Origin of the sequence: Pseudomonas graminis (genome assembly GCF_001705435.1) — a bacterium.
Lineage (GTDB): Bacteria > Pseudomonadota > Gammaproteobacteria > Pseudomonadales > Pseudomonadaceae > Aquipseudomonas > Aquipseudomonas graminis_B.
The window spans coordinates 1-57,671 of record NZ_MDEN01000054.1 but is presented as its reverse complement, the minus strand read 5'-3'; the positions used below and the strand labels follow the sequence as shown (position 1 = coordinate 57,671).

Below are 57,671 nucleotides of genomic sequence, written 5' to 3'. Positions count from 1 at the left end.
GCGCTTTGTCGGCGAGCAACTGGCGATGTACCGCAAATGGCTGCCAACCCTGGCGAACGACCCCGCCTTCAACACCAATCTGTCGTTCGACCTGCAATCGGTCGAGCTCGAACTCAACATGCCGCTGGTCTGGCGGCCGATGGCCTGGCGCCGCGACCCGGTGGTGCTGGCCTACCCTGAAGGCCTTTGGGCCTCGCCCCACGAACGGGTGATCGCGCCGTTCGAGACGCTGCACGCCACCGGATGGGTGGACGGCATGCTCAGCAGCCAGCCGCTGTCGATTCCTCAGGAAGGACGGCTCAAGCCGAATGTCGTGGTGTTTCAGGCCCGGCTTGACGCCGACCACCTGCAAACCATCGCCCGCGCCCAGCTGCTGCCGGATGCTTTCGTAGTGCTGGACATCAATGACCTGCAACTGGGCTCCCGGACGCCGGGCGAAGACCCGTTCGCCTTCGATGCCGAGTGCGTTGACCTGCTGCAGAAGAGCCTCCATCAGGCCCATCGCGTCATCGCTTCGACCCAAGTGCTCGCTGATATCGCCGGGGAGTTTCACGCGGACGTTCGATTGCTGCCTTCGCGCCTGTCGCCGCAGATCTGGGGCAACCTCGTCTCGAGCCGTGGAGTGGGTGGCAAGCCGAGGGTCGGTCTGGTCAGTGATCGCTGGCAGCCACAGGATCTGCATATGATCCTTGCCGTGGTCGAGGCGCTGGCAGAAGAGGTGGAGTGGATCGTGCTGGGCGATGACCAGGGCGTGCTGCGCGGCCATGCCCATGAATCCCATGACCGGCCGCCCGCCGAGCATTACGCCACAGCCGTCGCCGGACTGAACCTCGACCTGGCCCTGCTTCCCGCCGTGGATAACCTGTTTGGCGCCTGCAAGAACAACATCACCCTGCTGCAACTCGGCGCCTGCGGTGTGCCGGTGATCTGCAGCGACGTTCGCGCCTACGCGGGGGATTTGCCGGTGACGCGGGTGCCCAACACGCTGGAGGCCTGGGTGAACCTGCTTCGCGCCCACACGATGGATCTGGCCAGCGCGGCGCTGCTGGGCGACGATTTACGCAAACAAGTGCTTCGCGACTGGATGTTCGACGAAGAGGCTGTTCAGGCCTGGCGCGAGGCGTGGTTGCCCTGAGACCAAAGGCGCCTCATCAGTCCTCAGTCATGGGTGATTGGCGGTGTGCTTTTTGCGGTAGCCGCCCGGACTTTCCCCCGTCCATTTCTTGAACGCCCGGTGAAACGCGCTGGGCTCCTGAAAACCCACCAAGGATGCGATCTCCACGACGCTCAGTTCGGTGTCGCGCAGCTTCTGCTGGGCGATGCCGCGGCGGACGTCGTCCTTGATCCCTTGAAACGCACAGCCCTCACGCTCCAGTCGACGGCGGAAGGTGGTGGCGCTGAGTTTCAGCTCATCGGCCATTTCCAGCAGCGTCGGCCAGTGCCCGTAATGGCTGTTGCGCAGGCGCTGATAGACCTGCGCCGCGAGCCCGCGCTGGTTGCGATAGCGAATGACCAGCCACTGCGGCGCGGTGCGCAAAAATGATTTGAGCGACGGCAACGACTGCACCACCGGCAGACGCAGATAGTGGCTGGAAAATTCGATCTCGGTGCGCGGCTCGCCAAAGCTCAGGTTGAACCCCCACAGCAGTGAGTCGTCGCTGAGGCGCTCACGGCGCTGGCGAAACTGCGCGCGGTCGATGCTGATGCGGCGCCCGCCGAGCCAGCACAACAGGCTGATCATCAGCAGCAGAAATGTCTCTTCACCGAAGCGCTGGCGGACCGGGTCGTCTGCCGTGGTGTCCACCGCGAGCACGGCGCGCGCGCCGCGAACGATGAGGCTGCCGCGAAAGTCGCGCAGGAAAAGACCGAAATTGCTTAGGCACTGGCGCAGGGCCTTCTCCAGAGTGGGTTCCTGAATCAGCCCCCGGCAAATCAGGGCGAAGCTGCCCAAGGGCATGCCGTGGGAATCGAGGCCGAAAAACTCGTCGCCCAGTTCCTTGATCTGAATCAGCCACAACGCCGCGAACGCACTGGCCGACACCCGCGCCGTGGGGTCGTCGAGCAGTGCCATGTCGATGTCTGCTGCTTGCAACACGGACTGCAAGCGCAGCGGCTGGTCGCGTAGCCCGTGGACGATCAACTGGACGAAGTAGATCGACACTGAATCCTTTTCCCGCATGACCGCCTTTCCCTTTTTGAATGGTGCACCACGGATCAGGCGCTGATGGTAAAGAACGCCAGCCCATCTGGACAGTTTCGGCATAGGCCCGTCCCGAACGCCGATCTAGACTTGCCCGCAGTCAGCACCGGCCGAAACGCCGTTTTTGCGGTGCTGCCCCCACAATTCCAATACCTGTCAGGAGTCCCCATGAGCACACCCGAAGTTTTCGTCGTCAGCGCACTGCGTACCGCCATCGGTGGATTCGGCGGTTCCCTCAAGGAGGTCTCACCCATCGAACTGGGCACCCAGGTCAGCCGCGCTGCGCTGGCCACGTCCGGGATCGCACCGGAACACATCGGCCATGTGGTCATGGGCCACGTGATCCCGACTGAAGTCCGCGACGCCTATCTTTCCCGCGTCATCGCCCTGGAAGCGGGCCTGACCAAAGAAACCCCTGCCATGAACGTCAACCGCCTGTGCGGTTCGGGCCTGCAGGCCATCGTGTCGGCGGCGCAATCGCTGATGCTCGGCGACGCCCAGGCCGTGCTGGCCGGTGGCGCCGAATCCATGAGCCGGGGTGCCTACATCATGCCCCAGGCCCGTTGGGGTGCGCGCATGGGTAACGTGCAGGCGTACGACTACATGCTCGGTGCGTTGCACGATCCGTTCGCCAATATCCACATGGGCATCACCGCCGAGAACATCGCCGAGCATTACGGCATCACCCGCGCCGACCAGGACGCTCTGGCGCTGACCAGCCAGCAGCGCGCCGCCCACGCCATCGCCGAGGGCCGTTTCGAAAGCCAGATCGTCCCGATCGAGATCGCCACGCGCAAAGGCACCGTGACCTTCGCCCAGGACGAGCACGTGCGCGGCGACGTGACGGCCGAGCAGCTGGAGAAGATGAAAACTGCATTCAAGAAGGACGGCACCGTCACGGCCGGCAACGCCTCCGGCCTGAACGATGGCGCAGCGGCGCTGGTCATGGCCAGTGGCGACATGGTCCGCGAGCACGGTCTCAAGCCGATGGCGCGTCTGGTGGCCTATGCCCATGCCGGGGTTGATCCGTCGATGATGGGCCTGGGGCCAATTCCCGCCAGCCGCAAAGTGCTGGAACGTGCCGGCCTGACGGTGGCGGATATGGACGTGATCGAATCCAACGAAGCCTTCGCCGCCCAGGCCTGCGCCGTTGCCCGTGAGCTAGGCTTTGATCCGGCCAAGGTCAACCCGAACGGCTCGGGCATTTCCCTCGGCCATCCGGTGGGCGCCACGGGCGCCATCATCGCCACCAAGGCGATCCACGAGCTGCACCGGATTCAGGGTCGCTACGCCTTGGTGACCATGTGCATCGGCGGCGGTCAGGGCATCGCCGTCATCTTCGAACGTGTGTAAGGAGGCTTGTCGATGAGCATGCAACACATCGCCGTGATCGGCGCCGGCACCATGGGCAACGGCATCGCGCAGGTGTGCGCGGTGGCGGGTTTCGACGTGACCCTGCTGGACATTTCCGACACCGCACTGGAGCGCGGCATGGCGACCGTGCGCAAGAATCTTGAACGGCAGGTGACCAAACAGACGGTGGCGGCCGATGTCGCCGAAGCGGCCCTGCGACGCATCAGCGTCACCACGGACTACGGCCAGTTGAATGGCGCGCAGCTGGTGATCGAAGCGGCCACCGAGAATCTGGAGCTGAAGCTGCGCCTGCTCAAGCAGATCGCCAGCCATGTCGACCGCGAGTGCGTGATTGCGTCGAATACGTCGTCGCTGTCGATCACGCAACTGGCGGCCAGCGTCGAGCACCCGGAGCGGTTCATCGGCCTGCACTTCTTCAACCCGGTGCCGATGATGAACCTGATCGAGGTCATTCGCGGTTTGCAGACGGCGGACACCACCCACATCGCGGCGATCAAGCTGGCCGAGCGGTTGAACAAGACCGCCATCACTGCCGGCAACCGGCCTGGGTTTGTGGTGAACCGGATTCTGGTGCCGATGATCAACGAGGCGATTCTGGTGCTGCAGGAAGGTCTGGCCACCGCCCAGGACATCGACGACGGCATGCGCCTGGGTTGCAACCAGCCCATCGGCCCGCTGGCGCTGGCTGACCTGATCGGGCTGGATACCTTGCTGGCGATTATTGAGGCGTTCCTCGAAGGCTTCAACGACAGCAAATACCGCCCTGCGCCGCTGCTCAAGGAAATGGTCGCGGCGGGGTATCTGGGGCGCAAGACCGGGCGTGGTTTTTTTACCTATAACTGAGGCCGATAATCACCAACAATGGGATGGCATTCCGTGCAGCACTGAGATTGGATGCGAACTCAAATGTGGGACCGGCTTTAGCCGGGAAAGCGTCGGTCGCCACACCGTAAATTTTGCGGTGACAACACCGGCCTCTTCCCGGCTGAAGCCGGTCCTACTGGGGACCGCACACTGAAAGGGCACACTGAAAGGGGACTGATTTATTTACAACGCTTCACCGTAAATTAATCTGTCCCCGATCCACAAGTTTTGCGTGTGCAATACCGGCCTCTTCCCGGCAGAAGCCGTTCCTACCAGGGCACCGGGTGTGGTCAATGGGAAAACAACGAGTTCCCGACCTTGCCCGCCATCTTCTCCGGTTTGATCAGGAACCGCGCCAGCGCTGGCAACAGCCACAGGGCGCCGAACATGTTCCACAGCAGCATGAAGGTCAGCATCAGGCCCATGTCGGCCTGGAACTTGATGGCCGAGAAGATCCAGGTGCACACCCCGATCGCCAGACACAGGCCGGTGAACAACACCGCTTTGCCCGTGGATTTAAGGGTCTGGTAATACGCTTCCTGCAACGGCAGCCCCGCCCGCAGGAAACTCTCCAGTCGGCTGTAGATGTAAATCCCGTAATCGACCCCGATCCCCACCCCGAGCGCCACCACCGGCAGGGTCGCGACTTTCACGCCAATCCCCATGAACGCCATCAGCGCGTTACCCAGCACCGACGTCAGCACCAGCGGCAGGACGATGCACAGCGTCGCCGCCCATGAACGGAAGGTGATCATGCACATCACCGCCACGCACACGTACACCAGAATCAGAATGGTCAGCTCGGCCTGCTTGATGACCTCGTTGGTGGCCGCCTCGATCCCGGCGTTACCCGCCGCGAGCAGAAACTCCAGGCCATCCTTGTTGTTCTGCTGAGCAAACTCCTGCACCGCATGCACGGCCCGGTCCAGAGTTTCGGCCTTGTGGTCATTGAGGAAAATCAGCAACGGCGCCAGGGAACAGGTGTTGTTGTACAAACCGTCAGCGCGGGAAATTGAGCTGTTGAGCACGTCCTTGTTGCGCGACAACGACTCCCATTTCAAATTGCCCTCGTTCATCCCCTTGATAACCTGTTTGGACACGGTCACCAGCGAAATCGCCGATTGCACCCCCGGCGTGTTTTCCATCTTCCACGACAGCTCGTTCATGGCCGACAGCGTCTGATACGCCGAACACCCCTCGGGCGGCGTCTTGACCATCACCACCAGCACGTCGGAGCTGGTCGAGTAATTGTTGATGATGAAGCTGTTGTCCTGGTTGTAGCGCGAGTCTGGCCGCAGTTCCGGCGCGCCCTGATCGAGGTCGCCGATCTTCAGGTTATGGCCGTACCAGAGACCGCCGACCAGCGCGACAAGGGCCAATGTCACAGACACGCGGGCGACTTTCGGCGCGGCGAAGTTCGACAGCAGACGCCAGAACGGGTGCTCACGCACGGCATCCTCTTTACTTCGCACCACCGCTTTTTTGCTGATGCCAACGTAGGAAATCGCCACCGGGAGAAGGATCAGGTTGGTGAACACGATCACCGCCACGCCAATGGACGCGCCAATGGCCAGCTCGCGGATCACGCCGATGTCGATGATCAGCAACGTGATGAAGCCGACAGCGTCGGCAAGAATGGCGATCATCCCCGGCAGGAACAATTGGCGAAAGGTGCGGCGTGCTGCGGTAAGCGCACTGTCGGCATCGCTGGATTGCAGGGCGATGCCGTTGATCTTCTGCACGCCGTGGGAAATACCGATGGCGAAGATCAGAAAGGGCACCAGCATCGAGTAGGGATCAAGCCCGAAACCCACTACATGCATCAGGCCCAGCTGCCAGATCACCGCGATCAACGTGGTGCTCAACACCGCGATGGTGCTGCGGGCGCAGCGGGTGAACCACATCAGCAGGACCAGGGTGATCAGGAAGGCGATGCCGAAGAACATCACCACCATGATCAGCCCGTCGATCAGGTCGCCGACCTTCTTGGCGAAACCGACGATGTGAATCTCGACGTTGGGGTTCTGTGCTTCGTACTTGTCGCGAATCTTCTCTTCGAGCTGGTGGGAGAACTGACGGTAATCCAGCGGCAGCAGTTTGCTCTGGTCGTTGGGGTCCGGGTAGAACTCCTGCAGCGGCACATCGACGATGCTCGACTTGAAGTTGTTGGAGACCAGACGCCCGACCTGCCCGGACTTGAGGACGTTATTGCGCAGCTTGTCGAGGCTCTGTTGCGAACCGTCGTAGCTCTGCGGAATGACCTCGCCGCCGGCAAAGCCCTCCTCCGTCACCTCGGTCCAGCGGACGCTGGGGCTCCACAACGACTTGAGCCCGGAGCGGTCGACGCCGGAAATGTAGAAGACCTCGTCGTTGATCTGCCGCAGAGTCTCCATGTAGTCCCTGGAGAAGATGTCGCCCTGCTTGGCCTCCACCGAGATACGCACGGTGTTGCCCAGGTTCGCGAGGTCGTTGCGGTGTTCCATCATGTTCTGAACGAACGGATGCCCCAGCGGGATCATTTTTTCGAAGCTGGTGGACGGGCGCACCAGCGTCGCTTGCCAGAACAGGAAGACGCTGACCAGCAGGCAGATGCCGATCACCGTCTTGCGGTTGTTGAAAATCAGCTGTTCCAGGCGCGTCGGCTTGTCGTGGGGGTGTTGAAGGTTGCTCATGGAGACGTGTCCTCGCCTGCTTGTTCTTATTGTTGAGCGCTGTCAGCGCCCGTCGGCGAGGTGACGCGAACGCCGCCCTGTCCCACCAGAACCAGATTGCCTTTGTCGTCCTCTGCTACGCCCGACAAGGAAAGCCGGTCCGGGCGATTGGCAACCGTGAAGCTTTGGCCATCGTCCGTACTGCGCATGACGCTGCCGCCGTTGCCCACCAACACGATGGAGTGGTCGGGCATCAGCGAGGCATTGGCGATGCTGAATTCCAGCGGCCCGCGCTCACCCTGCAGCGGGACGGGCTCCCACGTGGTACCAAAATCGGTCGAACGAAACAGATTGCCGCGCAGGCCGTAAACCAGGAGCGTGTTGGATTCAGCAGTACCTACCGCGCCGAACAACGAGCCCTGGTAAGGGCCTTCAAGTTTCTCCCAGGTCTGGCCATCGTCCGGGGACCGAAACATGCTGCCCTGTTCACCGACCACGAACAGGCCCGCGTCCTTCACGTACGCAATGCCGTTGAGGTGGAACTGGTCTTCGTTGTCCAACCGGTCGCCGATGTCTTTCCAATGCTGGCCGCCGTCGGTGGTTTCCAGCACCGCGCCATAGGCACCCACGGCGATCCCGGTGGTCAGGCCCTTGAACCAGACATCCAGCAGCGGTGCTTCGCGTTTGAGGTCTTCGAACTGTTTGGTCCAGGTGGCGCCGGCATCGCTGCTGGCAAGGATCTGCGCATCGTGGCCCACCGCCCACCCGTGTTGCTCATCGACGAAATACACCGCCGTGAGCATCTGGCGCGTCGGCACTTTGGCCTGGGTCCAGGTTTTGCCCTGGTCGTCGGAATAGAGAATGTGGCCGCGATCCCCCACCGCCACCATGCGCTTGCCGGCATGGGTCACGTCCAGCAGCAGACTGCGGGAGGCTTTTGCGGATTCGAGGGCGTAAACGGCGGAATCGCCAGTGCTAGCAGGGGCATCAATGGGCGTGCCATTAGCGGGCGTGCCATCAGCGGCCAGGGCTGCGCCGCAGAAGATCGGAGAGATAAGGAGCGACAGAGCCGCATGGAGAGGCAGGTTCTTGAAAAGCGTCCGGGCGCTGAAATGGCCCCGGATGACCGCAAACCGAGTGCGCCGAATGACGGGCTCACGCATGGAACTACCCTTCCTTTATTTTTATTAGGTTCTTCTGGAGGCCGTTTGAACCGCGCGGGCGCTCTAGCCTGCACGCGACACTGGCTTACCGAAGCGAGCCCATCCTAGTCAGCTTTGGAAACGTATGACAATCGACATGACGTTATCTTTTGTTAAGCCACGGAGCCCTGATTGGCGCGTTATCACTGGGACTGATTGAGCTCACCTACTGCGCGTGGCGTAGCTGAGCCGTGGCCCTTCAATTCAGGCGTAAACCGTGCCGGGGATCTCGGCGCCAGCACGGTGTGGGGCATGGCTCAGAAGGCGTAGGTGAGCGCCAGGGTGGACATCGTCGTCCTGGCGGACTGACTCCCCGCGTCACCCGCGATACGGAAGCGATCGCCGCTGTGAGTGTCCTTGATCAGCGTGCTGCCTTTCGCCTCGGCGTATACCTGATGATCCACACCCGCCCGTAACGAAAGCTGCGGACTCACGCGGTAACTGAGCGCAACCGCGAGGCTTTGCATACGGCCGTTGTTGCCATAATCACCGTCATAGGTGACGCCGCGGACATGATGGCGGTCGTGATCTCGCGCCCGGACCCACTGGCTGTATTTGAACTTGCCTTCCAGCGTCCAGTTGCGGAACTGGTAGAGACCGACCAGCCCCAGGTAAGGCGTGTCGTAGGTCTGCTGATAGGAAATGCCTTTCTGCCCCGCCGGGAATTCACCCGACTCATCCCGAAACCCATCCTCTGAAGAGTAGGTATACCGCCCGCCTCTCGCCTGCCAGCCGAACTGGCTGCGCTGATAACCGAGCATCACGCCGAGGGCGAGAGCATCACGCTTGAGCGCCCAGGCGGTGGCGGCGAAATCGGCCTGCCAGGCTTTGCTGACCTGAGTGTCCGGGTGATCGGAGTAGTCACTCCAGCCGGCGTTCTCGTCATCCCAATCGTAATCCTTCAGATGCCCGTCACCCTTCGCCACCCGCGTCCAGCCGTTCAGGTCAAGGGACAGCCAATCTATGGGCTGATACTTCAGGCCCAGATGCAGCGTCGGTACCTGCTTCATGCTCCAGTTCAACTGGCTGAGCTTGCGACCGTTGTCAGCGTCGTACACCTTTTCCCGCGCCTGACCATTCAGCAGACCGACACCCAGGCTCACCCCAACCGCCCCCAACTGGAACTGCTCCTCGCGGGTTGTCTGCGACTCGGCCAACGCCTCGGTTGCCAACGCAGCCAGCCCTAGCCACAACAGCGTCTTCCTACCCTTCATTACCCACTCCGCATTTTTCTTATTGGGAATTTTGTCCAGCGCCGCACGCCGCTGGACAAGGAGCGAAAGGATGAAGCGCCGCGAAGGAAATCTCTGCCGGGCGGTTCTGAAGGATTTGCGTGAAAGCTAAACGTTGGCGTTGGGAAATTGCCTACAAGCGAGCTGGGGTGGCAGCGGTCCATAGTTGTCTGGAGCGCCGCTATTCAGACCTGTCACTCCTCCAGGCTGTTAAAGGTTCAGGTCTTTCACGATGGCCTCATCGACGATTTTCGAGATGCCATCCAGCGCGGTGCGTAAAAGCTCCGGCTCCGTGCGATAACGTTTGGGCTCGTAGCCGAACGTGTTGCCGCCATTGAATGCTGAGATGTATTCAGTTCGCTGCCAGATCAACTGGTCGCCACGCTTCATGCTGCCGGTGACAGTGATCGTTGGATAAACGACGCTGCTGAACCCTTGGGTCAACGCAAATCCCCAGTTGTTGACGGTCAGAAGAATCTCCGCGTCCGCCGGATCATGCTCGCCAACCACCTTGAACCGCCCGGTGCGGGACAACTGCTCTTCGAATCGTTGCTTGACCATGCCGCCAAGGTCGATGTTGGCGGTGTTGAGGTTGTAGATGATCGCCTCAACCGTCGACATCGACGCCAGGTCACCGGCTTTATACCCCGCCGCAAAACCGGCGCCGCTCATCGCGGCCGTTGCCAAGTGTGAGGCGTTCGTCGCCGCGCCCACCGCCACGCCCGCCCCTGCGCCCAGCGCCGCACCCCATGCCTGCTCTCTGCCCATGTAGGTGATGTCTTTGGTGGACCAGACGACTGGGAGGATTTTGACGGTGTGGATCTGGGAACGGTATTCAGGTTTGAATTTCTGATTGGTGCAGCCGGTGATGATGAGCGTGAAGAGAGCCAGAGTTGCTAGTTTGTGGAGCAGACGCATTGGTTGACATCCTGTGGGTTTAGTTGACATCTCATCTGAGATCGCAGAAAGGAAATGTAGCTATTAGCTCGGTGCCCTGAGGAGTTGATTCCCGCTCTAAGAGATCGGCCGACCTTCTTTTTTAGCGCAATCGTTTAGCGAACGCTCAGAATGTGAACTTCATCAGTAGAGAGCGAACTGCTCTGCTTATCCCATGCCAAAAAATAGCCATAGTCAGCCAAATAATAAAATTTGCTAACGATTGCGTTCTTGTCGCCTTGAGTCGTGCAGCCCATTTCCTTGGCTTTTCCCGTCAGTCCAGCACTGAGTTCATCGGCGTTAAGTTCGCGCTTTACAGTGCAGTCGACCGCGTAGCCTGTCCTGTCGCTCCAACGTTGCTCAGCGCCGTGCTGGCGACCCTGAGCGGAGTAATTCAAGACAGAGCCTATGGGCATACGCTGCCAATCCCCGGAAAAACTCAAGCTTTTGAGTTCATAGGTGCCCACTTTCTGGTCAAAAGTAGTGATGGTACTGGCGAGCATAATCAACCCCCGCCAAGTAACTCTACGTGTCTCGTACGCCTCACTGCGTAGATCGACAACTACCTGCCCGCTTGCCGAGTCCGTGGTGATGAAACTTTCTTCGTACACCAACGAAGCACCACCCTCCCGGGTGGGTGTCCGGCTCGTCGCAAAATAGCTGAGTTTTTTGGCTGCCGGTTGCAGATTGAGGGCTTCGATTGCAGAAAGCACTGGCGTACCAACACTATATGGGCTTGGCACAGCACGCACTTTGTAGCGCGGCTTGTACGTGGGCAATTGCTTCAGCTGTTCAGCGCCGGCGCACAGCGTCTTGAACAACAGCTTGTAATCATCGCTGGCTTGCGCAACAGGCTTAACGACTGGATTAGACGGGGTCTCACCGTCTATCACGCTGTTAAATATATCAACGTCATAACTGGCCAGCCGACGAAACTTGTGCTCGGTGCAATCGACAGCATAGTGTTCACGCTTTTGGGCAGACGGCGTGCCTTGCGACGCATCCGTCACTATTTTGTTATTGTCATACGCCCCCCAGAACAGCGTTTCAGAGCCTTGCTGTTTGATGCTGTGCCGATCAAGCAACACCCACTGGTCATCCTCTTTTACGTTGACGACTCTCCAGTCGGGCTGCGGTGTCTCAGAACAGGCGTGAATGAAACTCGGGTTACTGATGAGCCCTGAATAAAGGGATGAAGTCAGGGGGCGTGCGCCCACGAACACCCCGTTTTGCCTATTGATATAAATCCGTGCAAGGGGAGCATCAATGTAAGCGACACGCAGTTGCGCCACGGTGCAAGACGCCTCCATTTGAACAACGGTGCGTTCCGGCATTGCATCTGTTTTCGGCGCGACGAGCTGGAAATTCAATCTGTCTCCGTCACGGAATACCGTATCAGCTACCACAGGTTGACCCAGAAAAACGTCATATGCCTTCACCGCACTTTTGCTCAGCGACACTGGCTGACTAACACACCCACCGACGGCTGCTATGGAAAGCAGTAACGCAATTCGTTGCACAGGTATTCCTTAGAGAAGTTCTGGAGTAAGCGCCGTTTTTTGAGAGTCATCGCGGTGACTCTCCGTATTTCGCGCATGGTGGTCCGCCCACTCTTATCCCCTGAATGAAAATTAAAAGGCCCATCCCCTCTTATCGCTGCAACAAGTGGGCCCCTCCCCTTTAACTATTTTTTAATTGCGCAACGGGATCCCAAGCATCAGGTCGCAATTGATTCATACTCCACCATTGCATCCCCTCCGCCATCCATTTTTCCCGCAATTTAGCATGGGTAAAAAGGGGTCCGTCCCCTTTTATCCGAGACGCCAGTGACACCTGCTGCGCCTGTGACACCGGTAACACCGCGGACACCGGCTACGCCCCCAACACCCGTGACGCTTGCGACACCTGCGACCTGTTCGACGGCTGCAATGCCACCCGCGCCGGCCTGGTGGCTCGGAACCGAGAACCCGCCGCTGCCGGAATTGCCAAGTGTGGAGAGCTTTAAGAGTTAAAGGAGTCCGTCCCCTTTAACTTCGTGTGACGGCCATCCACTCGGAGCTACTACGCGTAAGGTTGTCACTATTCGGAACAGGCATTGATGGCTTCGCAACTGCATCGCCGCGCTCAACATATTCACGGATGCCATTCAACTCGTATTCATCTGAGACGTGGGGCCCCTTAGCTATGCGCCCCGGCACACTTTTGTAGGAGGGCCATTTCGGGTTTACGCCCGAGCGCTCGCACTGAATTACTTCTTGATCCATGGTTCTACCTTAAATTCTTCTACACCTGTTTTACCGGGGGCGGGAATACAGACCTTGACTGTTACACCTTGAACCTTGTTTTTCCCGAATCCAACGCCGCTTGCAAAGCATCGCGTAAAGCAGGATCGGAGTCGGCAATTGATCTATTACCCAGCCCCCCCTCCAACCGCGTCCTCGGGTCCCCATGCGGCGTACCGGCCTTACTCACGCCATTCACCGAAGACTTCGCATCCATCACCACCACGGTAATCGTATCGCCATTGATCGCAACCGCGAACCAGCTAAGAGATCCGCCCCCTTTTATCTCTTTGATCCACACCTTTAAGCAACCAAAAAAGATGAAAAACAAAACGATAACTTTCCATCCTCAAGATCACTCAATTGATAGCGCACCCTATCGAGCCCAGAATCCAGCCTATTAATGCTCATATGCATTAACTGAGTTAGTCCGCCGCCAAAATCACGAAACGCAAATTGGCTAATATCAATGAAATTTATAACTACCACCTCAGCACCTATCTCTTCACTGGCCGAAATGGACAGACACAAATCATAGGCCATCGCATCTATATCCAACTCAATACTAATTGCATGTAAACAGTTGTGAGCAACTAGTAATTCATTCAGCTCTCGAAGACTAATCATTATTGACCCTCGTCTCTTTCCCATTGGAGCCGTACCCTGGACCGTATTCATAGGTATGCGTGTGCGGGTCGGAATGGTATTCCGCAGGCTTTCCTTGGTTCCCATATCCGTGATTAGTATAATCCGTTCGTTTAACCTGCCGGCCATACTGATCATACTCGATCACAGATTCTTCCAGTTCCCCAGTCGCTGGGTTGTACCTCTACTGTGTCACACTTCCTGTTCCCGGAGTCGTCTGAAACGGCTTCTTCCCGGTAAATACCTCGTCTGGAAACGTTCCTTCATTTGCAACAACTTTACTCCCGCCCGTCGTAGCTGTATCTGCTACCTCTTTTGCCCCTATTCCAAACCATGAACCAGCTTTCCCAAGTATAGCCCCTAACCCAAAGCCAAAAAGCTCTCCGGCCGTGAACTCGACCGACGCCTTAACGAACTCGGTCGCTGGCTGGACACCTTCAAACCCTTCACCTCGCGCGAACGCTCGTCCGGCATCAGCCATCTGTTCAGCTGAGGCTCCACGATTTTGCATGTCCTCCATTTGGGTAGTCACCGCTTGCCCATACGCGGCTAAACCTGGCGGCAAATGATCGCCGAAGTTGTACTGGGTACCGTTCTGCGCCACCCAGGCACCGGTTTTTAAGCTGTCGGCATCGGCGCCACTCTGCGTGGATGCGGCAAGCAAACCGACCAACTGCGAGCTCATGCTGAGCAGATTAGGGTTGCCCTTCACCAGCTCATTAAGGTCGGCCACCAATGCCTCATTAGCCCCGGCTGCCAAAGCACCAGTCTTGAAGTCACCACCGCTGACCTTAGCCAACAGCCCACCAACCATGGCGTGAACCATGATCTTTTGAAGGCTGCCGTCGGCAGCTGGAACGTAATCCCCCACGGCATGGAAGCTCGCCGCTGCCAACGTATTGAACAGCGTGCTTTGCAGCGCATCACCCAGATCACCGCCCTGACCCATTATCTTGCTCAGTGCCGCCGAAGTGCCGTTCTGTAAGCCCTGACTGGCAGCGAACTGACCAATTCCTTTCCAAGTACTGAGGTTGGTCGTGATCTTGCCAGTGATTGGGTCGGTGGTTGTCCCAGTCCAAGCATCGAAGTAACCAGTGGTCAGACCCGCAGTAATACCGGAGATGGCATAGCCCTTAAGTGCATCGCTGGAGGTAACATCCTTGACGACGGCACCTAGATTGCCCCTGTTATTGATCAGGCTGATCGACGCATTGGTCGCTGCCCCAGTTGCCACTGCAGCCCCTCCCGCTGCTACTGCTGCGCTTGCTCCAGCTTCCCCTAGCGCCGCCATTGCGGCCGGACCAACAACAGCAGCCAAAATGATGGCGATTGCCAGTTGAGCGCCGACACCCAAGCCTGAGTTGCTGTACTTGAAGGAGTCGTGCGCCTCCTTCACCAGCTTCCAATCAACATCCCCCCGCTTCTCCGCATCCTTCAGCCAAGCCAGATCAGGATCAGCCTTAACCATCGCATCAATCGCCTGGCTAACCGTCTGCTGATTAACCTGCTTAACCTCGATATGCAGGCCATCCACCGCATTAATTGCCACAGCGCCTTTGGCAATCAGCTCACTCTGGCGCAACGTCTCATCGGTCTTGCCCTTACCGGACATGGAGTTCCACGCGAGGCTGGTGTTGCTCTTCTCATGACTCTCCTGATGAAGGTCTTTGACGCCCTCGAAGTTGATCGCCCCGCCGCTGTTAATCGTCAGGTCTTTACCGCTATTCAGCTTCGCCACCTGATACTGCTGATCGCCGCCGCTCACCAGCACCAGGTTGCCGCCAGAGGTAATTTCACTGCTGACGTTGGTGACTTGCGTCACTTCGTCGTGCTTGGTTTTCTTGGCGCCGAAGGAGCCTTTTTTCTTCATGTCGTACAGTGAGTAGTCGCTGTCCTGCGCCGCCAAGACTTCGAGTTTGTTGCCTGCTGCCAGATAGGCTTCGTCGTTGGCGGCGATGCGGCTGGAGGTGACGGCCAGGTTTTGCCCGGCAGTGACGGCAACACTCCCGCCAGCGGTAATCTCGGTCTGGACCTGGCTGACGTGGTCTTCCTGCTTTTTGACCTTCTTGCTCTTGCTGTACGAGTGCTCTTCATCCGCCGCCGAGCTGATGGTGACGTCTTCGGTCGCGGCCATGGCGATATCGCGTTTGGCGTCAATCTGGCTGGCGATGGCGTTGATATCTCGTCCGGCCTGAACCGACAGGTCGCGACCTGCGCTGACGGTCGAGCCGATCTGGGTGATGTCGCTGCTGGTGTGTTTGCTGTTCAGCACGAGGCTGTCAGTCAGTTGGGTTGCGGCGGTGTTGACATCTAGCCCGGCGTTCAGCGTCATGTCGCGACCGGCTTGCAAGGTGCTGCCGATGTTGTTGATGTCGCGGCCGGCGGAAACGCTCAGGTCGTTGGCGGCTTCGATGCGCGCTGCGTTGTTGGCGTACTCCTTATGCAGTTGGCCCCGCACGTCGCTGTCCAGCGATGTGACCGTTCGCTCGTTGGTGACATCGCCGCCGATCGCCGTCACGGTGACGTCGCGACCGGCGATGATGCCGCCCGCTTTGTTGGTGACGTCGTTGCCCGCGAGCAGGTCCAGGCGGTTGCCGGCTGAGATCAGGCCGCTGTTGATCAGGTCATTGCCAGCGGTGGCGGACAGGTTGTGGGTGGCTTTGAGGGTGCCGACGTTGTCGAGGTTCTGGCCAGCGATGAGGGTCACGTCTTTACCGGCGATCAAGGCGCCGTTCGGGGCGAGACGGCCATCGGCTTGGGCCAGATAAAGGACCGGCACCAGCACGTTTTCGCCATTCACTTCGCGCTCTTCGAGCCAGACGATGTCGTGGGTGAGCGCCGCCACTTGCTCGGAGGTCAGCGAGACGCCGACTGTCAGGTTGAGCTGGGTCTTGCTGGCGATAGCGTTGTTCATCAGGTACTTGAACTGATCCTCGTTGGAGGTCTGTCCATCGATGAAGGCCTGGCCGGTGCGCGAGGTGACGGCTTGTTGCACCAGACGCTGTTCGTAGAGGCCGTCGCCCAGGCGCTTGGCGCTTTCGTCGGGGTTGTAGCCGAGGCCTGCGAGCAGGTAATCCGAGCTCATGAATTGCTTGAGGTCGGTGAGCACCGGGTTGGTTTCGATCAGGTATTTGCCGGTGCGCGCCGTGGCCGCGGTGGAGGGCAGGCCCTGAACCCTTTCGACCGTCTGCGCGGTCGCCGACTGACCTGGGCCCAGGCTTATGCCTGACGGGTCAGACCGTTAATGCCTGTAGCGCCAACGACGCCTTTAATGCCCGGGGCTTTGTCAACAGCTGCGATGCCCCCAGCCCCCCCTTGGTGGGTCGAACCGAGAACCTGACGCTGCCGGAATTGCCAGGTTTCGACAGGTTAAAAGCGGATGCATCTGCAGTGATGGCGGACGGATTCCGCTTGAATCACCGAGCTGCCGACCTGTGCTGGGGGCCTGATTCGCAGATAAAGGGCTCCGTCCCCTCTAACTCATCCTTTAGGAGATATCTGCCTCATCCAATCCTCTCTAAGCCCAACCAAAATATTCATAACATTAGAGTAAGTCAAGAATGGTAAAAATAACGCAAAATTGGACAAGCCACATTTCACATCTAAGGGAACGTAAAAATCAACATCCCCCGAGCGACTCGAATTCGAAAAAAGCTCTACATTCAGGTGACTTTCAATACCAGAAATATCAGCAAACAACACCTTATTCGCAACTTCATTATTTCCAAAGAAAAAGCCGTCAACATATACATCTAACCTTCCACCCTCTATCCCAGTAGAAAATAAAATATCACCATCTTCAGCTTCCTCATGAAAGAACCCACGACCTAAGGCTTCAACATCTTTCATCCTTTTTTCAAGTGTTCGACGAACCTTCATTGTCCAACCCCTTTTAAAAAATCCCTCAAGCCTTCCTTAGTCGCGGGAAAGCTAAAGGAAAAATTCTGATTTACATTATCAAAACTACCTGTCCCAAGCTTAGAGCCTTCTGGGGATGCATAGCGACCTGTCAGAGTAATTTTTTCTGCACCTTGGGACTGAGCATAAGATTAAGGGGTCTGTCCCCTTTTTTCACTATGTCGCTGCTGGTGTGCTTGCTGTTCAGCACGAGGCTGTCAGTCAGCTGGGTTGCGGCGGTGTTGACGTCTCGTCCGGCGTTCAGCGCCAGGTCGCGACCGGCTTGCAAGGTGCTGCCAATGTTGTTGATGTCCCGCCCGGCGGAGACGCTCAGGTCATTGGCGGCTTCGATGCGCGCTGCGTTACTCGCTCAGGCCACGACCAAAGCGAGCAGCGAAGGAAGGGAGCTTTTGCAGTAAGCAGATACAACGACACCGGCGCAGGGCCGGTGTTGAGGGTAAGCAATGTTCAAGAGAACTCTATTTTGCAATCTGACAGAGGGATCGAGCGGCCATCGGAAATAACCAATTGATCACCTTTGATTTGGGCAAGTAACAGACCAAGGCCAATTGCCCCTGCCTCAATATCTTTTCTCCAACCGTCAAGATCACCATGATAGGAAATCGCGTAAAAGAATGGCCCCGAGGGCGGGGTGACTTTGCACCCGCGATCATTTACCCCTCCACGAACAGCATTCGGAGGCTCAGAAAAGCACGTAATGTTATTAAATTGTTTTCGGAATTTGTTTTTCCCATCGTCCGAAAAATAAACAACTTGCTGCCCATTCACAGCCGTAACACCAGGTACATTTCGAGAGTTCGACTGCTCGATTTTTCCACCCAGAATTTTTTCTAACGTCTCCCGATCACTACTCATTTCACACCTCACTTTTTCGTTGGGGTAATTACAAACTTAAAGTTTGTGACGCCCGCATCGGTAAACACCTTCGAATAGTAACTAGCTAGTTCTGGGCTGTTCGTATGATAAATAGCACCGCCATCGAAGCCAGAAGAGTATTTCTTCGCCTGATCTACCATTTTCGTCTGTTCAGCGACTGACCATGGCTTCGAGCCAGCCGGGCTTTCTGGGTTCCGAATAGAACTAGCCCAGTCATCGACAAATTTGGCTTCAATAGCTGTGGGTTTCCCGCCGATCACTGCCACTTCATCAGCGACACCGTTGACACGTTGCCCATCGACAAGCGCCGTGTATTGACGTTCAGCAAATGGAGTATCCCCATACATCCCACGCACACCGCTTTCGTAACTCTGCGCCTTGTCAATTGCCCGACTACCACTCACAGCAATCGGATTGGTTGTTACCAGCGCAGTGCCTGCGCCTTTTGCACCCACTACAGGTCGGCCGGTTCTCATCATGCCCATCGACGCGATTGCACGCAACGATTCGCGGATGCCAACCATCTCCGCGTCGCTCATCCCCCATTTATCCTGGAGAGTCTGGGCTATCGCATCTGCTGACTGGCCTGCTGTCACGCTGGCCAGCATGTTCTGGAACTCAAAGTTTTCCGCTACCAAACGCCCGTAAGCCTCTTGGGCTTGTTGTGACGCTCCACCCACCAAGTCTTTGAGGTGTTCCTGGTCGGCTTGGGCCTGTGCCGCCAAACTCGAGGATGTTTTGCAAGCGGTGATATTTCCCGCACACGCGTTGATCGCCGCGATCTCTCGTTCACGACTCAGATCCATGAAGGTCTTCTGAGCGTTTTGGACGCACCCGGCATCACCTTCCGCGCAACCGTTAAGTGAGTTGGCAGCTCTCTCTAAATCACTGTGCGTGAGGTAGTTATATTGCGTTGCGTTGGCCGCAATATTTGCGGCGATTTCAGGATCGCCTCCCGTGACCACTGTCGTTAACACAGCAACCAGCTGAGACATGGCGACCAAGTTCGCCTGCGCCTGGACCGATGCCGGACTGGCCGGGTCATATCCTTCCGGCAGTACCAATTTAGCCAAGTACTGCACTAAACCTTCGTTCGCGCCCCCAGCAATTGCACCAGTTTTAAAATCGCCCCCCATCGCCATCGACTTCAATCCGCCTAGCAAGGCGTGGGCAGCAATTTTGGTCGGACTTCCATCCGCGAGCGTTGTGTTACCCAAGCGCTGCGCGCCTATGGCGCCGGCAATATCGATGACAGCACTCAGTGCGCCATCGCTAAGGCTGTCAGTCAGGCTCCCGCCGTTGATAACGGTTTTCACGAATGACTGGGCGACTACGTTCATTGCCACTTTTTGGGCACTGGCAAGATCGAAGTTCAACTTCGTAGGGTCGTAACCAAGCTGCGACGCGACGCCAGCAGTTGCGGCGGAGGTGAGGTATCCCTTAACCGCACTGGACGAGGTAACGTCTTTAAAGACCGCACCAAGGTTGCCGCCATTATTGATGGCACTCACGGAGGCATTGGTGGCGGCACTCGCGGCCACCGCCCCGACCATCGCCCCGGCCGTACCGCCACCCGCAAATGCGGCTGCTGCAGGTCCGACGATGGCAGCCATCAAGATCGCGATAGCTATTTGTGCAGCGACCCCTAATCCCGAGTTGCTGTATTTAAACGACTGATGTATTTCCTGCACCAAACGCCAGTCGACATCACCCCGTTTTTCCGCATCTTTCAGCCACGCTAGATCAGGATCGGCTTTGACCATCGCATCAATGGCTTGACTAACGGTTTGCTGGTTCACCTGCTTGATGTCGATGTTCAAACCACCAACTGCGTTGATGACCAGATTTCCTTTCGCGGTCAGTTCACTTTGGCGCAGGGTTTCATTGGTGCTGCCTTTACCGGACATCGAGTTCCAAGCGGCATTGCTATTGCTCTTCTCGTGACTCTCCTGATGAAGGTCTTTAACACCCTCGAAGTTGATCGCCCCGCCGCTGTTAATCGTCAGGTCTTTACCGCTATTGAGCTTCGCGACCTGATACTGCTGATCCCCGCCACTCACCAACACCAAGTTCCCGCCAGCGGTGATTTCGCTGCCGATGTTTTTCACATCGGTCACTTCGTCGTGCTTGGTTTTCTTGGCGCCGAAGGAGCCTTTTTTCTTCATGTCGTACAGCGAGTAATCGTTGTCCTGTGCAGCCAGGACTTCGAGTTTGTTGCCTGCTGCCAGATACGCTTCGTCGTTGGCGGCGATGCGGCTGGAGGTGACGGCCAGGTTTTGCCCGGCACTGACGGCAACACTCCCGCCAGCGGTAATCTCGGTCTGGACCTGGCTGACGTGGTCTTCCTGCTTTTTGACCTTCTTGCTCTTGCTGTACGAGTGCTCTTCATCCGCCGCCGAGCTGATGGTGACGTCTTCGGTCGCGGCCATGGCGATATCGCGCTTGGCGTCAATCTGGCTGGCGATGGCGTTGATGTCTCGCCCGGCCTGAACCGACAGGTCGCGACCTGCGCTGACGGTCGAGCCGATCTGGGTGATGTCGCTGCTGGTGTGTTTGCTGTTCAGCACGAGGCTGTCAGTCAGTTGGGTTGCGGCGGTGTTGACATCTCGCCCGGCGTTCAGCGTCATATCGCGACCGGCTTGCAAGGTGCTGCCGATGTTGTTGATGTCGCGGCCGGCGGAAACGCTCAGGTCGTTGGCGGCTTCGATACGCGCCGCGCTGTTCGCGAAGTCCTTGTGCAGTTCACCACGAACATCGCTGTCCAGCGAAGTGACGCTGCGCTCGTTGGTGACATCGCCGCCGATCGCCGTCACGGTGACGTCGCGACCGGCGATGATGCCGCCCGCTTTGTTGGTGACGTCGTTGCCCGCGAGCAGGTCCAGACGGTTGCCGGCTGAGATCAGGCCGCTGTTCACCAGGTCATTGCCGGCGGTGGCGGACAGGTTGTTGGTGGCCTTGAGGGTGCCAACGTTGTCCAGGTTCTGACCGGCAATGAGGGTCACGTCCTTGCCGGCGATCAGCGCGCCGTTCGGGGCAAGACGGCCATCGGCTTGAGCCAGATAAAGGACCGGCACCAGCACGTTTTCGCCGTTCACTTCGCGCTCTTCGAGCCAGACGAGGTCGTGGGTCAGCGCCGCCACTTGCTCGGAGGTCAGCGAGACGCCGACGGTCAAATTGAGCTGGGTTTTGCTGGCGATGGCGTTGTTCATCAGGTACTTGAACTGATCCTCGTTGGAGGTCTGTCCGTCGATGAATGCCTGGCCGGTGCGCGAGGTGACGGCTTGTTGCACCAGGCGCTGTTCGTAGAGGCCGTCGCCCAGACGCTTGGCGCTTTCGTCGGGGTTGTAGCCGAGGCCCGCGAGCAGGTAATCCGAGCTCATGAATTGCTTGAGGTCGGTGAGCACCGGGTTGGTTTCGATCAGGTATTTGCCGGGGCGCGCCGTGGCTGCGGTGGAGGGCAAGCCCTGAACCCTTTCGACCGTCTGGGCGGTCGCCGATTGGCCCGGGCTGATGCCGGTGGGGTTTGCGCCACTGATGGCGCTGATGCCGGGAATGGGGGTAACGCCTGTAGAGCCCGGAACTTCCGAGACGCCAGTGACACCTGCTGCGCCTGTGACACCGGTAACACCGCGGACACCGGCTACGCCTCTGACACCCGTGACGCTTGCGACACCTGCGACCTGTTCGACGGCTGCAATGCCACCCGCGCCGGCCTGGTGGCTCGGAACCGAGAACCCGCCGCTGCCGGAATCGCCCGGTGCGGAGACGTTAAAGGCCGATGCATCGGCGTTAATGGCCGATGGGTTTCGAGTTGAATCGCCAAGCTGCCGACCGGTGCTGATTGCCTGATTTACGGAAGCTATTTGCAGGCTGCTGCCCTGCCCGACGGGAAGGGCCTGGTCGCGCTGAGCGGTTGAAACACTGGCGCCTGTCATGGTCCAGCTTTGCGGTGCGGTGGTGGGTGCAGCAATAGCAGCATTACTGCCGCCCTGCCCGCTCAGGCGGAACAGGCCGTTCTGCCCGGTGGGCAGACTGAATCCGGGGAGTACGGTGGGGTCGACTTGCTGCTGGGCCAGATTAGGTGGGAGCTGACTGTTGATGTGTGCAACCACTGTCGTGCTGGCTGCAGTCTGGGTGTTGGAAACCTTATTGGCGCCACCGAGATACGCATAATCTTCGTGAATGACGCTGTTGGTCAGGTTTTGCGTGGCAGTAATGTTTACTTTGCCACCGGCTTGCACGACGGCGGATTGAACTTGACCGTCGTCAACTGACACTTCGCTGTCGCCTAACAACCGGAACTGATTCAGGAAGGTAGGCATTTGGACGAGATTGTTAGGGTCGTACTGAGAAGCGCCCAGCTCGTGATTGAAGCCGGTGTAGTACTTGAGGTGCTTGCCTGTCACTTTGTCGACAAGGTCTGCATCACCCCCGACGCCATATTGATTGGCAACTTCGAAAGCCGTTTCCGAGTTCATGTAGTGGAAAACTTGCGGCCCGTCGTCATTATGGACGTTGTAGTTGTAGAGATCTCCATTCATGAAATTCAGGTGAGTGGAGCTGGAGATTCCCCCCGTCCGAAACGTTCGAGTTCGCTCAATGGTGCCGCCCGCAGCACCTTCGTTTGTGAAGTTGTCGGCCTGGATTGTGATGTCGCCTGAAGCCATGACCTGACTTCGGCTGTTGAGAAAATCGCCACCTGTAAAGACAAAATTTCTGCCTGCCGACAGCGTGCCGCTCCCTGAAGAAGGGTCGATCGAGGCTTTGTAGATTTCTTTGACGCCGTACACGATGTCGTAGCTGCTGCCTTGGCAGTCGTAACAAGCGAAGGCGATGAAACCGGAGACCAAGTGCCGCTCGGACGTGAAATCATCGCCGCGGTTTTTTAACACCGACGCGTTGATGGTCATTGTTCCGGCTGACTCGATAGTGCCCTTGAAGTTATCCAGCAGAGCCGCTCTGCTGACCGCGTCGGCCCCCCGAATATCCAGATCGCCCAAGCTGTAGACGTCACCACCGTTGTTGGCGAACGAGCCCACGTGCAGATTTGTTTTTCCGCCGCTAAATAGCAGCCCTGTGTTTGTCAGGGACGGGGTATTGATAGTCAGTGACTGGCTGGCGCCCAGTGTCCCATCGTTTTGCAGAGTATTGGCTGTCAGCGTCAAATCGGAGTTCGAGGTAATCCGCCCGGCGTTGACCACAGCCCCCGCCACATTGATATCCGTCCGCCCACCCCCCGCAATCGAGGTCGGCGCATTCAGATCCAGTCGATTCGCGCCCAGGCCCAGCGTCCCCAGGCTGGTCAGTCGGCCATTACCGGAATACCCGCCCGACAACGAGACATTCATCGCCCCGTCGCTGGCAATCAACCCGTCGTTGATCCAGTTCCCGCCGGTGCCGACAAAGGCCGTGGACGCCAGCAATTGCCCCGCCGCGGTCTGGGTGAAGTTGTTGACGTTGACGTTCAACGTGCCGGCCTGAAGGACGCTGCTGTTGGTCCAGGTGTCGGCGTTGAGGGTCAGCACGCCGCGGGTGACCAGGCTGCCGCCGGCGTTCATGACGTTGTCGGTGGACACGCCGAAGTTGCCGCTGCCGACGTGCAGAATGCTGCCGCCGCCGTTGAGCAGGCTGCCGACGCCCACCGCGAGGTCGGTGTTGGCGGTTTCCAAAGCGCCGTTGCGGTTGTCGAACAGGCCGCTGATCTGCAGGTTGGTCAGGCCGCTGGTGCCGAGCGCACGCAGTTTGCCAGTCTGGTTGTCGAGGCTGGCGGCGCTGATGCTGAGGGTGCTGTCGCTCTCGATGATGCCCAGTCGGTTGTTCAGCGCGCCGGCGAGGCTGAGGTCGATTTGCTGACCGGCGATCTGGCCGTCGTTGTCGCCGCTGTTGTCGAAATTGTTGCCGGTGACGTTGATCCGCTGCCTGGCGTACAGGCCGCCGTTGCGGTTGTCGAAGTTGCCGCTGCCGGTGTTGATCAGCGCGTCGCCGCCCTGAGCCGATACCCGGCCGCCGTAGTTGTCGATGCCGGCGAGTGCGCGAATATCGAGGCTTTGCGCCTGGGTGATGCCGCCCTGAAGATTGGCGTCGTAGCCGTTTCTCAGCACGCCGGTGATGCGCGCGACGAAAGCGTTCTGCAGGCTCGACAGCACGCCGCCACGGTTGTCGACGTTGTTGGCGGTCAGGTTGAGGTTGCCGGCCTGGGCGATGATCCGGCCGTTCGGGCCGTCGATGTCGCCATTGACGGTCAGGTCCAGCGCGCCCTGGCTTTGCAGGGTGCCGCTGGCGTTGGCGAGGCTGGCGGCTTGCAGTCTGAGGTTGGCGTTTTTGCTGTAGATCAGGCCGTCGTTGCCGTTCTGCACGGCGCCGCTGGCGTTGACCTGAAGCTGGTCGTTGGCGGCCACGGTGCCGCGATTGCTGTTGTCCAGGCCACCGGTGGTGAGGGTCAGCGCCCGTTGGCTGGCCAGTTGACCGCCCTTGTTATTGATCTGGGCGGCGCGCTGGATCAGCAGATCCCCCGCGCTGGCGAGCTTGCCGTTGGTGTTGGTCAGGGTGCCGAGCAGGTCAAGAGTGACGGCGGCGTTGCCCGCGACGGTGCCCGCGCTGTTGTCCAGGTCGGTGCCGGTGAAGCTGATGTTCTGTTGCGCGTTGACCGTGCCTGCCGCGTTGCCGAGGCCGGCGGCATTGATGGTCAGGGCGGCGCCGCTGTCGATCAAGCCGTTCTGGCTGTTGTCCAGCACGCCGCTGACGTTGAACGTCTGGCCGCCGCCGCTGGACAGAATCCCGCCACGGTTATCGACGCTGGCGGCGCGAACACTGAGGGATTTCTGGCTGACCAGCGCCCCGGCGGCGCCATTGAGCAGCGCGCCTGTCAGGTTGACGCCGACGTCGCCGCTACGGCTGGAGAGTGTGCCGCTGTTGCGGTTGTCCAGGGTTGCGCCATTGACATTCAGCCCTGCCCAACCGGAGATGAGGCCGGCCTGGTTGACCAGCGTAGTACCGTTGAGCACTAGGTTCTGGTTGCTGATCAGTCGGCCGTTGCTGTTGTCCAGCGTACGCCCGGTCAACGTGAAGCTCTGGGCGCTGGACATCTCGCCAGCCTGGTTGTTGAAGTCGCGCATCCGGTTAACGGTCAAGGCGCCTTTCGCGGTGATAAGCCCGCGCTGGTTGTTCAGGTCGGCGCCGTTGAGGTCCAGCGTCACGGCGCCGTCACCCAGCAGCCGTCCGCCGTTCTGGGTCAGGCTGTTGAGCGTGAGGGTCATGTCGCCCTTGGCCGAGACTTCACCGCCGTCGCTGGAATCCAGCGACTGAGCGTTCAGGTGCAGGGTGCCCTTGCTGTTGATGAGCCCGGTGGAGCGGTTGTCCAGCGCACCGGTGTGCAGGGTCAGGTCAGTGCCGGCGAGCAGCAGGCCGCCGCGGTTGTCGAGATCGGCGGCGGTGGCGTCGAGCGCACCGGTCGCGTTGATGAGGCCGTTGCTCTGATTGGTCAGCAGGCCGTGAACATTCAGGCCGAAGTCACCGCGGCTGGTCAGGGTGCCGGCGCTATTGTCCAGCGAGCCTGCATCGATGTTCAGGCTGGCGGCGGCGATCATGCCCTTGACGTTGGTCAATGCCTGGGCGACGCGGACGATCAGCGGCTGGTTGCTGAGCAGTTTGCCGTTGCTGTTGTCGAGGCTGTCGGCGCTGAAGGTGAAGCCCTGAGCGCTGGAGATTTCACCGTTCTGGTTGTTCACGCCGGCCAGGTTTTTGAGCAGCAGAATGCCGGGGGCGTTGATCAGGCCGTTCTGGTTATTCAGCTGGCCGTGATTCACATCGAGGGTCAGGTCGGTATTGCTGAACAGCATCCCGCCTTGTTGATCCAGCCCGGTGACGCTGGCCGAAAGCGCGCCGTTACTGCCGATGCTGCCGCCGTCGAGGTTGCTGACCTGAGCTGCCACCATCTCCAGGGTCGAGGCGCTGCTGACGCGGCCGTTCTGGCTGTTGTTGAAGTCACCGGTGTGCAACGACAGCGCGCCTTTGCCGCTGATGCTGCCGCTCTGGCTGTTGTCGAGCCTGCTGCTGCTGAGGGTCAACCCGCCGTCGGTGACCAGCTTGCCGCCCCGATTGCTGATCGCGCCGCTGGTGTTGACGGTCAACGCATCGGCACTGGAAAGACTGCCGCCGTTGTTGGCCAACGAAGCGCTGCGCACGTTCAGCGTGCCTTCGCTGTCGATCAGGCCCTGGCTGTTCAGCAACGCGCCGCTGAGGCCCAGGTCGATTGTCTGCTGGCTGACCAGGTTGCCGCCGCTGTTGTCCAGCTGCGTGCCCGAGACCGTCAGCAATGACTTGCCGGACAACACGCCTTTGGTGCGGTTGAGCAGTTGATCGACGGTCAGGGTCAGGGACTTCTGGCCGATGACGCGACCTGCATCGCTGTTGTCCAGACGCTGGCCGGTGACGCTGATGTCGTCCTGGCTGGACAGCTCGCCGCCGCGGTTGTCGATGCTGCCGACGTTCAAGGTCATGACGCCGTTGGCGCTGACCAGGCCGTCCTGGCGGTTGTCGAGGCTTGCGCCGGTGAGGTTCAGCGCGCCGAGGGCGATCAACTGGCCGCCTTGTTGTTGCAGGCCGCCGATGTTGGCGATCAGGTCCTGTTTGCTGGCGATCTGGCCAAGGCCGTTGTCAACGCTGGCGGCATTCAGAGTCAGCTTGCCGTCGGCCACCAACGTGGCGTTGTGGTTGTTCAGGGCGTTGCTGACGGTGAGATCAAACGCACCGCGGCTGCTGAGCAGGCCGTCGGTGTTGTCGAGGCTGTCGCTGCGGGCGTCGAGGGCCGCGGCGGAAATCACGCCTTTGACGTTGTTGAGCGCCCTGGCGACGCGCACCATCAGCCCTTGATCGCTGAGCAGTTTGCCGTTGCCGTTATCGAGGCTGTCCGCGCCGAAGGTGAAGCCCTGCGTGCTGGAGATTTCGCCGCTCTGATTGTTCACACCTGCCAGGTTTTTCAGCAGCAGCGCGCCGGGGGAGTTGATAAGGCCGTTCTGGTTGTTGAGCTGGCCGTGGTTGAGGTCGAGGGTCAAGGCGCCGTTGCTGAACAGTTCACCGCCCTGTTGATCGAGGCCGGTTACGCTCGCGTTGACCGCTTTGTTCGCGGCGATGCGCGCGCCATCCTGGTTGGTGACCTGGCCTGCGCTGAGGGTCAGGGTGTCGGCGCTGGTGAGTTGGCCACCGTGGCTGTTATCGAAGGCGCCGGTGTTCACGGCCGCGCTGGTTTTGCCGGAGATCACGCCCTGATTGCGGTTGTCGAGGCTGGAACTGGCGAGGGTCAGGCCGCCATCGGTGGTGATCGAGCCGTGCTGGTTATTCACCGCGCCGGGGGTGGCGATCGTCAACGCGCCCGCGCTGGATACACTGCCTGCAGCGTTCGACAGCGATGCCGTCTTGATGCTGAGCCCGGATTCGCTGCTGAGCAAACCGGCGTCGTTGAGCAACGCGCCGCCAAGGTCGACGGCCAGACCGTTCTGGCTCGCCAAGGTACCGGCGCTGTTGTCCAGCGTGGAACCGGTCAGTTGCAGGGTGTCGCCAAACAGCATCCCTTTGGCGCGGTTGATCAGACGATCAACGTTGAGCTGCAGCGCGGTGCCGGCGATGACTTTACCGGCATCGCTATTGTCCAGTTGCTGCGCGGTGATTGTCACGTCCTGCTGGCTGGACAGCTCGCCGCCACGGTTATTCACGTTGCCGACGGTGAGTTTCAGCGCTTTTGTCGCGCCGACCAAACCTGCGCCACTGTTATCGAGTGTGTTGCCGGTCAGCGTCAGATTGCCCTGAGCGACGAACTCGCCGCCCTGCTGTGCAAGGTCGCCAACGTTGGCGACGAGATCGGACTGACTGGCGATACGACCGGCGCCGTTGCGTACGCTGTCGGCCTGGATCTGCAGCACACCGGCTGCACTGAGCAGGCCGCTCTGGTTGTTCAATTGCTGGCCGAGGAACGCAATCCCGCCCTTGCCGCTGATCAAACCCTTTTGACTGTTATCCAGCGCATCGATGAAGAGCTGCATGTCCTGGGTGGCACGCACCGAGCCGCCGCGGTTGTCGACGGTGGCGCTGCGCAGGGTCAACCCGTTCTGCGTCGACACAACGCCGCCGCGGTTGTCCAGGGACAGGCTTTGCAGCGCCAGCGCACCTTTGGATTGAATGCTGCCGCCGGCCTGATTGTTCAGCGCGCCGGTCAGGGTGAGGGTGACATCGCCATCGGACACCACCGTGCCCGACTGGCTGTTGTCCAGACTGCTCGCGGTAACGGTCACGCCATCGGCGGCACCCAGTGTTCCGGCATGACTGTTAATCGCGCCGCTGACGCCCACGGTCAGGCGTTCATCGGCGGTTATCTGCCCGCCGGCGTTGTTCAGACTGGCCGCCGTGACGGTGCTGACTTGCGCCGCCGACAACTCGCCGTTCTGGTTCGACAGTGCAGCGCCGACCACGACATTCAACGCCGCATCACTGCTGACGCTGCCATCGTCGTTGAGCAGTGTGCCGGTTTTTAGGTCGATGCCCTTGCCGGAGATCAGTCCGCGCAGGTTGCTCAGTTGCCCATTAACCCGAACGCTCAACGCCTGTTTGCTGATCAGCGAGCCGTCGCCGTTTTGCAGGTCGTCAGCTGCGAGGGCAAACGCGTTGAGGCTGGAAATTTCGCCGGAGCGGTTGTCGACGCGGGTGAGGTTCTTCAACAGCAACTGCCCTGGCGCCGTGATCAGGCCGCCCTGGTTGTTGAGCAGCCCGCCGTGGAGGTCCAGGCTGACATCGCCGTTGCTGTAAAGATGGCCGCCGTTGTGCTGGTCCAGCCCGGTGACGGACGCCGTTAGTGCCTTCGCACTGGCAATGCGCCCTGCGTCGCTGCTATCGACCTGCTCTGCTGTGAGCAGCAGTGCGCCGGTGCTCGTGAGTGTCCCGTTGCGGTTGTTGAACGCGGCGGTGTTGAGGGTGACGCCCTCCCCTGCGATTCGACCGCCGTCGCTGTTGTCCGCCTCGCCGGTTTGCAGGTTCAGGTCACTGACGCTGGTCAGCTCGCCCCCGCGGTTATCCAGGCTGGCAGCGTTGATGCGGGTGCTGCCGTTGGCGCTGACCGTTCCCGATCCGTTGAGCAGATGCCCGGCAATGTCCGCCGACAGGGCGCCAACGCTGGTTACCCTGCCCTTCTGGCTGTTGTCGAAGGTTTGCGCCGTGATTGCCAGATTGCCGTTGCTGGTGATCAAGCCGCCGCTGGCGTTCCACAGCTGGTTGGTGGCGATGGACAGATCGCCCTGACTCAACACCTGACCGGCCTGGCGGTTATCAAGACTGGCTGCCTTGAGCTGCACACCGTTGGCAGTGATCACCCCGGCTTGATTGAGCAACTGGCCGGAAATGTCCGCGGACAAGGCGGCAACGCTCGATACCTTGCCCTGCTGGCTGTTGTCGAGATCCTGCGCGGTGATCGACAGATTGCCGTTGCTCGTAATGAGACCGCCGCTGGCGTTCCAGACCTGAGGGGCTGTAATGGTCAGACTGCCGAGACTCGCCACCTGACCGGACTGGCGATTATCCAGAGTGGTCGTGTTGATCTGCACACCGCTGGCAGTGATCAAGCCGCCGCCGTTATTCAGCAGTGGACCGGAAATGTTCGCGGTCAAGGCCGCGAGGCTCGACACCTTGCCCTGTTGGCTGTTGTCGAGGTTTTGCGCGGTAATCAACAGGTTACCGTTGCTGGTGATCACACCACCGCTGGAGTTCTTCAGCTGACTGGCGACTATCGAGAGAATGCCCTGGCTCAACACCTGACCACCCTCGTGGTTGTCCAGGGTCGTCGTGTTGATCCGCACACCGTTGGCGGTGATCGACCCGCCGCCGCTATTGAGCAGCTGTCCGGCAATATCCGCTGACAACGCCGCCACGCTCCATATCTTGCCCTGCGTGCTGTTGTCGAGGTCTTGCGCGGTGATCGACAGATTGCCGTTGCTCGCAATGAGGCCGCCGCTGGCGTTCCATACCTGAGCGGCCGCGAGGGTCAGTGCGCCCTGACTCGACACCTGACCGCCCTGGCGGTTATCCAGGCGGGCTGTCTTGACCTGCACATCGTCTTTTCCGGTGAGGGACCCTGCGCTGTTGAGCACCGTTTCGGAAATGTCCGCAGACAACGCCGCCGCACTCGACACCTTGCCCTGCTGGCTGTTGTCGAGATTTCGCGCGGTGATAGAGAGGTTGCCATTGCTGGTGATGACCCCACCGCTGGCGTTCCATACTTGAGTGGCCGCGAGGGTCATACCGCCCTGGCTCAACACCTGACCCGCCTTGCGGTTGTCCAGGCTAGCTGCCTTGAGCTGCACGTCGCCGTCGGCGGTGATCAACCCGCCGCCATTGTTGAGCAGCTGTCCGGAGATATCTGCTGACAACGCGGCCGCACTCGAGATCTTGCCCTGTGTGTTGTTGTCGAGATCCTGCGCAGTGATCGCCAGGGTGCCGTTGCTGGCGATGACGCCACTGTTGGCATTCAAAAGCTGACCTGACGCGATGGTCAGACCGCCCTGACTCACCACTTGACCGCCTTGGCGGTTGTCCAGTGTCGCCGCATTGATCTGCGCGCCGTTGGCGGTGATCACCCCGGCACTGTTGAGCAGCTGCCCAGCAACGTCCGCGGACAAGGCCCCAACACTCGAGATCTTGCCCTGAGTGCTGTTATCGAGATTTTGCGCAGTGATCGCCAGATTAGCGTTACTGGTGATCAGCCCGCCGCTGGCATTCCACAGTTGGCCCGCGTTGAGGGTCAGACCGCCCAGACTCACCACTTGACCGGCCTGGCGGTTGTCCAGGGTCGCCGCGTTGATCCGCGCGCCGCTGGCGGTGATCACCCCGGCGCTGTTAAGCAGTTGACCGGAAATGTCCGCCGTCAACGCCGCCGCACTCGACACTTTGCCCTGCTGGCTGTTGTCGAGGTTTTGCGCGGTGATCGACAGGTTGCCGTTGCTCGCGATAAGTCCGCCGCTGGCGTTCCATACTTGAGTAGCCACAAGGGTCATGCCGCCCTGACTCAGCACACGACCGGCCTGGCGGTTATCCAGGCTGGCGGCGGTCAGTTGCGTACCGGCCTGGCCGCTCAGCGTACCGCCCTGATTATTGATGGATTGCCCGGCGCCGACTTGCAGCGTTCGGCTGGCGACTACGTTGCCGGCGTTGCGCAAGTCCTGGGCGCTGATCGTCACATCGCCGGAAGCGTTGCGGCTGTTGTCAACATTTACGCCGGCTTCGACGATGGCGGTGTTGGTCAGCTGCCCACTGGTGGACAGCCTGATCTGATCGCGGGCGGCGACGTTCTGCTGAATGTTCAGTGCATCACGGCCTTGCAGGTCGACGCTGCTGCCATACACCGGGCCCTGAACCTGGGCGTTGAGGGCCTTGATGTTGACGGCGCCGCTCGCGGCGGCCTGGGCCATGTTCAGCTGGCCGTTGGCGTCGATCTGGATGTCGCCGGCGCTGGCCGCCAGATTGCCGGCCACTTTCACGCCGACCCCGGCTTCGGTGCCCACCAGACGAATGGCGCCGGCGTACATGCCGCCCAGCGCAGAACTGTCGATGGCCAGTTGCGGTTTGGCGCTGCCGTCGTCAGCCAGTGCCGTGGCGTTGAGGCTCTGCGCGTCGACGTTGTTGCGACCGGCGATGATGTTGAGTTTGTTGGCGTGCAGCTCGGCGTTAACCTTCGCGCTGCGGGTGATGATGTCGAACTGGTCGAGGTTGGTGGCATCCAGCCCTCCCCCTTCGATGGACACGCTGCCGCCTTCGACGCGGAAATGATCAAGACGGCCGTTGTCCAGCACCGGCCTGCCGGTGGTGAGGGTCGCCCGCGGCGTGTTGATGAAGCCGCAACCGTTGCAACTGATGCCATAGGGGTTGGCGACGATGACGTGGGCGGCCTGCCCGGCCACTTCGGTGTAGCCGTTGAGCTGGCTGGCGTTGGCGCCGGTGACTTCGTTGAGGATGATCGAGGCGGCCCGACCGTTGAGGTTCGGGTTGCCGACCACGATGCCGCCCAGCTGCGTACTCTGGGTACGGGCGTTGGCGTTGTTGAGGATCACGCCCTGGGTGCCGACGTTGTACTGCTGATACTGGTTGTGGGAGAGACCGCTCGCATTGGGCGCCGCGATGTTGACGATGGGCACGCCGTTCCCTGCCTGACCCAGGGTGGTGTTGGTGGTGCCGCTCACCGCGATGCCGTCGGCCTGGGCCAGCAGCGGCTGCCAGAACATGGCGTTGGCCAGAACCAGGGCGATACCGCGCTTGGGCATGCCCCAGAAACGGGGACGCTCAGTCAGCGCAGCCGAAGGCTGACGCACGAGAAAATCAAAGTGGCGAACGTCCATGTCAGGTATCTCGGTCAAACGTTAGAGAAAAAAGTCCATGCGGAAATAGATCGGCGACTCGCGCTCGATCAGGCCGCCAGGGCGCTCCAGAGAGTGAGCAAAAGTGACGGTCGCGGCGACGTGCTGGCCGCGGGCAAAGCATTCGAACGCGTTGCTGGACAGGCGCCCGTGCGCGTCGTCGTTGTAGCGATCGTTGGCGATCACGCCCTGGTCGTAAGACGCTGCAATGCCGTAGTCGCTGAAGGCCGGGCGCAGCCAGTCGAGGGTGACGGGCCGGGTCAGGCGCAGCTCGTTGCGCCAGTAGCCGCCGCTGTCGCCGGCCAGGAGTTGGTCCTTATAGCCGCGCACCGAGGATGAGCCGCCCAGGCTCATGCGCTGAGGGCTGAACAGCACATCTTCGCTGCGCTGCCCGGTGGCGAGGCTGGTGAAGGTGAAGCTCTCGTCCCACAGTTTGAACGGCTGCAGGTAGCTCACGGTGCCGGTGTATTTGCGATAGCGCGCATTCGCTTCGCCTGGCCCGGGGTGGTTGTTGTCCTGGGCGCCGAACGCGCTGATGCCCTGTTGCATGCCGAGGTCAAGGTTGAGAAACGCCGAGCCCACGCGGCGCCCGTGGTTGATGCCGTACTGCACTTCGCTGATGCGGTTGCTGCTGGCCAGCCGGCTGCCTTCGATGTAGTTGTTGCTGCGCAGGTTGGAGACGCCGAGGTTCAGGGAGGTCTTGCTCAGGGCGTCACGGTAGATGACCCGCTCGGCGCGCAACTGATGGGTCTGGCTGTCGCCGTTCTGCTTGAAATCGAAGCCGTTGGCCTGGGCCTGTGAGCGGTATTCGCTTTCGCTGTAGCTGTAACTGAAATTCCACCAGCCCCACGGCAGGTTGTAGGCCAGCCCGGTGTTGTGCGAGGTGTGCAGGCGATCGGTCATGGCGTCGTGACCGCCGCGCAGGCTCAGCTGATCCGCGAGGCCCAGCGGGCTGTCCCACTCAAGCCCGGTGTTCCACTGTTGCTCGCCGGTGCTGCGCTGGCCGTCGTTGTTGCGCGAGAGGCTCACGCACCACGGCTTTTGCGGCGTGTTCTTGACCATCACGTCGCTGCCGCCGACTTCCTGGCCCGGCGTCAGCTCCATCTGCGCCTGATTGGAGGGCAGACGATTGAGCTGATCGACCATCTGCTCGATCTCGCGCAGGTTGACCAACTGCCCTTCGCGCCCCGGAAACGTCATCGCCAGTTCACGCTTGCTCAGGCCGCCGTCGGCAGCGCTGCGCAGTTTTTCCAGCAGGCCTTCGACCACCAGCACCTGCAGCTGCCCCTTGGACAGATCTTGCTGCGGCAGGTAGGCGCGGCTGGTCACCAGCCCTTTCGCGATGTACAGGTTGGTGATGGTCTTGAGCAATTCGTTGAGCTGGGACACGCCCATGCACGTGCCCAGGTAAGGCTGGGTCAGGTGCTGACGCTCAGCATCGGACAACGACGCGGCACCTTTGAGCTCGATCGCCGTGATGGTGAAGCAGCGCGTGTCGACAGGGGTAGCCGGCGCGACAGGTGCGGGTTGCTTGCCGGGCAGACTCTTGAGGTCTTCCAGGCGGCGCTGCTGATCCTTGAGCAGTTGCTCCTGGCGGTCGCGCAGCAAATCCTGATCACCCGGGTTCGGCGCCGCGAGGATAGTGAGCGGAATGGAGACGAGCAGGCAAAAAAGCCCAACTCTAGGTGAGGGGAAATCCACGGAGCATCCTTGCAATAGCACAGTAATATCAATAAACGGCGCGATAGTAATGAGCCATTAGAATGGCGTCAATAAGTCGGCTTTAAGTTTCATGTTCAGTCAACGAGCCGTTCCATGGGCGCGAGCGTCCAGGGGCGAGTCAGTGCCGAGGGGGGTAGTAACGAGTCAGGAGTATCGCGGGGTAGCGGTTGTTTAATCCGCGAGAGAATGCCCTTGATGGCGGGGTTGCGCTGCCGGGGGATTCCGAAGGAAGTCTGAGAAAACTAAACAACGGGGTCAGGAAATGGCCGCAACCCCGCTCAGAGAACGTTCAATGACGCAACAACTTGCGCAACGGCACTCCATCCTTCAGCACCGGCGACTTGATGACGATGTAGCTGAAGTACTTCGAAATCCCGATGTTTTTGTCGAGCAGGCTTTCCACCACTTCCTGGTAGTGCTGGATGCTGCGGGTCATGAAGCGCACCAGGTAGTCGTAGCCGCCGCTGATCAGGTGGCATTCGAGGACTTCGTCCACCAGGCGGATGTTGGATTCGAACTTGGCGAAGTCTTCGCGCTTGTGGTCGCTAAGGGTGATTTCGGTGAAGACGGTGACCGAGTCGGTGATCTTGGCCAGGTTCAGATGCGCTTTGTAGCTGGAGATATAACCCGCCGATTCCAGCCGCTTGACCCGTTGCAGGCACGGGCTGGCGGACAGGCCGACGGCATCGGCGAGGCTGACATTGGTCATCCGGCCGTCCTTTTGCAGTTCGACCAGGATGCTGATGTCGATCCGATCCAGTTTTACGAGCCCTTCCATCACGTACCTCTTGACTGCCGTTGTAAGACAATCTTCTAGCAAAATCAGCGCCGTAAAGACAGCTGATGCTGCGCCACCAGGTCGGCCATGCTGTTGATGCAGTACTCCGCCGCGCAGGGGGAAGGCTGACGTGCCCGGTGGCGGCCGATCAGGCAGCGGTCCAACGCGGCGTAAGGGTCGACCGATGGCCGGGTCACGTGCAGGACCGGTTGCACCTGATCACCCTGATCCGTGAGCCATTGCGGACCTTCGGCCAGGGAAATGAAATCTTCCGGTGCAATTCCCAGCCGCTCACAGAGCACGCCGCGATCCTCGGCATCGCGGTCGCCGCGCACCAGCAATCGATAGAATTTGCGCAGGTACAGCATCGCCCCGGGCGCGTCTTCGAACAGCGACCAGTTACCCGCCGAACGGGCGAAGCTCATGCCCTCCTCCCAACTGGCGTGCAGGCCCCACTTTTCCGCCAGTTGGCGATGGGCGAAACACAGCATGCCGCTGAAACCCAGCTCGGCGAAGCGCGGATACAGGCTGGCGACGACCGCGTTGAATTCGGCCAGCACTTCGTCCCTGGCCGGTTGCCCGCCGCGGCTGTCGAGCAGCGGTTGCAGCGCTGCCCAGACGCCGGAATCGCGATCCACCAGCACTTCATCGCAATCGATCAGCAACGCTCTGTATTCAGTCAGCCCCAATTCTGTCAGCCCCATGTGGATCGAACCTCCTGGATGCATCTGGCCCGTTGCGGGCAAAGCGTCACTTCACATTCGAGTTCAAGACCCGTGCCAAGGCGGCGTCGAGGATCTGCACGGCTTCGTCGACCTGGGCTTCTGTCGTCACCAACGGCGCGAGGAAGCGCAGCACGTTGCGGTAAACGCCGCATTTGATGACCAGCAAGCCACCGGCGCGGGCTTCGTCGATCACCCGTGAGTTGAGGTCGGCATCCGGGGTACGCGCCGCGTCATCCTTGATCAGTTCGATCGCCAGCATGAAACCGGTGCCGCGCACGTCGCCGATGCGCGGGTAACGCGCCTGCAGACCGATCAGGCCCCGGCGCAGGCGTTCGCCCAGGAGTTGGCTGCGCGCCAGCAGGTGTTCTTCCTCAAACGCATCGATCACCGCCAGCCCCGCCGCGCACGCCAGGGCGTTGCCGCCGTAGGTACCGCCGAGGCCGCCGGGCAGCGGCGCGTCCATGATGTGCGCCTTGCCGACCACGCCGGACAACGGCAAGCCACCGGCGAGGCTTTTGGCGACGGTGACCAGATCAGGCTGGATGCCAGAGTGCTGGTAGCCGAACCAGGTGCCGGTACGGCCAAAGCCGGTCTGGATTTCGTCGAGGATCAACACGATGCCGTGCTTGTCGGCCAACGCGCGCAGGGCCTGGAGAAACTCCGGCGGCGCGGTGAGGAAACCGCCGTCGCCCTGCACCGGTTCGATCAGAATCGCAGCCACTCGGTCCGGTGCCACTTGGGTGGCGAGCAATTCATTCAGCGCGGTGATTGCGTCAACACTGCTGACACCGCGATACGCGTTCGGGTACGGCGTATGGAACACCTCCGGCGCAAACGGCCCGAAGTTCTGTTTGTAGGGTTGGCTCATGCCGGTGAGCGTGGTGCCGAGCAAGGTGCGTCCATGGAAGCCGCCACGGAAGGCGATGACTGCCGAACGGTTGGTGTGGGCACGGGCGATCTTCACGGCGTTCTCCACCGCTTCAGCGCCGGAGGTGAAAAACGCGGCCTTGTAGGCTTCCTTTCCGCCGATCATTTCACAGAGGCGCTGCGCCAGGTCGAGGTAAGGCGTGTAGGCCGCCACCTGAAAGCAGGCGTGGGAGACTTTCTGCAGTTGCGCCTGCACGGCGGCGACCACTTTCGGGTGGTTATGGCCGATGTTGAGCACGCCGATGCCGCCGACGAAATCCAGGTAGCGCTTGCCGTCCACGTCCCACAATTCGGTGCCCTGGGCGCGGTCGATCACCAGCGGGTGCGCAGTGACCAGACCACGGGGCACGAATTGCTCGCGCTGACGGAGCAAATGAGGGGTTTCGTCGACTTTGCTGTTCATGGCATTTCCCATCGTGAGTCGGGCAACCCGGAGGCGGTTGCGATGCTGATCAGGTTACGGCGTGCGGGCAACGCACTTAGCCGAACTTGGCCCGTGAGAAATTCGGATCGACTGTTTTGGCCCCGCCTTTCAACAGATCCTGCGCCGGGCTTGGAGGATGATGTGGGCTAGCTCCCTACCCCTTCCCTTCAGCCTCCCTTTAGCAGGAGAAGCCCATGGCCTTGCTCTACAAAGCCGACCCCGCGCGCGCGCCACACTGGCAGAGACTCTTCGCCGAACATGCACCGGACATCGAATGGCGCGCCTGGCCGGACATCGGCAATCCCGAAGAGGTCGAGTACCTGGCGGCCTGGCAGGCGCCGGATGACCTGACGCAGTTGCTGCCGAATCTGAAGGTGCTGTTCGCGCTGTCGGCCGGGGTTGATCAGCTGGATCTGTCGCGCTTGCCGGCGGATCTGCCGGTGGTACGGCTGCTGGATCCGGGCATCACGCGGGGGATGTGTGAATACGCGACGTGGGCGGTGTTGAGTCTGCATCGGGATATGCTGCGGTATCGCGAGCAGCAGGCGGCACGCTGTTGGCAGGCCCATCTGTTGCAACCGGCGGAGAAACGGCGCGTGGGGGTGATGGGGTTGGGCACCCAGGCGCAGCAGATTCTGGCGACGCTGGCGCCGTTCGGGTTTGCCTTGTCGGGTTGGGCGCGCAGTGTCCATGAAATTGAGGGGGTGGACTGTTTTGCGGGTCAGGCGCAGTTGTCGGCATTTTTGGGGCAGTGCGATATTTTGCTGTGCGTACTGCCGTTGACGGAGCAGACGGAGGGGATTCTGGACCGGAATCTGTTTGCGTTGCTGCCACGGGGTGCAGGGCTGATCAATATGGGGCGCGGCGGGCATCTTGTTGAGGAGGATTTGCTGGAGGCGCTGGAGAGTGGGCAGTTGGGGGGCGCTGTGCTGGATGTCTTGCAGGTGGAGCCGGCAGCGGCTGATCATCCATTTTGGGAGCATCCGCAGGTGGTGTTAACGCCGCATGTGGCGGCGATGACGCAGCCGGCGAGTGCGTTTGGGGTGTTGCTGGAGAACATTCGGCGGTTTGAGCGTGGGGAGCGGATGGTTGGTGAGATTGATCGAAATCGGGGTTATTGAGTCCCGTTTTCAGATCACAAGCCAGGTCAAGATCACAAGCGTCTGCCTAGGGGCAGACTGTTTCGCCTTCGGCGAGTTACTTGGAAAAGCACCCCAAGTAACCAAGGGTGCCTGCTCTCGGTTTGGCCCGACTTCGTCGGGTTCCCTCACTTCGACGACGCTCCGTGGGCCCGCGCCGAACGGACATCCATGTCCGCAACGGCGCTCTCGCCGCATCCATGCGGCTCGGCCCACTGCGCGTCGTCTACGTTCGGCCTGCACCAAAGTCGCGATTGGTGTCGTCTGGGCTATTTGCGTATGAAGATCAAAAGCAGATCAAAAGCAGATCAAGGGCTTCCCGGCTGAAGCCGGTCTTACGAGGATCGCCGCCGGTCCCACTGACACAGCGCATGCTTTTAGCGCTTATAGGGGACTGATTTATTTACAACGCTTCACCGTAAATTAATCTGTCCCCGGTCCGTTAGTGTGGCACCTGACGTCTTCCCGGCTAAAGCCGGTCCCACTGACACAGCGCATGCTTTTAGTGGGACCGGCTTTAGCCGGGAAGACGCCATTCCAGTCGCCAACAATTATGTGATGTTCAACACGACACCTTCTCTGGGAAAGCTAGCACCACTCACAGCGGAAACTGTCCGCCCCGCAACACCCCGTAACCCCCGTGCCGTTGACCACCCGTCGACCCGACCGCATCCTCCGCCGCCTCAAATTGGCAGGCATCAACAAGGTCATGTTCAAGGACGACAAAAAAGATCCCTTTGGGGACGACTCGATTTTCAAAGGGCTTCCCAACGGAGGTGCGTCGTGGGCCGCATGGAACTCGCCTCCCGAACCCGTGCGGGTGCCCACTCCGATGCCAGAGCGCTGGCCGGCCCCGAAGGAGCGCACCGACAAGGTCTTCGCCAAATCCTGTACCGGGGAATGGTGCAGCACTGACGCCGGCACTGAGGTAGAACCCGCCTCCAACTTCGGCGCGATCATGATGGCGGGCGCCATGCTCCTGCCCTCCGCCTCCGACGCTATTGCCGCCGCACTCGGCGCAGACATGGGATTGGGCCGCATGGCCGGCGGCGGCATCATGCAGCGCAGCCACACGTGGCTGCTTCGAGGAGCCGGCGGCCCGGCGAGTCTGTTCATCGTAGGCATGCTCCCGGCGAAGATGGGCGACGGCACGCTCTACACCGATGACGAATTGCGCAACCTGGCCCAAGCGACAACGCGGGTGCGTTTCCAGTTGCGCCGTGATGCAGAAGGCGAGTTACAGATCTACGGCATCCATTCCAAGTCATCCGGCGATGACTCGGTCCGCACCGTGCAAGCCCGCTGGAACGCCGACAAAAGTGCGATGGAAGCCCATCTCAGCGGCGTAACCATTCTCATGACGCCCCGCCGGGGCCGACACGGGACGCTGGAACCGCTGGTCTACCCTGAAAACAGCGACGCGCGCTTAGGCACCATCCTCGTCCACCCGATCCCCGACGACACCGACAGCCAGCTCGAAGGACTCCCAGGCGACGACATCACTGCTGAAGACTGCATCCTCGTCTTCCCCGCTGACTCGGGGCTGAGGTCGATGTATGTGGTGTATGCAAGGCCGTTTAATGGGGATCATGGGTATCATCCGCCTCCGCTGGACCTCCCAGGCTTTCCAGACGCCAAGAAAGCAGACAGTAAAACAATGGTCCAGGGTGGTGGAGCGAAGCGACGACGCTGGAAAGATCCCAAAGGCCGAATATTTGAGTGGGATAGTCAGCACGGGACTGTCGAAATGTATGACAAACAAGGCAAGCACTTGGGGGAGTTTGATCCTCAGACCGGCGAGCGAACCAAGCCGGCCAAGCCCGGCCGTAAAATTGAAAAGTGAGAGTTCTATGTTCCTCTATATATTTGGATTTTTGCTCGACAGCACCGAAGACGACTCGCTGAAATTTGAAATGAAGATAGATCCGTCGTTGAATGACGAAATCGTAGCGCGGCTCGGCCATGCAAGCCTAAACGCGATGGCGGAAGGTGACTGGCCGCTGACAAACGAGCAGGTCACAATGCTGTCTTCAATCACGGGACGCCAACTTCCGACCGATCTGAAGCTCCTGATAGGCGTCGTAGCGTGAGCACAGCACGGGGCCAACCACCCTCTGGATAACTTAATGATTGGTGAAGTCACCTCATATGGCATTCATGCTGATACAGGGCTTTTACCCTGAGCCGGACCCGGACAACTCGCTTCAGTACGAGAAGGTGGTACCACAAGCACTCGAAACAAACGTGCTTGCCGCGATGGGCTGGACGACAAAATCAGACGTACCCCCGGGCGTAACAGAGCTTAGCCAGGAGCAAGCAGTGATGGTGCTCAAAGCGTTAGATGAGCGAAAAAAGGCGCAATTGATTTACTGCATTGCGCTTTACAGAAATGAACCTGCCAGTTAGGCACTCAATGCGGGATTAATTTACGGTGCAGCGTTGTAAATAAATCAGTCCCCCTTAAGCCCACGCCAGGTCAAGATCTAAGGCGTCTGCCTAGGGGCAGACTGTTTCGCCTTCGGCGAGTTACTTGGAAAAGCACCCCAAGTAACCAAGGGTGCCTGCTCTCGGTTTGGCCCGACTTCGTCGGGTTCCCTCACTTCGACGACGCTCCGTGGGCCCGCGCCGAACGGACATCCATGTCCTGACGGCGCTCTCGCCGCATCCATGCGGCTCGGCCCACTGCGCGTCGTATACGTTCGGCCTGCACCAAAGTCGCGATTGGTGCCGTCTGGGCTATTTGCGTATGAAGATCAAAAGCAGATCAAGGGCTTCCCGGCTAAAGCCGGTCTTACGAGGATCGCCGCCGGTCCCACTGACACCGCGCATGCTTTTAGTAGGACCGGCTTTAGCCGGGAAGCTTTTGATCTGATCGTTCCCCACGCTCCGCGTGGTAAAGCCGTCCGGGGCGCTCTGCGTCCCTGTGGGACCGGCTTTAGCCGGGAAGAGGCCCGCGCAATCGCTATCAACTTCTCGGTGTGGCATCCGTCGCCTTCCCCGCTAAAGCCGGTCCCACAAACGTCAACAGCCAGTCCTGCAGAAATCCCGGCCCTAAACCAATCTCCCGGCAATCGCCGCCCCTACGTCCTGCGTCGACCCCTTCCCGCCCAAATCCGGGGTGATTGGCCCCTCTGCAATCACGTCTTCAATCGCCTGCAAGATCCCGTCGTGGGCCGCGCGGTAGCGGTCGTCGCCGTTGCCGAGGAAGTCCAGCATCAATGCGCCGGACCAGATCATCGCGATGGGGTTGGCGATGTTCTGCCCATAGATATCCGGCGCCGAGCCGTGCACCGGTTCGAACAACGAGGGGAAGCGACGTTCCGGGTCGAGGTTGGCCGAGGGGGCTATGCCGATGGTGCCGGCGCACGCCGGGCCGAGGTCCGAGAGGATGTCGCCGAACAGGTTCGACGCCACCACCACGTCAAACCGGTCCGGCTGCAGCACGAAGCGTGCACACAAAATGTCGATGTGCTGCTTGTCCCACGTCACTTCGGGATAATTTGCCGCCATGAGTGCCGTGCGTTCGTCCCAGTACGGCATGCTGATGGAGATGCCATTGGATTTGGTCGCGGCCGTCAGCTTTTTACGCGGGCGGGTCTGGGCGAGTTCGAAGGCGAATGTGAGGATGCGGTCGACGCCACGGCGGGTGAACACCGATTCCTGCAGCACGAACTCGTGTTCAGTGCCTTCGAACATCTTGCCGCCCACCGAGGAATATTCGCCCTCGGTGTTTTCCCGGATCACCACGAAGTCGATGTCCCCCGGTTGGCGGCCGGCCAGCGGACAGGGCACGCCGGGGAACAGCCGCACCGGACGGATGTTCACGTATTGGTCGAAGTCACGGCGAAACTTGAGCAGCGAACCCCACAGGGAAATGTGGTCCGGCACCTTGTCGGGCCAGCCCACGGCGCCGAAGTAGATCGCGTCATAGCCCTTGAGCTGCTCGAACCAGTCGTCGGGCATCATCTTGCCGTGGGCGAGGTAGTAGTCGCAGTGGGCCCAGTCGAGCACGTCGATGCTCAGGTTCAGTTCCCATTTCCTGGCCGCCTGTTCCAGGACCCGCAGCCCTTCCGGCAGGACTTCCTTGCCGATGCCGTCGCCCGCCATCGCGGCGATTCTGAATGCCTTGCTCATGGTGCGCCCCTTGGGTTGACTCAGTTCAAGCCGCCGATGTGGAAGGCTTTGACTTCAAGGTACTCGTCCAGGCCGTACTTGCTGCCCTCGCGGCCGAGGCCCGATTGTTTGATGCCGCCGAAGGGCGCGACTTCCATCGAGATGATCCCGGTGTTGAGGCCGACCATGCCGAACTCCAGCGCCTCGCCGAAGCGCCACGAGCGCTTGAGGTCCTGGGTGAAGTAGTAAGCGCCCAGCCCAAAAGGCGTTGCGTTGGCCAGCGCCAGTGCTTCGCCTTCTGTAGTAAAGCGCATCAACGGCGCCACCGGGCCGAAGGTTTCTTCATTGGCCAGCAGCATGCCGGCGTGGGCGTCAGCCAGCACGGTGGGTTGCACGAACTGGCTGTCGCCTGCGGGAATCCCGCCGCACAGCAGTCTGGCGCCCTGACTCAAGGCATCGTCGATGTGCCGGGCCACCTTGGCGACCGCCGCCGGGTTGATCAGCGGGCCGATGGTCACCCCCTCTTCCAGGCCGTTGCCGACCTTGAGCTTGCCCACCTCCTCCACCAGCCGCGCGGCGAAACGGTCGTAGATGCCCGCCTGCACCAGAATGCGGTTGGCGCACACGCAGGTTTGCCCGGCGTTGCGAAACTTGCTGATCATGACACCGGCAACGGCCTGTTCCAAGTCGGCGTCGTCGAACACCACAAACGGCGCGTTGCCGCCTAGCTCCAGGCTCAGGCGTTTGATGTGCTCGGCGCTCTGGCGCATCAGCAGGCGGCCGACGGCGGTGGAGCCGGTGAAGGAAATCTTGCGCACCGCCGGGTTGCCGGTGAGTTCCTCGCCGATGCCGGCGGGCAGCCCGGTGAGGACGTTGAACACGCCAGCCGGAATGCCGACGCGCTCGGCCAACACCGCCAGGGCGAGGGCGGACAGCGGCGTGAGCTCCGACGGTTTGACGATGATCGGGCAGCCGGCGGCCAGGGCCGGCGCGCATTTGCGGGTGATCATCGCGTTGGGGAAATTCCATGGGGTAATCGCGGCGCAGACGCCCACGGGTTGCTTGAGGGTCAGCAGGCGGCGGTCGCCAGTGGGGGCCGGCATGGTTTCGCCGTAGACCCGGCGCGCTTCCTCGGCGAACCATTTGACGAAGCCGGCGCCATAGCGGATTTCGCCCTTGGCCTCGTTCAGCGGCTTGCCCTGCTCGCAGGTCATGATCAGCGCGAGGTCGTCGAGGTGGTCAATCATTGCCTGGAACCATCGCTCCAGCAGAGCCGCACGCTCTGCCGCCGGACGCGCGCGCCATGCGGGCCAGGCACGTTCGGCGGCGTCGATGGCGCGGCGCGTGTCGACGGCGTCCATGGCCGGCACCTGGGCCAGCAGATCGCCGGTGGCGGGGTTGCGGACGTCGAGGGTGGCGCCGCTGTCGGCGGCGCTCCACTCACCGTTCACGTAAGCGCGTTCAGCCAGCAGGCCGGGGTCTTGCAAGCGATTCTTGAGCATGGTCGAGTCCTGATCCGAGACAGATCCCAGTCTAGGGATCTGCCTCGAACGAGGATGCCGAAAGCGCCTTCAAACCAGCGTGCCGTGCTGAAATTCACGTCAGGACGGCAGGCTCTGCTACGCCTTCAGCGAACCCAGCAACCCTTGCAAAAAGCGCTCGCCGGCGTCCATCTGGCTGAATTCGATGAACTCGTCCGGCTTGTGTGCCTGCTCGATGGAACCTGGGCCGCAGACCACCACCGGCACGTCGAGGCGCTGCTTGAACAGGCCGCCCTCGGTGCCGAACGAGACTTTGGTCATGCCGGTGTCCGCCGCAGCGAATTGCTTGAGGAAGCTCACCGCTTCGACGGTCGGGTGGGTGTCGAGGCCGGGGTAGACGTTGATGGTTTCGATCTCGATGGCCGCGACGCTGGAAAGCTTCTTCGCCTCACGCACGATCACTTCGGCGCGCTCGCGCATCTGCTCGATGAAATGCTCGAGGTTGTCGGCGGGCAGGTTGCGCACCTCGAAATCCAGGGTGCACAGGTTCGGCACGATGTTCAGCGCCTTGCCGCCGCTGATCTGGCCGACGTGCACGGTGCTGTAAGGCACGTCGTAGTCGGTGTCTTGGGCGCCGTGTTGTTGCAAATGCTGCTGGCTCTCCCGCAGGGAGGCGATGAAGTCGCAGGCCACATGAATGGCGTTGACCGAGCGCGGCGCCAGGGACGAATGCGCCTCCTGGCCCCGGCAATAGGTCCGGTAGGAGCCCTTGCCCTTATGGCCCAGCACGAATTGCATGTTGGTCGGCTCGCCGATCACGCAGAGAAACGGCCGCACCGGCGCCAGGTGCAGCACGTCGAGCAAGCGCCGCACGCCGACACAACCGATCTCCTCATCATGGGACAGGGCCAGTTGCAGCGGGCGGTTGAGTGGGCGGTTGGCTGAGTGCTCTGCTGCGTCGAGCATGGCGTCGATGGCCAGCGCGATGAAGCCCTTCATGTCGCAGCTGCCACGGCCATAGATGCGCCCGTCCTGCACAGTGGCGGCGAAGGCCGGAAAGGTCCACGCCTGCCCCGCCGCCGGCACCACGTCGGTGTGCCCGGAGAGCAACACGCCGGGCTGGTCTTTCGGCCCGGTGCTGGCAAACAGGTTGGCCTTCTTGCCACTCTCGTCCTTGACGATCAGCGACTCGATGCCCTTGCTCAGCAGCAGGTCGCGAACGTAGTCGATCAGGGCCATGTTGGACTCCGACGACACCGTTTCGAAGGCCATCAGCCGTTTCAGAATCTCGAGAACGCGGGGTTTCATGAGGCGTGGCTCCGTTGCGCAGCAGGAAAGGCAAAACGTCTGATGGAGAATGCCTCGATCGGGGTCGTGGTGCGACCGGTGTCGAGCAGTTCGGCCATCACATCACCGACGCCGGGGCCGAGCTGAAAGCCGTGGCCGCAGAAGCCGAAGGCGTAGAACAAGCCGTCGACGGTGCCGCTGGGGCCCATGATCGGCAGCGAATCCGGCAGGTAGCCTTCGATGCCGCTCCACACGCGGATGATGTTCAGGTTTCCAACGCCCGGCAGCAGGCGGCGCATCTGTTCGGCCTGATTGAGGATGCTGCGCGGCTCGACAGCGGCGCGACGGTTGAGCATGTCCGGTTTGCTGCGAAAGCCGCCGCCGATGACGATGTTGCCACGGGGAATCTGGCGGAAGTAGATCACCTCTTCGGCGATCTTGGTGTACACGCCGATCACCGTCGGCAAGGCATAGGGCACCGGCTCCGTAACCGCCATCTGCGGGCCGTGGGTGTCCAGCGGCACCGGCTCGCCAAACTGCGCCGAGAGCTTCTGGCCCCAGGCACCGGCGGTGATCAACAGCTGCGCGGCGTGAAACTGCCGGCCGTCGGTGGTGCTGACGTGAAAATCTCCACCGACCTTCTCGACCTCGGCCACTTCCGTACGCTCTTCGATTTGCGCGCCCAGACGTCGGGCCGCGCGGGCAAAGGCTGGCGCAGCGAGGCGTGGGTTGGCGTGACCGTCGTGGGGGGCGTAAGAGCCGCCTTTGACGTCCGCGCCGAGAAAACCAAAGCGCTCGTGCAGCTCGGCGCCACGGTAGATTTTCAGGTCCAGTTGCTCGGCTTCCGGCGCGGCGGCGTAGGCCTCCAGCTCGGCGATTTCGTCTTCGCGGTAACACACGCGCATGTGTCCGCTGGGGATGAATTCGAGGTCGTCGTCGATCAGTTCCGGCAGGCGTTTCCACAGCGCCCACGAGCGGTTGGCCAGGGCCAGTTGGCCGAGAAAACGCCCTTGCCGGCGCACGTTGCCAAAGTTGACGCCGCTGGCGTACTGGCCGATCTGGTCGCGTTCCAGCAGGATCACCGACTGCCCGCGCCGACGCAGAAAAAACGCCGTGGCTGAGCCCATCAAGCCGCCACCAACAATCACCACATCTGCTTTTTGCACACTCATGGCGACACCTCCTCAATGAGCATCGACAACGGTTTGACCGGCGCCTGCCCGCGCTGGCGACCGACTTCCTGCACCTGCACGCCGGCTTCTGCGGCGATCACTTCGGCACCCGCTTGCGAGCAATAACGCCCCTGGCAGCGGCCCATGCCGACCCGGCTGAAAGCCTTGGCGCGGTTGACTTCACAGGCGCCCTTCTCGTTGACCGTGCGGCGCAATTCGCCCGCCGTGATCATCTCGCAGCGGCAGACGATGGCGCTGTCGGGCAAGGCCTTCGCTTGTTCGCCGGGCCAGGGAAACGCTTCGGCCAGGCCCAGACGAAACTGGTCCATCACCGCCAGCGCCTGCTGCTGTTCATCGCGCAGCCCGGCATTGAACGGCTGCTTGAGGTCTTCGAGCACTGCCAGGGCCACTCGGCGCCCGGCGTGCTCGGCGGCATCGGCGCCACGAATCTTCGCACCGTCACCGGCGGCATACACGCCGTTCACCGAGGTACGACCGGCCTCGTCCGTCGCCAACCACCATTGGCTGGAGGCCTCATCGAAGGCCATGGCGCAACCGGCCAGATCACCGAGCTGGGTTTCCGGGCGCAAGTGATAACCCAGCGCGACGGCGTCGGCCTGCACGGTCACGGCCTTGCCACTACCGGTGGTGAAGCGCACGCCTGCCACGCCATTGGCGGCATCGCCCAGTACCTCTAACGGCTTGACGCCGAAATGCGCGGGCACTTTCGCCCGGTACAGCTGCGCCAGAAATTTCATGCCAGTCCACAGCAAACCCGGTCGCGCCAACAGTTTGGGCAGGGCTTTGAGGCGCAGGCTGAAGGGCGAGGTATCAAGAACCGCCGCCACAGTCGCGCCGGCTTTGACGTACTGGCTGGCGACCAGGTACAGCAAGGGCCCGCTGCCCATGAACACCACGCGATGGCCGATGGACACGGCCTGATTCTTTAACGCGATCTGCGCCCCTCCCAGGCTGTAGGTGCCTGCCAGTTGCCAGCCTTCGATGGGCATCAGGCGGTCGGTGGCGCCGGTGCAGAGGATCAGCGCGTCGTAGTCCAGCGTGCTGTGGCGGCCCTGATTGGCGCAGCACAATTGCCCCGGCGTGAGGTTCCAGACCAGGGTGTCGGGCCGGTAATCGATGGCGCCGCGCAGACGATCGAAGGTCTGGTGAAGGTCTTTGGCCTTGTCGGCTTCGCTGCCATACAAGGTGCTGTAATCGCGGGTGAAACCGTCCGGCTGGCGGCGGTAGATCTGCCCGCCGTCGCGGCGGTTTTCGTCCACCAGAATCGGTTTGATGCCGGCCGCCAGCAAGGTTTCGGCGCAGCGCACGCCGGCCGGGCCCGCACCGACGATGACGACGCGATGGGTGCTCAGCTGTGCAGTGGCCATGTCGCCTCCGGTTGTGTGGTGACGATGTCCAGGCCGTCGCGGACTTCGTTGGAGCAGGCGCGCAGGCGTTCACCGCTGCGGGTCCAGACCCAGCAGTCCTGGCACGCGCCCATCAGACAGAAACCGGCGCGGCGGCCGCTGTCGAATTCCGACTGGCGCAGCGCGGTGCCCTGGGTCAGCAACGCCACCATCAGCGTGTCGCCCTGCAACGCTTCGACCGGCGCGCCATCCACGGTCAGGTTGACCGTCGGCCGGCCTTGTTCGGCCAGCCTCAAAAAACGCCCTTTCATGCATACGCTCCAAAGCTTGTGGGGGTAACGCCGCGCTGGGTCGCCAGCAGGTCGGCGGCGTCGCGGTGGCAAAGGATTTCGCTGCCGTTGTCCAGGGTGCGACGGTTCGGCGCGGTGCGGTTGCACAGGCCGTCGATGCGCATCGGACAACGGTTGAGAAAGGTGCACAGCTCCGGCAGGTTGGCCCGCTCGCCTATCGGCGGCAGCTCGCCATGGGTGGCGCCGCAGGTTTCCAGCCAGCCCTGACGCAGTTCCGGCACCGAGTGGATCAACAGGTCGGTGTAGGGATGGTACGGCGCTTCAGCAAAGGATTCGCGGCGGCCGGCGTGGACTTTGTGGCCGCTGTACATCACCACGATGTCATCGCACAGCGCGCGCACGGTGGAGATGTCGTGGCTGATGAACAGGTAGGACACGCCCAGTTGCTGGCGCAGGTCGCGGAGCAGTTCGAGGATCGCCGCGCCGACCACGGTGTCGAGGGCCGAGGTCACTTCATCGCAGAGAATCAGGTCCGGCTTGGCTGCCAGCGCACGGGCCAGATTGACCCGCTGCTTCTGCCCGCCCGACAGTTCATTGGGTCGGCGATCAGCCATGTCTCGCGGCAGGCGCACCAGGTCGAGCAGCTCACCGATGCGTACCTGCAACGCTGCGCCCTTGAGGCCGAAGTACATCTTCAGCGGACGGCTGAGGATGGTCGCCACACTGTGCATCGGGTTCAGCGCGGTGTCGGCGTTCTGGAAGACCATCTGAATCCGGCGAAACTGCTCCGGCGTGCGCTCCGACAAGCTGCCGCCCAACGGCTGGCCGTCGAAGGTCAGGCCGCCAAGGGCCGGGGTCAGCAGCCCCGCCACCACCCGCGCCAGGGTCGATTTGCCCGAGCCGGACTCACCGATCACGCCAATCGCCTGGCCCCGCCGCACGGTGAGGTCGATGTCTTCCAGCACGCGGATCGCCGGCATGCCGTGCAGGTTTTTGTTGCCGTAGCCGGCGGTCAGGCCGGTGATGGTCAGCAGCGGCGCCTCTTCAGCAACGCCACAGGGCGGGCGAATCCGCGTGTCAGGACGCGCGGCGGCGAGCAGGCTGCGGGTGTATTCGTGGGCCGGTGCCTTGAGCAGCGGCGCGGTGGCGCTTCTTTCGAGAATTTGCCCGCCGTTGAGCACGACAATCTGGTCGGCCATTTGCGCGACCACGGCGAGGTCGTGGGACACGTACACCGCCGTGGCGCCGCGCTCACGCACCACACGCTTGAACGCCCGCAGCACGTCGATCTGGGTGGTGACGTCCAGGGCGGTGGTCGGTTCGTCGAGCACCACCAGCAGCGGGTCGCTGATCAGTGCCATGGCGGCCATCACTCGTTGCAGTTGCCCGCCAGAGACCTGGTGCGGGTAGCGACGCCCGATGCGTTCCGGGTTCGGCAGGGCCAGGTCGCGGAACAGGCCGATGGCCTTGGCTTCCAGTTCGGCGCGGGTGCCGAGGCCATGGATCAGCGGCCCTTCGACCACTTGGTCGAGAAGTTTTTTCGCCGGATTAAAGGCGGCCGCCGCGCTCTGGGCAACGTACGAAACGCGATTGCCGCGCAAACCCTGAAGCTGTGTTTCGTCAAGGGCGAGCATGTCGTGTTCGCCGACCTGCACCACGCCGCCGGACAAGCGGCAGCCCCGTCGCGCATACCCGAGCAAGGCCAGGGCAATCGTGGTCTTGCCGGAGCCGGACTCGCCGATCAGGGCCAGCACTTCGCCTTTCTCCAGGGCAAAACTCACGCCCTTGACGATCTCCACTTCGCTGCCCGGATCACCGGCCACCACGCGCAAGTCTTCGACGCGAATCAACTGGGTCATATCAATGGCCTCCTGCGCGTCGACCGCGTCGCGATGACAGGTAGTCGATCAGCAGATTGACGCCGATGGTCAGCGTGCCGATGGCCAGCGCCGGAATGATGATCGCCATCGCGCCCTGATTGAGGCCGCCGATGTTTTCCCGCACCAGCGAGCCGAGGTCGGCGTCGGGCGGTTGTACGCCCAGGCCCAGAAAACTCATGCCGCTGAGCAACAGCACGATGTAGCCGAAACGCAGGCCGAGGTCGGTCAGCACCGGGTTAAGCATGTTCGGCAGGATTTCCCGGCACGCGACGTACAGCTTGCCTTCGCCCCGGGTGCGCGCCACTTGCACGTATTCCAGGGCTTCGATATTGACCGCCATGCTGCGGGCCACCCGGAACGAACCGGGGATGTAGCTGATCACCGCCGTGCAGATCAGCAGCGTGACCGACGAGCCAAACGCCGAGACCATGATCAGCGCGAGCATCTTGCTCGGGATCGAAATGAACGCGTCCATGATCCGGCTGATGATTTCGTCCAGCCACTTGGGCGAAACCACCGACAGCAGCGCGCAGCCGGTGCCGAAGAAGCTGGCCAACAGCGCCGCCACCAGCGACAGGCCGACGGTGAAGCGCGCGCCCACCAGCACCCGGCTGAGCATGTCGCGGCCCAGGTAATCGGTGCCGAACGGATGCGCCAGGCTGAAGCCTTCGAAGATGTTGTCGGAGATCACTTCGCCGACCGGGTGCGGCGCCAGCCACGGGCCGAACAGCGCCACCAGCAGCCAGATCACACAGACGGCAGCGCCGACCAGTCCCAGCCAGGACGGGTTGCCGGAGACCTTGGCCAGCGCCAGGGCAGAAGACGCAGGCCTGGATTTCGCAATGAGCGGGTTCATTGGTTTCTCAGCCTCGGGTTGGAGAGGATGGCGCAGAGGTCGGCGAGCAACACCAACGCCAGATAGGCCGCGCAGAACAGCATGGTGCAGGCTTGCACCAGGGCCATGTCGCGGTTGGTCACGGCATCCACCATCAGGCTGGCAATGCCGGGGTAGTTGAAGATGGTTTCGACGATCACCACCCCGCCGAGCAGGTACGACAGGCTCAGGGCGATGGCGTTGGCAATCGGCCCGATCGCGTTGGGCAAGGCGTGGCGCAGCACGATGCGGATCGGGCTGACGCCTTTAAGGCGGGCCATTTCCACGTACGGGCTGTCGAGTTGGTCAATGACGGCGGCGCGGGTCATGCGCGCCATCTGCGCCACGATCACGCAGCACAGGGTCATCACCGGTAACGCGTAGGTGCGCAAAAACTGCAGCGGCGAAGTGATGTCGGTGGCGTAGGACAGCGCCGACAGCCAACCGAGGTTGACCGCGAAAATCAGCACCGCCAGGGTCGCCACCAGAAACTCAGGCACCGCGACCATGGCCAGGGTGATGAAGCTCAGGCAGCTGTCGATGCGCCCGCCCCGCCCCATCGCCGAACCGATGCCGAGGATCAGCGCCAGCGGCACCGAAACCAGCGCGGTGGCGGCCGCCAGCATCAGCGTGTTCGGCACCCGGCCGGCCATCAACTCGCCCACCGGCATGGCGTTGGACACCGACTGGCCCATGTCGCCGGTGAGCAAATTCATCAACCAGTGCAGATAGCGCAAGACGCCGGGTTGATCCAGCCCCAGTTTCAGGCGAAGCGCCGCCACCTGTTCAGGGGTGGCGAACTGGCCGAGGGATTGCTGCGCCGCGTCGCCCGGCAGCACGGCCGTGATCGCAAACACGACCATGGACACGATCAACAGGGTCACGACCCCGGCACCGAGGCGCCGGCAGATCAACCACAGCGTATGGCTATTCATTGCACTGCCTCCTCAAGCGTCCAGCCACACCTGCTCGGCGAACATGTAACCCATGAAGCCGCCCAACGGGTTGGAGTCGTAGCCCTTGATACGCTGGTCGACGCCGTCGATGTTGCTGATGAACACCGGCACGCCGATGCCGCAGTGATCGTGCACCAGGGTCTGCATGTCGCCGTACATCTTGGCGCGCTTGGCGTCGTCGGTTTCGCCCCGGGCCAGCATCAGCAACTGGTCGAACTGATCGTTCTGCCAGCCGGACTCGTTCCACGGCGCCTTGGACTGGAAGAACTGCGAGAACATCACGTCGGCGTTCGGTCGCGGGTTGATGTTGCCGAAGCTCAACGGGTGCTTCATCCAGTGGTTGGACCAGTAGCCGTCGCTGGGCAGGCGGTTGACGTCCAGCTTGAGGCCGGCCTGTTTCGCCGATTGCTGCAGCAGAACGGCGATGTCCACGGAACCGGTCGCGGCAGGCGACGCCATGACGGGCATGGTGATGCTTTCCATGCCGGCTTTCTTCAGCAGGAATTTGGCTTTTTCAGGGTCGTAGACCGTCTGCGGCAAGTCGGTGTTGAAGTAGCGTGAACCCGGCGCAATAGGGTGATCGTTGCCGACCACGGCGAAGCCACGGAAGACGGCGGACTTGACCTGTTCGCGGTCCAGCAGCAGTTTCATCGCCTGGGTGAATTCCGGGCTTTTGCCGGGGAGCTGGTCCTGGCGAATGATCAAGTCGGTGTAGTTACCCGACGGTGCGTCGACGACGCGGTGTTTCGGGCTGGCGGCAATGCGCGTGGTGGAGCGCGGGTTGACCTCGTTGATCATGTGCACGTCGCCCGACAACAGCGCGTTGACCCGCGACGGTTCGTCGGCGATGGCGATGAATTCGATCTCGTCGAGGTACGGCAGGCCCGGCTTCCAGTAGTTCTTGTTGCGCACCGCCACCGAACGCACACCCGGCTTGAACTCGCCGACGGTGAACGGACCGGTGCCGATGCCTTTGTTGAAGTCGGTGGTGCCCTCCGGAACGATCAGCAGGTGCGACACGGCGAGAATGGACGGCAGTTCGGCGTTCGCGGCGCTGAGGCGAATCTGCACTTCGTTCGGGCCGGTGGCCTTGATTTCGGCGAACTGTTCCATCAGCGGCATGACTTTGGAACCGGTCAGCGGGTCCTTATGGCGGCTGAGGGAGAACACCACGTCGGCGGCGCTGAGGCTTTTGCCGTTGTGGAAGGTCACGTCCTTGCGCAGCGTAATGGTCCACAGCGTGGCGTCAACGTTGTCGATGCGCTCGGCCAGTTCCAGCTGCGGCACCAAGTGCTTATCAAAACGAGTCAGGCCGTTGTAGAACATGTAGTGACGGGCATAGTCGGTGGACAGCGCGCCCTTGGCCGGGTCGAGGGTGTCGGCGGTGGAACTCGACATGCCGGCCACACGGATCTTGCCGCCGGGCTTGCCCTTGCCGCCGGCGGTGGCTTCTTCGGCGAACAGTTTGCCGGCGCTGCCAAACAGGCTGCCCGCCCCCGCTGCGGCGACCCCGGCCAGGCCGAGCATCTGCAAGGCGTTGCGCCGCGACATGCCGCGATTGAGGCCTTCGAATACCCGCAGGCTGTCTGGGCCGGAGATAAGCTCGGGGGTGTCTTTGTGGTCAGTCATATCAAGGCTACCTGTCGATGATCGGGATATTCGAGTGCTCACGGATGTCCGGAGCGTCCTGGAAACGCAGACGACGGTGACGCTACAGCGGCGACTCAGTGCGGCTTCAGTGCAGATAGTCCTGGAAGCGGTAGTACGCGCCCACGAACGGCAGAAACCACGGCTTGCCGAAGTGCCCGGGGATCGCCGGCCATTCCAGTTCACGCCACGGATTGGCCGCCGCGTTGCCGGCCATGACCTCGGCCATGACCTGGCCCATGTGCACGGACATCTGCACGCCATGGCCGCTGTAGCCCATGGAATGAAACACGCCGCCGTGCTGGCCGGCGCGGGGCAGACGGTCGGACGTCATGTCCACCAGGCCGCCCCAGCAGTAATCGATTTTCACGTTGGCCAACGCCGGGAACATGTTCAGCATCGCCGCCCGCAGCACCTTGCCGCTCTTGGCGTCGGACACGCCGTCGGACATGGCAAACCGTGCACGGCCGCCAAACAGCAGGCGGTTGTCCGGGGTCAGGCGGAAGTAATTGCCGATCATGCGGCTGGTCACGTACGCCCGGTGCTGCGGCAATAATTCGTCGATCAGCGCCTGGGGCAAGACTTCCGTGGCGATGACAAAACTGCCCACCGGCACGATTCGCCGGCGATACCAGCCGAGGTCACCGTGCTGGCAAGCGCCGGTCGCCAGCAACACTTGCCCGGCGTGCAGCGAGCCCTTGGCGGTGTTGACCTGATAACCGCCGGCCTGGGGCTTCCAGTCCTTGACCGGGGTGTGTTCGTAGACCATTGCGCCGCTCCGGGCAGCCGCTTCCGCCAGGCCGACACCAAAGCGGCCGACGTGCATCTGCACGCCATTGCGCTGCAACAACGCACCATGGAATTGCGTCGAGTTGACCTCGGCACGGGTTTGCTCGGCATTCAGCAGCTCGACGTCGGCGTCCACCTCTTGGCGGATCAGCTCGCAGGTGCGGGCCAGGCCTTCGTAATGCAGGGGTTTGGCCGCCAGCTTGAGCTTGCCGTTGCGCACCAGGTTGCAGGCGATCTTTTCCTGCTCGACCAGCGACACCACGGTCTGCACCGCGCGTTCATAGGCCTGGTAATAGGCACGCGCTTTGGCCGCACCGAGACTGGCGTGCAGACCGGCGTAGTCCTGCGCCACGCCGGTGTTGCACTGCCCGCCGTTGCGCCCCGAGGCTTCGCCGATCACGCGACCGGCGTCCAGCACGACCACGCTGGCACCCTTGAGCGCCAACGCTCGCGCTGCGGACAGGCCGGTGAACCCGCCGCCGATCACCGCCACGTCGACCTGACCGGGCAAGCCGCCGAGTTGGGCACCGGTGAAGGCCGGTGCGGTGTCGAGCCAATAGGATTCACTGCCCATCTTTAACCCCTTATGTCTTAACCGGCATGCCGCAGCGTTTGAGTTACAGGCCCACCAGCGCCGGTAGCCCGCCGATGTCGGTGATCTGCTGGTACTCAAAGAACGCGTTCGCCGGCACTTCATGACCGCGGGCCACGAACGCCTTGTGCTTGATCTTCATGTCATGGGCCGACATCAGGTCGTAACGGAAGCTCGAAGACACATGCAAGATGTCTTCCGGGCCGCAGCCGAGGTTGTCAAGCATGAACTCGAACGCGGCCAGACGCGGCTTGTAGGCCTGGGCCTGTTCGGCGGTGAAGACCTTGTGGAACGGCGCGCCGAGCTTGTCGACGTTGGACATGATCTGGCTGTCGCTGGCGTTGGAGAAGATCACCAGGGGAATCTTGTCGGCGATCTTCGACAAACCCGCCGGCACGTCGGCATGGGGGCCCCAGGTCGGCACCGCGTCGTAATACAGCTGGCCTTCATCGCGGTACTCGACGCCCCAACGTTTGCAGGTTCGGGCCAGGGCAGTCTTGAGAATGACGTCGTACGGCTGCCAGTCGCCCATGACCTGATCCAGGCGATAGGCCGAAAAGTCTTTGACGAACTGGTCCATCTGTTCAGGCTTGACGCGGTCGGCGAAGAGCTCGCGGGTCATGGTGCCCATGTGGAAGTTGGTGAGCGTGCCGTAGCAGTCGAACGTGATGAATTTGGGACGAAGAAAGCTCATGGAGTGCGGTCCTGAAGTCAGTTGAGTGTGGCAAGCGTTCGCGGCCCTGACGGCGCGGCGGCCTCGTTGCAGCACAGCTTCATTACATCACTGTGAAATCAGCATATGCCGTCTAAAACGCCCCGTGCTCAATACAAACCACCGTTTTAGTGGCTGGCCTCAGCAGAGTTTGCGGTGCGCGCCAGCCTTGGGCAGGGCCAGTGTTTGTGCGCTTTTAGGGGGCTTTTTGTGATGAGGAGGCTCAAGGATGCGGGGTTGAAGCGGCAGAAAGTATGGCGTGGGGATCTTGAGTGCACTGATCGTTCCCTCGCTCCGCGTGGGAACGATCATCGGGGCTGAAACGATAAAATCCACCCTTGGCATTTGCTGCCGCCCTCGCCCCGGATTTAAGTACGAAGTAGGGTCGCGTCCCTCGGCGCGGGACGAATCTGCCGAATATCCCGAGCCCTCTTGTCAGCCCTTTAATCAGGTGGGATACAGGGCGCCAGTGCCACTTGAATACTGCATAACGGAGCCTCGCCATGTCCGCCCTGCCACACCCTTCTTATACCTACCGCCCCATGACCGTGGCCGACCTGACCGCCGCCCATGACCTGTCGGTGCAACTGAAATGGCCTCATCGCCTGGACGACTGGGCAATGTTGCACCGGGTCAGCGACGGTTTCGTGGTCATGGATGGCAAACGCCTGATTGGCAGCGCCTTTGTCTGCCCTCAAGGTGATTTCGCCACCATCGGCCTGGTGATCGTCAGCAACGATTATCAGGGCCAGGGCATTGGACGCCGCTTGATGGAGAGGGCCCTCGCCGCGTGCGAGCCGCGCACGCCGATCCTCAATGCCACCGTCGCCGGCAAGCCGTTGTATGCCAGCCAGGGTTTTGTTGAGTTTGGTCGGGTGCAGCAGCATCAGGGCCAGGCGCAGGTGCCGGCGCTTGATGAGCTGGCCGACGGCGAAATCTGCCGAGCCCTCGGCGCTGACGATCAGACCGCCCTGCTCAACCTCGCCAGGAGCGCCAGCGGCCTCGACCGCCGCGATGTGTTGCGTGACCTGCAAGTCGAGCACGCCATGGGCATCGAGCGTGACGGTCAGCTGCGCGGTTTCGCCCTGCTGCGGCCATTCGGGCGCGGGCGCTGCATCGGGCCGGTGGTGGCGGAAAACATCCAGCAGGCCAAGCACCTGATCGGTGTGTTGCTTGCGCAGGTGCCGGACACCTTTGTGCGCATCGACATCCCCGTGTCCTGCGGCCTGAGCGACTGGCTCGAAGCCGCGGGCCTGAAGAACGTCGACACCGTGGTGCAGATGGCGCGGGGCACCGCGCCCGAGGCCAGCCAGGGCGTCCAACCTTTTGCGCTGATCACCCAGGCGATCGGCTGACTTTGCTACGGAGCGTTAACCATGTCATCTCCCGGTATTTTGCTGTTGGCGCGCGCTGATGGCAGCGGCGTTGCGACGTCTTTCAACACGGCGCCGTTGGGCGCGCTTGATCCCTTTGCCGAGGCACGACAGGTGGCGTGGCGCGGTGATGACGGGGTGTCGGCCGGGCTGGTGCGGCTCACCGGCGATGCGTTGATCGAAGACTTCCCCTACAGCGAGACGCTGGTGGTGCACGCGGGGCATGTGGTGTTGAGCAGCGCGGAGCAGACGCTGGAGTTGGGCGTCGGCGCGAGTGCGGTGATTGGCCGTGGCAGTCGGGTCGCGGTGCATGCGAGCAGTGGCAGTGAGTGGGCGTTTTGTGCGGTGGATGTGGAGAACGCCCCTGCGCGCCCTGGGTTGACGCTGTTGCCGGCGCATTTGTGGCTGGAGCCGTCTGCGACGCTGGAGCCGCCGATTTTGATCGGGCCTGCGCCGCAGTGTCGGGCGTTGAGTCTGTTCGAGGATGAGGTAACGGCGCTGAAGGTGGGGATTTGGGATTCGACGCCTTATCAGCGCCATGGTCGTGCGCATCGGTTGCATGAGTTGATGCATCTGTTGGAGGGGAGCGTGACGCTGGCCGATGACCAAGGGGGTGAGGTGACGGTTAATCCGGGGGATACGGTGTTCGTGGTGAAGGGGGCGTTTTGTGCGTGGACGAGTACGGTTTACGTTCGCAAGGTCTATGCGGTGAAGTGACCTCGGCGGTCTTTGGAGCAAGATCAAGATCAAGATCAAGATCAAGGGCGTCTGCCTAGGGGCAGACTGTTTCGCCTTCGGCGAGTTACTTGGAAAAGCACCCCAAGTAACCAAGGGTGCTTGCTCCTGGTTTGGC

37 protein-coding genes and 1 pseudogene (1 of these 38 running past the window's edge) are annotated in these 57,671 nt (G+C 61.3%); 9 read left to right on the top strand and 29 right to left on the bottom strand.

Features of this window, described 5'->3' with window-relative positions:
• Positions 1–1,135: the end of a glycosyltransferase family 2 protein gene (locus BBI10_RS04805; protein WP_065987243.1), read on the top strand. The gene continues 2,420 nt to the left of window position 1, outside the view; the window shows 1,135 of its 3,555 coding nt (coding positions 2,421–3,555); its start codon lies beyond the left edge, outside the window; it ends in the stop codon at positions 1,133–1,135.
• Positions 1,136–1,162: 27 nt separating this feature from the next.
• Here BBI10_RS04805 and BBI10_RS04800 read toward each other — a convergent pair whose 3' ends face one another.
• Positions 1,163–2,179 carry an AraC family transcriptional regulator gene (locus BBI10_RS04800; RefSeq protein WP_065987335.1) on the bottom strand — a complete coding sequence of 339 codons (1,017 nt, stop codon included), beginning with the start codon at positions 2,177–2,179 and terminating at the stop codon, positions 1,163–1,165.
• A 189-nt stretch (positions 2,180–2,368) separates the two neighbouring features.
• Between BBI10_RS04800 and BBI10_RS04795 the strand changes: the two genes are divergently transcribed.
• Positions 2,369–3,553 (top strand): acetyl-CoA C-acyltransferase family protein, encoded by a 1,185-nt coding sequence (locus BBI10_RS04795; RefSeq protein ID WP_065987242.1) that lies wholly within the window; start codon positions 2,369–2,371, stop codon positions 3,551–3,553.
• Positions 3,554–3,565: 12 nt separating this feature from the next.
• The gene (locus BBI10_RS04790) at positions 3,566–4,417 is read left to right on the top strand and encodes a 3-hydroxybutyryl-CoA dehydrogenase (RefSeq protein WP_065987241.1); all 852 of its coding nucleotides are present in this window, start codon (positions 3,566–3,568) and stop codon (positions 4,415–4,417) included.
• Between the two features lie 311 nt (positions 4,418–4,728).
• On the opposite strand, the gene BBI10_RS04785 is transcribed toward BBI10_RS04790, so the two are convergent.
• The 16 genes and pseudogenes from BBI10_RS04785 to gabT form a co-directional block, all read right to left on the bottom strand.
• Positions 4,729–7,110, bottom strand: coding sequence for an efflux RND transporter permease subunit (locus BBI10_RS04785; protein ID WP_065987240.1), 2,382 nt, complete (start codon positions 7,108–7,110; stop codon positions 4,729–4,731).
• A 26-nt stretch (positions 7,111–7,136) separates the two neighbouring features.
• Positions 7,137–8,252 carry a WD40/YVTN/BNR-like repeat-containing protein gene (locus tag BBI10_RS04780; protein ID WP_083233026.1) on the bottom strand — a complete coding sequence of 372 codons (1,116 nt, stop codon included), beginning with the start codon at positions 8,250–8,252 and terminating at the stop codon, positions 7,137–7,139.
• A 296-nt stretch (positions 8,253–8,548) separates the two neighbouring features.
• A complete protein-coding gene (locus tag BBI10_RS04775; protein WP_083233025.1) occupies positions 8,549–9,505 on the bottom strand; it encodes an omptin family outer membrane protease in 957 nt (318 codons plus the stop codon).
• Positions 9,506–9,733: 228 nt separating this feature from the next.
• Complete coding sequence (locus BBI10_RS04770) at positions 9,734–10,441, bottom strand: hypothetical protein (RefSeq protein ID WP_065987238.1); 708 nt, start codon at positions 10,439–10,441, stop codon at positions 9,734–9,736.
• A gap of 134 nt (positions 10,442–10,575) precedes the next feature.
• Positions 10,576–11,979, bottom strand: a complete 1,404-nt coding sequence (locus BBI10_RS04765; protein ID WP_065987237.1) for a hypothetical protein — start codon at positions 11,977–11,979, stop codon at positions 10,576–10,578.
• A gap of 805 nt (positions 11,980–12,784) precedes the next feature.
• Positions 12,785–13,072, bottom strand: coding sequence for a hypothetical protein (locus BBI10_RS04760; RefSeq protein WP_244160311.1), 288 nt, complete (start codon positions 13,070–13,072; stop codon positions 12,785–12,787).
• The gene (locus BBI10_RS04755; RefSeq protein WP_065987333.1) at positions 13,045–13,368 is read right to left on the bottom strand and encodes a hypothetical protein; all 324 of its coding nucleotides are present in this window, start codon (positions 13,366–13,368) and stop codon (positions 13,045–13,047) included. Before BBI10_RS04755 ends, BBI10_RS04760 begins: the two co-directional genes overlap by 28 nt.
• Positions 13,369–13,570: 202 nt before the next feature.
• Positions 13,571–16,495 carry a DUF637 domain-containing protein gene (locus BBI10_RS27910; protein ID WP_083233024.1) on the bottom strand — a complete coding sequence of 975 codons (2,925 nt, stop codon included), beginning with the start codon at positions 16,493–16,495 and terminating at the stop codon, positions 13,571–13,573.
• A 371-nt stretch (positions 16,496–16,866) separates the two neighbouring features.
• Positions 16,867–17,265 carry a hypothetical protein gene (locus BBI10_RS04745; RefSeq protein WP_141695116.1) on the bottom strand — a complete coding sequence of 133 codons (399 nt, stop codon included), beginning with the start codon at positions 17,263–17,265 and terminating at the stop codon, positions 16,867–16,869.
• 258 nt (positions 17,266–17,523) lie between these two features.
• Positions 17,524–17,653, bottom strand: a pseudogene (locus BBI10_RS28520) (hemagglutinin repeat-containing protein); the annotation flags it as partial.
• 98 nt (positions 17,654–17,751) lie between these two features.
• Entirely contained in the window at positions 17,752–18,159 is a 408-nt protein-coding gene (locus BBI10_RS26455) for a hypothetical protein (protein WP_083233022.1), read from the bottom strand.
• Between the two features lie 8 nt (positions 18,160–18,167).
• A complete protein-coding gene (locus BBI10_RS04740) occupies positions 18,168–32,552 on the bottom strand; it encodes a filamentous hemagglutinin N-terminal domain-containing protein (protein ID WP_065987235.1) in 14,385 nt (4,794 codons plus the stop codon).
• Between the two features lie 21 nt (positions 32,553–32,573).
• Positions 32,574–34,235 (bottom strand): ShlB/FhaC/HecB family hemolysin secretion/activation protein, encoded by a 1,662-nt coding sequence (locus BBI10_RS04735; RefSeq protein ID WP_244160316.1) that lies wholly within the window; start codon positions 34,233–34,235, stop codon positions 32,574–32,576.
• Between the two features lie 346 nt (positions 34,236–34,581).
• The gene (locus BBI10_RS04730) at positions 34,582–35,070 is read right to left on the bottom strand and encodes an Lrp/AsnC family transcriptional regulator (protein ID WP_003174918.1); all 489 of its coding nucleotides are present in this window, start codon (positions 35,068–35,070) and stop codon (positions 34,582–34,584) included.
• 44 nt (positions 35,071–35,114) lie between these two features.
• Positions 35,115–35,759, bottom strand: a complete 645-nt coding sequence (locus BBI10_RS04725) for a 2-haloalkanoic acid dehalogenase (RefSeq protein ID WP_065987331.1) — start codon at positions 35,757–35,759, stop codon at positions 35,115–35,117.
• 61 nt (positions 35,760–35,820) lie between these two features.
• Complete coding sequence (gene gabT, locus BBI10_RS04720) at positions 35,821–37,125, bottom strand: 4-aminobutyrate--2-oxoglutarate transaminase (RefSeq protein WP_065987234.1); 1,305 nt, start codon at positions 37,123–37,125, stop codon at positions 35,821–35,823.
• Between the two features lie 215 nt (positions 37,126–37,340).
• Here gabT and BBI10_RS04715 point away from each other — a divergent pair, with 215 nt between their 5' ends.
• The 4 genes from BBI10_RS04715 to BBI10_RS04700 all read left to right on the top strand — a co-directional run bounded on the left by BBI10_RS04715 (position 37,341) and on the right by BBI10_RS04700 (position 40,691).
• Complete coding sequence (locus tag BBI10_RS04715; RefSeq protein WP_065987233.1) at positions 37,341–38,267, top strand: 2-hydroxyacid dehydrogenase; 927 nt, start codon at positions 37,341–37,343, stop codon at positions 38,265–38,267.
• A 658-nt stretch (positions 38,268–38,925) separates the two neighbouring features.
• Complete coding sequence (locus tag BBI10_RS04710; RefSeq protein ID WP_244160310.1) at positions 38,926–40,128, top strand: colicin E3/pyocin S6 family cytotoxin; 1,203 nt, start codon at positions 38,926–38,928, stop codon at positions 40,126–40,128.
• Positions 40,129–40,135: 7 nt separating this feature from the next.
• Positions 40,136–40,375 carry a pyocin S6 family toxin immunity protein gene (locus BBI10_RS04705; protein ID WP_065987231.1) on the top strand — a complete coding sequence of 80 codons (240 nt, stop codon included), beginning with the start codon at positions 40,136–40,138 and terminating at the stop codon, positions 40,373–40,375.
• A gap of 58 nt (positions 40,376–40,433) precedes the next feature.
• Positions 40,434–40,691, top strand: coding sequence for a pyocin S6 family toxin immunity protein (locus BBI10_RS04700; protein ID WP_065987230.1), 258 nt, complete (start codon positions 40,434–40,436; stop codon positions 40,689–40,691).
• 645 nt (positions 40,692–41,336) lie between these two features.
• Here BBI10_RS04700 and BBI10_RS04690 read toward each other — a convergent pair.
• The 12 genes from BBI10_RS04690 to BBI10_RS04635 all read right to left on the bottom strand — a co-directional run bounded on the left by BBI10_RS04690 (position 41,337) and on the right by BBI10_RS04635 (position 55,427).
• Positions 41,337–42,419, bottom strand: coding sequence for a tartrate dehydrogenase (locus BBI10_RS04690; protein ID WP_065987228.1), 1,083 nt, complete (start codon positions 42,417–42,419; stop codon positions 41,337–41,339).
• A 20-nt stretch (positions 42,420–42,439) separates the two neighbouring features.
• Entirely contained in the window at positions 42,440–43,900 is a 1,461-nt protein-coding gene (locus BBI10_RS04685; protein ID WP_065987227.1) for an NAD-dependent succinate-semialdehyde dehydrogenase, read from the bottom strand.
• Positions 43,901–44,017: 117 nt separating this feature from the next.
• A complete protein-coding gene (gene argE / locus BBI10_RS04680; protein WP_065987226.1) occupies positions 44,018–45,187 on the bottom strand; it encodes an acetylornithine deacetylase in 1,170 nt (389 codons plus the stop codon).
• Positions 45,184–46,338, bottom strand: a complete 1,155-nt coding sequence (locus BBI10_RS04675) for an NAD(P)/FAD-dependent oxidoreductase (RefSeq protein WP_065987225.1) — start codon at positions 46,336–46,338, stop codon at positions 45,184–45,186. Before BBI10_RS04675 ends, argE begins: the two co-directional genes overlap by 4 nt.
• A complete protein-coding gene (locus tag BBI10_RS04670) occupies positions 46,335–47,726 on the bottom strand; it encodes an NAD(P)/FAD-dependent oxidoreductase (RefSeq protein WP_065987224.1) in 1,392 nt (463 codons plus the stop codon). The genes BBI10_RS04675 and BBI10_RS04670 overlap by 4 nt, the downstream gene beginning before the upstream one ends.
• Positions 47,708–48,016, bottom strand: a complete 309-nt coding sequence (locus BBI10_RS04665) for a (2Fe-2S)-binding protein (RefSeq protein WP_065987223.1) — start codon at positions 48,014–48,016, stop codon at positions 47,708–47,710. Before BBI10_RS04665 ends, BBI10_RS04670 begins: the two co-directional genes overlap by 19 nt.
• On the bottom strand, positions 48,013–49,854 hold the full coding sequence (locus tag BBI10_RS04660; protein ID WP_065987222.1) for an ABC transporter ATP-binding protein: 1,842 nt from the start codon (positions 49,852–49,854) through the stop codon (positions 48,013–48,015). Before BBI10_RS04660 ends, BBI10_RS04665 begins: the two co-directional genes overlap by 4 nt.
• Position 49,855: 1 nt before the next feature.
• Positions 49,856–50,731 carry an ABC transporter permease gene (locus BBI10_RS04655; RefSeq protein WP_065987221.1) on the bottom strand — a complete coding sequence of 292 codons (876 nt, stop codon included), beginning with the start codon at positions 50,729–50,731 and terminating at the stop codon, positions 49,856–49,858.
• Complete coding sequence (locus BBI10_RS04650) at positions 50,728–51,684, bottom strand: ABC transporter permease (RefSeq protein ID WP_065987220.1); 957 nt, start codon at positions 51,682–51,684, stop codon at positions 50,728–50,730. The genes BBI10_RS04655 and BBI10_RS04650 overlap by 4 nt, the downstream gene beginning before the upstream one ends.
• Before the next feature lie 12 nt (positions 51,685–51,696).
• Positions 51,697–53,334 (bottom strand): ABC transporter substrate-binding protein, encoded by a 1,638-nt coding sequence (locus BBI10_RS04645; protein ID WP_065987219.1) that lies wholly within the window; start codon positions 53,332–53,334, stop codon positions 51,697–51,699.
• Positions 53,335–53,440: 106 nt separating this feature from the next.
• Complete coding sequence (locus BBI10_RS04640; RefSeq protein ID WP_065987218.1) at positions 53,441–54,715, bottom strand: NAD(P)/FAD-dependent oxidoreductase; 1,275 nt, start codon at positions 54,713–54,715, stop codon at positions 53,441–53,443.
• A gap of 43 nt (positions 54,716–54,758) precedes the next feature.
• Positions 54,759–55,427, bottom strand: a complete 669-nt coding sequence (locus BBI10_RS04635) for a haloacid dehalogenase type II (RefSeq protein ID WP_037011693.1) — start codon at positions 55,425–55,427, stop codon at positions 54,759–54,761.
• A 521-nt stretch (positions 55,428–55,948) separates the two neighbouring features.
• On the opposite strand from BBI10_RS04635, the gene BBI10_RS04630 reads away from it, so the two are divergent.
• Positions 55,949–56,800 carry a GNAT family N-acetyltransferase gene (locus tag BBI10_RS04630; RefSeq protein ID WP_065987217.1) on the top strand — a complete coding sequence of 284 codons (852 nt, stop codon included), beginning with the start codon at positions 55,949–55,951 and terminating at the stop codon, positions 56,798–56,800.
• Positions 56,801–56,821: 21 nt separating this feature from the next.
• Positions 56,822–57,535: a cupin domain-containing protein gene (locus BBI10_RS04625; protein WP_065987216.1), complete on the top strand. Its 714-nt coding sequence runs from the start codon at positions 56,822–56,824 to the stop codon at positions 57,533–57,535.
• The last annotated feature ends 136 nt before the right edge of the window (positions 57,536–57,671 follow it).

Excerpts from the sequence above, each read along its gene's own strand:
- BBI10_RS04790 (WP_065987241.1), top strand. The coding sequence starts at position 3,566 with ATGAGCATGCAACACATCGCCGTGATCGGCGCCGGCACCATGGGCAAC.
- BBI10_RS04800 (WP_065987335.1), bottom strand. The coding sequence starts at position 2,179 with ATGCGGGAAAAGGATTCAGTGTCGATCTACTTCGTCCAGTTGATCGTC.
- BBI10_RS04705 (WP_065987231.1), top strand. The coding sequence starts at position 40,136 with ATGTTCCTCTATATATTTGGATTTTTGCTCGACAGCACCGAAGACGAC.
- BBI10_RS04785 (WP_065987240.1), bottom strand. The coding sequence starts at position 7,110 with ATGAGCAACCTTCAACACCCCCACGACAAGCCGACGCGCCTGGAACAG.
- BBI10_RS04675 (WP_065987225.1), bottom strand. The coding sequence starts at position 46,338 with ATGAGTGTGCAAAAAGCAGATGTGGTGATTGTTGGTGGCGGCTTGATG.
- BBI10_RS04640 (WP_065987218.1), bottom strand. The coding sequence starts at position 54,715 with ATGGGCAGTGAATCCTATTGGCTCGACACCGCACCGGCCTTCACCGGT.
- BBI10_RS04770 (WP_065987238.1), bottom strand. The coding sequence starts at position 10,441 with ATGCGTCTGCTCCACAAACTAGCAACTCTGGCTCTCTTCACGCTCATC.
- BBI10_RS04780 (WP_083233026.1), bottom strand. The coding sequence starts at position 8,252 with ATGCGTGAGCCCGTCATTCGGCGCACTCGGTTTGCGGTCATCCGGGGC.
- BBI10_RS04775 (WP_083233025.1), bottom strand. The coding sequence starts at position 9,505 with ATGAAGGGTAGGAAGACGCTGTTGTGGCTAGGGCTGGCTGCGTTGGCA.
- BBI10_RS04700 (WP_065987230.1), top strand. The coding sequence starts at position 40,434 with ATGGCATTCATGCTGATACAGGGCTTTTACCCTGAGCCGGACCCGGAC.
- BBI10_RS04650 (WP_065987220.1), bottom strand. The coding sequence starts at position 51,684 with ATGAATAGCCATACGCTGTGGTTGATCTGCCGGCGCCTCGGTGCCGGG.
- BBI10_RS04655 (WP_065987221.1), bottom strand. The coding sequence starts at position 50,731 with ATGAACCCGCTCATTGCGAAATCCAGGCCTGCGTCTTCTGCCCTGGCG.
- BBI10_RS04755 (WP_065987333.1), bottom strand. The coding sequence starts at position 13,368 with ATGATTAGTCTTCGAGAGCTGAATGAATTACTAGTTGCTCACAACTGT.
- BBI10_RS04730 (WP_003174918.1), bottom strand. The coding sequence starts at position 35,070 with ATGGAAGGGCTCGTAAAACTGGATCGGATCGACATCAGCATCCTGGTC.
- BBI10_RS04660 (WP_065987222.1), bottom strand. The coding sequence starts at position 49,854 with ATGACCCAGTTGATTCGCGTCGAAGACTTGCGCGTGGTGGCCGGTGAT.
- BBI10_RS04670 (WP_065987224.1), bottom strand. The coding sequence starts at position 47,726 with ATGGCCACTGCACAGCTGAGCACCCATCGCGTCGTCATCGTCGGTGCG.
- BBI10_RS26455 (WP_083233022.1), bottom strand. The coding sequence starts at position 18,159 with ATGAGTAGTGATCGGGAGACGTTAGAAAAAATTCTGGGTGGAAAAATC.
- BBI10_RS04625 (WP_065987216.1), top strand. The coding sequence starts at position 56,822 with ATGTCATCTCCCGGTATTTTGCTGTTGGCGCGCGCTGATGGCAGCGGC.
- BBI10_RS04690 (WP_065987228.1), bottom strand. The coding sequence starts at position 42,419 with ATGAGCAAGGCATTCAGAATCGCCGCGATGGCGGGCGACGGCATCGGC.
- BBI10_RS04745 (WP_141695116.1), bottom strand. The coding sequence starts at position 17,265 with ATGAAGGTTCGTCGAACACTTGAAAAAAGGATGAAAGATGTTGAAGCC.
- BBI10_RS04740 (WP_065987235.1), bottom strand. The coding sequence starts at position 32,552 with ATGGACGTTCGCCACTTTGATTTTCTCGTGCGTCAGCCTTCGGCTGCG.
- BBI10_RS04795 (WP_065987242.1), top strand. The coding sequence starts at position 2,369 with ATGAGCACACCCGAAGTTTTCGTCGTCAGCGCACTGCGTACCGCCATC.
- BBI10_RS04685 (WP_065987227.1), bottom strand. The coding sequence starts at position 43,900 with ATGCTCAAGAATCGCTTGCAAGACCCCGGCCTGCTGGCTGAACGCGCT.
- BBI10_RS04665 (WP_065987223.1), bottom strand. The coding sequence starts at position 48,016 with ATGAAAGGGCGTTTTTTGAGGCTGGCCGAACAAGGCCGGCCGACGGTC.
- BBI10_RS04645 (WP_065987219.1), bottom strand. The coding sequence starts at position 53,334 with ATGACTGACCACAAAGACACCCCCGAGCTTATCTCCGGCCCAGACAGC.
- BBI10_RS04715 (WP_065987233.1), top strand. The coding sequence starts at position 37,341 with ATGGCCTTGCTCTACAAAGCCGACCCCGCGCGCGCGCCACACTGGCAG.
- gabT (WP_065987234.1), bottom strand. The coding sequence starts at position 37,125 with ATGAACAGCAAAGTCGACGAAACCCCTCATTTGCTCCGTCAGCGCGAG.
- BBI10_RS04635 (WP_037011693.1), bottom strand. The coding sequence starts at position 55,427 with ATGAGCTTTCTTCGTCCCAAATTCATCACGTTCGACTGCTACGGCACG.
- BBI10_RS04630 (WP_065987217.1), top strand. The coding sequence starts at position 55,949 with ATGTCCGCCCTGCCACACCCTTCTTATACCTACCGCCCCATGACCGTG.
- argE (WP_065987226.1), bottom strand. The coding sequence starts at position 45,187 with ATGAAACCCCGCGTTCTCGAGATTCTGAAACGGCTGATGGCCTTCGAA.